At 68.1% G+C, this 55463-nt stretch carries 54 protein-coding genes (2 of these 54 running past the window's edge); 25 read left to right on the top strand and 29 right to left on the bottom strand.

All coding sequences use genetic code 11. From position 1 onward, the window contains the following. On the bottom strand, nucleotides 1-1713 hold the 5' portion of the coding sequence (locus ACFWUU_RS32295) for a glycoside hydrolase family 2 protein (protein WP_380181167.1). 96 nt of this gene lie to the left of the window's left edge; 1713 of the gene's 1809 nt are visible here — the first part of the coding sequence; its start codon is at nucleotides 1711-1713; the stop codon falls past the left edge of the window. An 88-nt stretch (nucleotides 1714-1801) separates the two neighbouring features. Beyond that, nucleotides 1802-2263 carry a GNAT family N-acetyltransferase gene (locus ACFWUU_RS32300; protein ID WP_380181169.1) on the bottom strand — a complete coding sequence of 154 codons (462 nt, stop codon included), beginning with the start codon at nucleotides 2261-2263 and terminating at the stop codon, nucleotides 1802-1804. A 175-nt stretch (nucleotides 2264-2438) separates the two neighbouring features. Between ACFWUU_RS32300 and ACFWUU_RS32305 the strand changes: the two genes are divergently transcribed. From ACFWUU_RS32305 to ACFWUU_RS32315, 3 genes are read left to right on the top strand one after another with little or no spacing between them, the layout of a single operon-like run. Beyond that, entirely contained in the window at nucleotides 2439-3194 is a 756-nt protein-coding gene (locus tag ACFWUU_RS32305; RefSeq protein ID WP_380181171.1) for a TRM11 family SAM-dependent methyltransferase, read from the top strand. 58 nt (nucleotides 3195-3252) lie between these two features. Continuing rightward, nucleotides 3253-3603, top strand: coding sequence for an ArsR/SmtB family transcription factor (locus tag ACFWUU_RS32310; protein ID WP_380181173.1), 351 nt, complete (start codon nucleotides 3253-3255; stop codon nucleotides 3601-3603). Then, complete coding sequence (locus ACFWUU_RS32315) at nucleotides 3596-4261, top strand: cation diffusion facilitator family transporter (protein ID WP_380181175.1); 666 nt, start codon at nucleotides 3596-3598, stop codon at nucleotides 4259-4261. Before ACFWUU_RS32310 ends, ACFWUU_RS32315 begins: the two co-directional genes overlap by 8 nt. On the opposite strand, the gene ACFWUU_RS32320 is transcribed toward ACFWUU_RS32315, so the two are convergent. From ACFWUU_RS32320 to ACFWUU_RS32340, 5 genes are all read right to left on the bottom strand, one after another. Then, nucleotides 4235-5113, bottom strand: coding sequence for an amidohydrolase family protein (locus tag ACFWUU_RS32320; protein ID WP_380181177.1), 879 nt, complete (start codon nucleotides 5111-5113; stop codon nucleotides 4235-4237). The two genes, ACFWUU_RS32315 and ACFWUU_RS32320, sit on opposite strands and share 27 nt — an antisense overlap. Nucleotides 5114-5130: 17 nt before the next feature. Next, on the bottom strand, nucleotides 5131-6528 hold the full coding sequence (locus ACFWUU_RS32325; protein WP_380181179.1) for a hypothetical protein: 1398 nt from the start codon (nucleotides 6526-6528) through the stop codon (nucleotides 5131-5133). 91 nt (nucleotides 6529-6619) lie between these two features. Continuing rightward, nucleotides 6620-7852, bottom strand: coding sequence for a RimK family alpha-L-glutamate ligase (locus ACFWUU_RS32330; protein WP_380181180.1), 1233 nt, complete (start codon nucleotides 7850-7852; stop codon nucleotides 6620-6622). 12 nt (nucleotides 7853-7864) lie between these two features. Beyond that, on the bottom strand, nucleotides 7865-8611 hold the full coding sequence (locus ACFWUU_RS32335) for an esterase family protein (RefSeq protein ID WP_380181182.1): 747 nt from the start codon (nucleotides 8609-8611) through the stop codon (nucleotides 7865-7867). Further along, on the bottom strand, nucleotides 8571-9647 hold the full coding sequence (locus ACFWUU_RS32340) for an alpha/beta hydrolase (RefSeq protein ID WP_380181184.1): 1077 nt from the start codon (nucleotides 9645-9647) through the stop codon (nucleotides 8571-8573). Before ACFWUU_RS32340 ends, ACFWUU_RS32335 begins: the two co-directional genes overlap by 41 nt. Nucleotides 9648-9690: 43 nt before the next feature. Here ACFWUU_RS32340 and ACFWUU_RS32345 point away from each other — a divergent pair, with 43 nt between their 5' ends. Next, complete coding sequence (locus ACFWUU_RS32345) at nucleotides 9691-10053, top strand: MmcQ/YjbR family DNA-binding protein (protein ID WP_380181186.1); 363 nt, start codon at nucleotides 9691-9693, stop codon at nucleotides 10051-10053. 184 nt (nucleotides 10054-10237) lie between these two features. Here ACFWUU_RS32345 and ACFWUU_RS32350 read toward each other — a convergent pair whose 3' ends face one another. Together ACFWUU_RS32350 and ACFWUU_RS32355 are read right to left on the bottom strand one after the other, a co-directional pair. Then, nucleotides 10238-10978, bottom strand: coding sequence for a response regulator transcription factor (locus ACFWUU_RS32350; protein WP_170989684.1), 741 nt, complete (start codon nucleotides 10976-10978; stop codon nucleotides 10238-10240). Then, a complete protein-coding gene (locus tag ACFWUU_RS32355; RefSeq protein ID WP_137252420.1) occupies nucleotides 10975-12333 on the bottom strand; it encodes a sensor histidine kinase in 1359 nt (452 codons plus the stop codon). The genes ACFWUU_RS32350 and ACFWUU_RS32355 overlap by 4 nt, the downstream gene beginning before the upstream one ends. A 176-nt stretch (nucleotides 12334-12509) precedes the next feature. On the opposite strand from ACFWUU_RS32355, the gene ACFWUU_RS32360 reads away from it, so the two are divergent. From ACFWUU_RS32360 to ACFWUU_RS32370, 3 genes are all read left to right on the top strand, one after another. Then, nucleotides 12510-13220 carry a M15 family metallopeptidase gene (locus ACFWUU_RS32360; RefSeq protein WP_380181188.1) on the top strand — a complete coding sequence of 237 codons (711 nt, stop codon included), beginning with the start codon at nucleotides 12510-12512 and terminating at the stop codon, nucleotides 13218-13220. A gap of 20 nt (nucleotides 13221-13240) precedes the next feature. After that, a complete protein-coding gene (locus tag ACFWUU_RS32365) occupies nucleotides 13241-13612 on the top strand; it encodes a hypothetical protein (protein ID WP_380181190.1) in 372 nt (123 codons plus the stop codon). Between the two features lie 64 nt (nucleotides 13613-13676). Next, nucleotides 13677-14063: a pilus assembly protein CpaE gene (locus tag ACFWUU_RS32370; RefSeq protein WP_137252423.1), complete on the top strand. Its 387-nt coding sequence runs from the start codon at nucleotides 13677-13679 to the stop codon at nucleotides 14061-14063. Here the strand turns inward: ACFWUU_RS32370 and ACFWUU_RS32375 are convergent. Then, nucleotides 14060-14770: a hypothetical protein gene (locus ACFWUU_RS32375; RefSeq protein WP_380181192.1), complete on the bottom strand. Its 711-nt coding sequence runs from the start codon at nucleotides 14768-14770 to the stop codon at nucleotides 14060-14062. The two genes, ACFWUU_RS32370 and ACFWUU_RS32375, sit on opposite strands and share 4 nt — an antisense overlap. Before the next feature lie 63 nt (nucleotides 14771-14833). On the opposite strand from ACFWUU_RS32375, the gene ACFWUU_RS32380 reads away from it, so the two are divergent. Next, nucleotides 14834-15847, top strand: coding sequence for an ornithine cyclodeaminase family protein (locus ACFWUU_RS32380; RefSeq protein WP_380181194.1), 1014 nt, complete (start codon nucleotides 14834-14836; stop codon nucleotides 15845-15847). After that, nucleotides 15847-17367, top strand: a complete 1521-nt coding sequence (locus ACFWUU_RS32385; RefSeq protein ID WP_380181196.1) for an aromatic amino acid lyase — start codon at nucleotides 15847-15849, stop codon at nucleotides 17365-17367. The genes ACFWUU_RS32380 and ACFWUU_RS32385 overlap by 1 nt, the downstream gene beginning before the upstream one ends. On the opposite strand, the gene ACFWUU_RS32390 is transcribed toward ACFWUU_RS32385, so the two are convergent. Then, complete coding sequence (locus ACFWUU_RS32390; protein WP_380181198.1) at nucleotides 17364-18413, bottom strand: iron-siderophore ABC transporter substrate-binding protein; 1050 nt, start codon at nucleotides 18411-18413, stop codon at nucleotides 17364-17366. The two genes, ACFWUU_RS32385 and ACFWUU_RS32390, sit on opposite strands and share 4 nt — an antisense overlap. Nucleotides 18414-18600: 187 nt before the next feature. Here ACFWUU_RS32390 and ACFWUU_RS32395 point away from each other — a divergent pair, with 187 nt between their 5' ends. From ACFWUU_RS32395 to ACFWUU_RS32410, 4 genes are read left to right on the top strand one after another with little or no spacing between them, the layout of a single operon-like run. Continuing rightward, nucleotides 18601-19254, top strand: coding sequence for a hypothetical protein (locus ACFWUU_RS32395; protein ID WP_380181200.1), 654 nt, complete (start codon nucleotides 18601-18603; stop codon nucleotides 19252-19254). Between the two features lie 44 nt (nucleotides 19255-19298). Continuing rightward, nucleotides 19299-19646: an ArsR/SmtB family transcription factor gene (locus ACFWUU_RS32400; RefSeq protein WP_380181202.1), complete on the top strand. Its 348-nt coding sequence runs from the start codon at nucleotides 19299-19301 to the stop codon at nucleotides 19644-19646. After that, nucleotides 19643-20119: an SRPBCC family protein gene (locus ACFWUU_RS32405; RefSeq protein ID WP_380181204.1), complete on the top strand. Its 477-nt coding sequence runs from the start codon at nucleotides 19643-19645 to the stop codon at nucleotides 20117-20119. Before ACFWUU_RS32400 ends, ACFWUU_RS32405 begins: the two co-directional genes overlap by 4 nt. Beyond that, nucleotides 20119-20862: an SDR family NAD(P)-dependent oxidoreductase gene (locus tag ACFWUU_RS32410; RefSeq protein WP_380181206.1), complete on the top strand. Its 744-nt coding sequence runs from the start codon at nucleotides 20119-20121 to the stop codon at nucleotides 20860-20862. The genes ACFWUU_RS32405 and ACFWUU_RS32410 overlap by 1 nt, the downstream gene beginning before the upstream one ends. Here the strand turns inward: ACFWUU_RS32410 and ACFWUU_RS32415 are convergent, their stop codons facing one another. The 3 genes from ACFWUU_RS32415 to ACFWUU_RS32425 are packed head-to-tail and all read right to left on the bottom strand — an operon-like array spanning nucleotide 20863 to nucleotide 24175. After that, a complete protein-coding gene (locus tag ACFWUU_RS32415) occupies nucleotides 20863-22017 on the bottom strand; it encodes an NAD(P)/FAD-dependent oxidoreductase (protein WP_380181208.1) in 1155 nt (384 codons plus the stop codon). Next, entirely contained in the window at nucleotides 22014-23558 is a 1545-nt protein-coding gene (locus ACFWUU_RS32420) for an aldehyde dehydrogenase family protein (protein ID WP_380181211.1), read from the bottom strand. The genes ACFWUU_RS32415 and ACFWUU_RS32420 overlap by 4 nt, the downstream gene beginning before the upstream one ends. A gap of 23 nt (nucleotides 23559-23581) precedes the next feature. After that, nucleotides 23582-24175: a hypothetical protein gene (locus ACFWUU_RS32425; RefSeq protein WP_380181214.1), complete on the bottom strand. Its 594-nt coding sequence runs from the start codon at nucleotides 24173-24175 to the stop codon at nucleotides 23582-23584. Between the two features lie 87 nt (nucleotides 24176-24262). Here ACFWUU_RS32425 and ACFWUU_RS32430 point away from each other — a divergent pair, with 87 nt between their 5' ends. After that, nucleotides 24263-24739 carry a DUF1992 domain-containing protein gene (locus ACFWUU_RS32430; RefSeq protein WP_380181216.1) on the top strand — a complete coding sequence of 159 codons (477 nt, stop codon included), beginning with the start codon at nucleotides 24263-24265 and terminating at the stop codon, nucleotides 24737-24739. Here ACFWUU_RS32430 and ACFWUU_RS32435 read toward each other — a convergent pair. Continuing rightward, nucleotides 24732-26822 (bottom strand): thiamine pyrophosphate-dependent enzyme, encoded by a 2091-nt coding sequence (locus ACFWUU_RS32435; protein ID WP_380181218.1) that lies wholly within the window; start codon nucleotides 26820-26822, stop codon nucleotides 24732-24734. The genes ACFWUU_RS32430 and ACFWUU_RS32435 overlap by 8 nt on opposite strands. Before the next feature lie 188 nt (nucleotides 26823-27010). Between ACFWUU_RS32435 and ACFWUU_RS32440 the strand changes: the two genes are divergently transcribed. Further along, nucleotides 27011-27628, top strand: coding sequence for a hypothetical protein (locus ACFWUU_RS32440; RefSeq protein WP_380181220.1), 618 nt, complete (start codon nucleotides 27011-27013; stop codon nucleotides 27626-27628). Here the strand turns inward: ACFWUU_RS32440 and ACFWUU_RS32445 are convergent. From ACFWUU_RS32445 to ACFWUU_RS32455, 3 genes are read right to left on the bottom strand one after another with little or no spacing between them, the layout of a single operon-like run. Next, nucleotides 27625-28473 (bottom strand): Ku protein, encoded by an 849-nt coding sequence (locus tag ACFWUU_RS32445; protein ID WP_380181222.1) that lies wholly within the window; start codon nucleotides 28471-28473, stop codon nucleotides 27625-27627. The genes ACFWUU_RS32440 and ACFWUU_RS32445 overlap by 4 nt on opposite strands. 39 nt (nucleotides 28474-28512) lie before the next feature. Beyond that, the gene (locus ACFWUU_RS32450) at nucleotides 28513-29376 is read right to left on the bottom strand and encodes a hypothetical protein (protein WP_137252437.1); all 864 of its coding nucleotides are present in this window, start codon (nucleotides 29374-29376) and stop codon (nucleotides 28513-28515) included. Nucleotides 29377-29407: 31 nt separating this feature from the next. Further along, entirely contained in the window at nucleotides 29408-30205 is a 798-nt protein-coding gene (locus ACFWUU_RS32455) for a sigma-70 family RNA polymerase sigma factor (RefSeq protein ID WP_380181224.1), read from the bottom strand. 168 nt (nucleotides 30206-30373) lie between these two features. Here ACFWUU_RS32455 and ACFWUU_RS32460 point away from each other — a divergent pair, with 168 nt between their 5' ends. Both ACFWUU_RS32460 and ACFWUU_RS32465 read left to right on the top strand, forming a co-directional pair. Continuing rightward, nucleotides 30374-31087, top strand: coding sequence for an NIPSNAP family protein (locus ACFWUU_RS32460; protein ID WP_380181226.1), 714 nt, complete (start codon nucleotides 30374-30376; stop codon nucleotides 31085-31087). 150 nt (nucleotides 31088-31237) lie between these two features. Continuing rightward, a complete protein-coding gene (locus tag ACFWUU_RS32465; RefSeq protein WP_380181228.1) occupies nucleotides 31238-32161 on the top strand; it encodes a serine protein kinase RIO in 924 nt (307 codons plus the stop codon). On the opposite strand, the gene ACFWUU_RS32470 is transcribed toward ACFWUU_RS32465, so the two are convergent. Beyond that, the gene (locus tag ACFWUU_RS32470) at nucleotides 32145-33227 is read right to left on the bottom strand and encodes a prolyl oligopeptidase family serine peptidase (RefSeq protein WP_380181230.1); all 1083 of its coding nucleotides are present in this window, start codon (nucleotides 33225-33227) and stop codon (nucleotides 32145-32147) included. The two genes, ACFWUU_RS32465 and ACFWUU_RS32470, sit on opposite strands and share 17 nt — an antisense overlap. Beyond that, entirely contained in the window at nucleotides 33224-34879 is a 1656-nt protein-coding gene (locus ACFWUU_RS32475) for an FAD-binding dehydrogenase (protein WP_380181232.1), read from the bottom strand. Before ACFWUU_RS32475 ends, ACFWUU_RS32470 begins: the two co-directional genes overlap by 4 nt. Before the next feature lie 117 nt (nucleotides 34880-34996). Between ACFWUU_RS32475 and ACFWUU_RS32480 the strand changes: the two genes are divergently transcribed. After that, entirely contained in the window at nucleotides 34997-36778 is a 1782-nt protein-coding gene (locus ACFWUU_RS32480; RefSeq protein WP_380181234.1) for a DUF5107 domain-containing protein, read from the top strand. A 195-nt stretch (nucleotides 36779-36973) separates the two neighbouring features. Then, entirely contained in the window at nucleotides 36974-37372 is a 399-nt protein-coding gene (locus tag ACFWUU_RS32485; protein ID WP_233714481.1) for a DUF3592 domain-containing protein, read from the top strand. 30 nt (nucleotides 37373-37402) lie between these two features. On the opposite strand, the gene ACFWUU_RS32490 is transcribed toward ACFWUU_RS32485, so the two are convergent. Next, complete coding sequence (locus ACFWUU_RS32490) at nucleotides 37403-38020, bottom strand: TetR/AcrR family transcriptional regulator (protein ID WP_137252444.1); 618 nt, start codon at nucleotides 38018-38020, stop codon at nucleotides 37403-37405. Nucleotides 38021-38112: 92 nt separating this feature from the next. On the opposite strand from ACFWUU_RS32490, the gene ACFWUU_RS32495 reads away from it, so the two are divergent. Both ACFWUU_RS32495 and ACFWUU_RS32500 read left to right on the top strand, forming a co-directional pair. Then, entirely contained in the window at nucleotides 38113-39258 is a 1146-nt protein-coding gene (locus tag ACFWUU_RS32495) for a phosphatidylinositol-specific phospholipase C1-like protein (protein WP_380181236.1), read from the top strand. A 7-nt stretch (nucleotides 39259-39265) separates the two neighbouring features. Then, nucleotides 39266-39709: an OsmC family protein gene (locus ACFWUU_RS32500; protein WP_380181238.1), complete on the top strand. Its 444-nt coding sequence runs from the start codon at nucleotides 39266-39268 to the stop codon at nucleotides 39707-39709. 402 nt (nucleotides 39710-40111) lie between these two features. Here the strand turns inward: ACFWUU_RS32500 and ACFWUU_RS32505 are convergent, their stop codons facing one another. Next, nucleotides 40112-41266 carry an aromatic acid exporter family protein gene (locus ACFWUU_RS32505; protein WP_380181240.1) on the bottom strand — a complete coding sequence of 385 codons (1155 nt, stop codon included), beginning with the start codon at nucleotides 41264-41266 and terminating at the stop codon, nucleotides 40112-40114. 57 nt (nucleotides 41267-41323) lie between these two features. Here ACFWUU_RS32505 and ACFWUU_RS32510 point away from each other — a divergent pair, with 57 nt between their 5' ends. Then, complete coding sequence (locus tag ACFWUU_RS32510; protein WP_137252448.1) at nucleotides 41324-41827, top strand: DUF5709 domain-containing protein; 504 nt, start codon at nucleotides 41324-41326, stop codon at nucleotides 41825-41827. Between the two features lie 12 nt (nucleotides 41828-41839). Here ACFWUU_RS32510 and ACFWUU_RS32515 read toward each other — a convergent pair whose 3' ends face one another. Further along, the gene (locus ACFWUU_RS32515; RefSeq protein ID WP_380181242.1) at nucleotides 41840-43171 is read right to left on the bottom strand and encodes a cytochrome P450; all 1332 of its coding nucleotides are present in this window, start codon (nucleotides 43169-43171) and stop codon (nucleotides 41840-41842) included. A gap of 102 nt (nucleotides 43172-43273) precedes the next feature. After that, the gene (locus tag ACFWUU_RS32520) at nucleotides 43274-46288 is read right to left on the bottom strand and encodes an alpha-mannosidase (RefSeq protein WP_380181244.1); all 3015 of its coding nucleotides are present in this window, start codon (nucleotides 46286-46288) and stop codon (nucleotides 43274-43276) included. 200 nt (nucleotides 46289-46488) lie between these two features. Between ACFWUU_RS32520 and ACFWUU_RS32525 the strand changes: the two genes are divergently transcribed. After that, nucleotides 46489-47529: a TAXI family TRAP transporter solute-binding subunit gene (locus tag ACFWUU_RS32525; RefSeq protein WP_137252451.1), complete on the top strand. Its 1041-nt coding sequence runs from the start codon at nucleotides 46489-46491 to the stop codon at nucleotides 47527-47529. Here ACFWUU_RS32525 and ACFWUU_RS32530 read toward each other — a convergent pair whose 3' ends face one another. Both ACFWUU_RS32530 and ACFWUU_RS32535 read right to left on the bottom strand, forming a co-directional pair. Next, nucleotides 47530-48906 (bottom strand): HAMP domain-containing sensor histidine kinase, encoded by a 1377-nt coding sequence (locus ACFWUU_RS32530; RefSeq protein ID WP_233714483.1) that lies wholly within the window; start codon nucleotides 48904-48906, stop codon nucleotides 47530-47532. Nucleotides 48907-48909: 3 nt separating this feature from the next. After that, the gene (locus ACFWUU_RS32535; protein ID WP_012918592.1) at nucleotides 48910-49575 is read right to left on the bottom strand and encodes a response regulator transcription factor; all 666 of its coding nucleotides are present in this window, start codon (nucleotides 49573-49575) and stop codon (nucleotides 48910-48912) included. Nucleotides 49576-49693: 118 nt separating this feature from the next. Between ACFWUU_RS32535 and ACFWUU_RS32540 the strand changes: the two genes are divergently transcribed. Together ACFWUU_RS32540 and ACFWUU_RS32545 are read left to right on the top strand one after the other, a co-directional pair. Next, nucleotides 49694-51703, top strand: a complete 2010-nt coding sequence (locus tag ACFWUU_RS32540) for a TRAP transporter permease (protein ID WP_380181246.1) — start codon at nucleotides 49694-49696, stop codon at nucleotides 51701-51703. After that, nucleotides 51700-52665, top strand: a complete 966-nt coding sequence (locus tag ACFWUU_RS32545) for a TAXI family TRAP transporter solute-binding subunit (RefSeq protein WP_380181248.1) — start codon at nucleotides 51700-51702, stop codon at nucleotides 52663-52665. Before ACFWUU_RS32540 ends, ACFWUU_RS32545 begins: the two co-directional genes overlap by 4 nt. A gap of 242 nt (nucleotides 52666-52907) precedes the next feature. On the opposite strand, the gene ACFWUU_RS32550 is transcribed toward ACFWUU_RS32545, so the two are convergent. The 3 genes from ACFWUU_RS32550 to ACFWUU_RS32560 all read right to left on the bottom strand — a co-directional run. Continuing rightward, nucleotides 52908-53561 (bottom strand): hypothetical protein, encoded by a 654-nt coding sequence (locus ACFWUU_RS32550; protein ID WP_380181250.1) that lies wholly within the window; start codon nucleotides 53559-53561, stop codon nucleotides 52908-52910. A 163-nt stretch (nucleotides 53562-53724) separates the two neighbouring features. Then, nucleotides 53725-54759 carry an L-glyceraldehyde 3-phosphate reductase gene (gene mgrA / locus ACFWUU_RS32555; RefSeq protein ID WP_380181252.1) on the bottom strand — a complete coding sequence of 345 codons (1035 nt, stop codon included), beginning with the start codon at nucleotides 54757-54759 and terminating at the stop codon, nucleotides 53725-53727. 100 nt (nucleotides 54760-54859) lie between these two features. Continuing rightward, nucleotides 54860-55463, bottom strand: partial view of a phosphotransferase family protein gene (locus ACFWUU_RS32560; protein ID WP_380181255.1) — the 3' portion only. It continues 344 nt past the right edge of the window; the window shows 604 of its 948 coding nt (coding positions 345-948); its start codon lies beyond the right edge, outside the window; it ends in the stop codon at nucleotides 54860-54862.

The following is a 55463-nucleotide window of genomic DNA, read 5'->3' on the forward strand; positions in this document are numbered from 1 at the left end:
TTCCTGGAACACGTCGGTTAGCTGCGTGTAGCAGTAGCCGAACATCAACTCGTTGTCGAGAAGCGCGTCGACCAGGCCGGCGAAGCGGGTGTAGAACTCCTCCTCGTCCGCGACGCGCTGACCGTAGCCCCACGAGTCCGCGGAGTTCCCGCTCTTCCCGGCAGCGGCCTTCTCCGCGTTCCACCAGATGCCGCCGAACTCGCTGCAGAAGTACGGCTGGCCGTCGTACGCGAGCGAGATCGGCTTGCCCTCGGGCCCGCCGGTGTTGCCGTACGGCTTGTTGTTGACCAGATCCGCCATCTGCTCGGCGAACTTGGCCGGGTCCTGCTCGTAGTTGTGCGAGTCCCAGACGTCGGTCTCCGGCACGCGGTGGCTGTAGCCGGACGCGTCGAGTACGGGGCGGCTCGTGTCCGCGGCTTTCGTCGCGAGGAACATCGCGCGGGTGACGTCGTCGAGCTGGGTGATCCGGTCGTGCAGGAGCTGGTGGGTTTCGTTCAGCGGGCACCAGCCGACGATGCTCGGGTGGCTGTAGTCGCGTTCGACGGCCTCGAGCCACTGACCGACGTACGACGCTGTCGGCTGCTGGTTGTCGGTATCGGTGTGGCCGACGCCGGAGCCCCAGTCGCCGAACTCGCCCCAGACGAGGTACCCGAGCCGGTCCGCGTGGTACAGGAACCGCTCCTCGAACACCTTCTGGTGCAGGCGTGCGCCGTTGAACCCGGCTGCCAGGCTGAGCTCGATGTCGCGGACCAGCGCCTCCTCGGACGGCGCGGTCATCAGGCTCTCCGGCCAGTAGCCCTGGTCCAGCACCAGCCGCTGGTAGACGTGCTTGCCGTTGATCAGGATCGCCTTGCCATTGATGCTCACCGAGCGCAGACCGGCGTACGAGTCGGCGGCGTCCGTGATGTTGCCGTCGGCATCGATCAGCTCGAGGCGGACGTCGTACAGGTGCGGGTCGGTGGTGTCCCAGAGGCGGACGCGGTCGGCCGGGACCTGCAGGGTGAGACGCGGTGCGAGGTCGAGGTCCGCGCGTACTTCGGCCGTGGTGACCTCGCCGTCGGCGTCCTTGAGGGTGGCGCGGATCTTGTAGCCGGGCTTGTTCGCGGACACCGGTACTTCGAGGTGGAACGCGGAGCCGGCGACGTCCGGGGTGATGCGCGCGCGCTTCAGGTGCACGGTCGGCACCGCTTCGAGCCAGACGGTCTGCCAGATGCCGGTGGTGCGGGTGTAGAGGCAGCTGTGGTTGAAGTACAGCTGGCTCTGCTTGCCGCGCGCCTGCGGACCGCGGTGGCTGTCCCGCGCGCGGACGACGATGGTCGCCTCTTCGCCGGGGTTGGCGACGTGGCGGAGGTTGGCGCTGAACGGCGTGAACCCGCCGCGGTGGCGGACGACCTCGACGCCGTTCACCCAAACGGTCGCGTCGTGGTCGACGGCCTGGAAGTGCAGCACGGCCTCCTTGCCGGACCAGTCTGCGGGGATCGTGACGGTGGTGCGGTACCAGACCGCTTCCAGGAAGTCGACGTCCTCGATCCCGGACAACTCGGACTCCGGCGCGAACGGTACGACGATCCGCTGCGTCAGGTCTCGCTCCCGCAGCCCGCGCTCCAACCCGGAGTCCGACCGGTCGATCTCGAACTGCCAGTCACCGTTCAGATTCACCCACTCCGAACGCACGAACTGCGGACGCGGATACTCCGCACGAGGCTGCGACATGAACTCTCCCGTAAAGCTGATCGGTGTCGGGACACCCGCACTTTACAACGTTGAAATCGCGCGGGCAACGGTCAGTTCCGCGGCATCGTCAGAGTCTGGTCAGGGTCTTCGCGTAGCAGCGGGTCAGTGGTTCGTTGATGTATTTGCCCCACGCAGCCGTCTGCACGAAACCGCTCGACTCGTACAGGGCGATCGCTTCGGGTTGGCGTTCGCCGGTGGTCAGGCGGAGGATTGGATGGCCGTGCGCCCGAGCCGCCTGCTCGAGTCCGGCCAGCAGGGCCCGCGCGTATCCCTTGCCGCGGGCTGTTGGCGTCACGTACATCCGCTTGACCTCGGCGTCCCCAGGGTGAGCACTGCCCGGTTCGAACACCTGTACGGCGCCGCACCCGACGGCCTGGCCCTCGTCGTCGAGTGCCACGAAGTACCGCGCTCCGTCCTTGACCTGCGTCCGTCCCTCGGCGCCGTTCCGCGCGACGAGCTCGTCGAACGCGGCCTTCAACAGCACGGTCAGCTCCGCGTCGTCGGCCGGCCGTTCCTCCACGTCTGCCATCCGTCAACAAAATCAGATGAGGACCGGTGGTGCGACCGAATACTCTGCCACCGATGTCGTGTTTCTGAAGGCGTAGGTACGGCCGCGGCCGGCTCCGGTGGGAGTCGGCCGGCTTTGTCGTGCGTACGCCGCGCTTCGACCGAACTGTCGATCGCGAGCCTTCAGGAGCATTGCTGTGCCCCATCTTGTCCTGCGCACCATCGACGGCGCCGCCGATCTCCTCCAGGAGGAGCTGCGCACGATGCCGTCCGTCCGTTCGATCCGTCAACTGTCAGCCGAGGCCGTCGAGTGCGCCGTCGACGGTCCATGGGACGAACTCGTTGCCTGTGCGCTCTATTTCACGATCGCCGTCCGCGATGCCGGGGGGCCGGCGGTCGAGATTCCTTCGTTGTCGTGGATGCGACGGTTCGGCCGGGTGGAACGGTTGCCGTGGTCAACGAATCCGGTGGTGGCCGAGGTGCTCGTGCGGTTGGCGAAGGTCCGGCCTGGGGATCGCGTCGTCGATCCGTTCTGCGGGACGGGAACGATCCTTCGAGCGGTACGCCGTCGTGCACCGGGCGCTCGGGTCGTCGGGACGGATCACGATCCGCGGGCGCTGAAGATCGCGACCGGAAACCAGGCCCACTACCTCGTTGAGGCCAAGGCCGACGCTCTGCCACTCGAAGACAGCAGTGTCGATCGCGTCGTCACGAATCTGCCGTTCGGCAAGCAGGTCGGCAGTCATCAGCTCAACCGCGCGCTGTATCCGGCCGTGGTGCGTGAGGTCGATCGAGTGCTTGCCGGCGACGGTCGCGCGGTGCTGCTGACCGAGGACAAACGCCTTCTGGAGAACGCGATCCAGCGACACCGTGCCCTCAAGGTCGTCCGCCGACGCCTCCTCAAGTACAACGGAGCTACCCCCACTGCCTACGTCCTCACCCGCGTCCGGTGACCGACCAGGCCGAGGCGGGCGGGATGCGATGTTCGCTTGATTGCGATAACATCGCCAGATGGCGATGAATGTGATGGATGAGGCGTCGGCGCTGGCGGTCGCGGGCTGCTTGTTCCATGGGTTCAGTGACGCGTCGCGGTTGGCGATCGTGCGGCATCTGGCGTTGGGGGAGCACCGCGTTGTCGAGCTGACCGAGCATCTCGGGCTGGCGCAGTCGACGGTGTCCAAGCATCTTGCGTGTCTGCGGGACTGCGGTCTGGTCGAGTCGCGTCCGCAAGGGCGGGCTTCGATGTTCAGCCTGTCGCACCCCGAGGCGACGATGGACCTGCTCGCCGCGGCCGAACGCCTCCTCGGCCTGACCGGCGACGCCGTCGCCCTCTGCCCCAACTACGGCCTGAACCATGGCTGAACCGCTGCAGCTAGGAAAAGCCTGGGCCGTCGATCCACAAGAACGCCGACGCCTCGGCCGACGCGCTCAACTGCTGGCCGGCGCCTCGGTCACCTACAACGTGATCGAGGCCGCGGTCGCGGTCTCGTCCGGGATCGTCGCCGGCTCGGTCGCCCTGGTCGGATTCGGCCTCGACTCGGTCGTCGAGGTTTCCAGCGGCCTGATCATCCTCTGGCAGTTCCGCCACCCCCTCCCGGAGTCCCGCGAACGCCGGGCCCTCCGCCTCCTCGCCTTCTCGTTCTTCGCCCTCGCCGCGTACGTCGGTTTCGAATCGATCCGCACGCTGATCACCGGTGCCGATCCGCACTCCTCGCCGGTAGGCATCGGCCTCGCGATCGCGTCCCTGATCGTGATGCCGTTCCTCTCCTGGGCACAACGCCGCACCGGAAAGGCGCTGGGCTCCAACGCGGTGGTCGCCGACTCGACCCAGACGCTCCTGTGCACCTACCTGTCGGCGGTGCTTCTGATCGGATTGCTCCTCAACACGACCCTGGGTTGGTCGTGGGCGGATCCGATCGCCGGCCTGATCATCGCGGGAGTGGCCGTGAGGGAAGGAATTGAGGCCTGGCGCGGAGAGGGCTGCTGCTCACCCCTAGGCGGAGCTTGCAAGGCCGAGTAGCCGCGCTCCGTTCTCCCAGCACACCGCCCGCAACCAGTCATCGCCCAGATCCAATGCCTCGAGTGCATCCAGTTGCACGGCGTACTCGTACGGGATGTTCGGGAAGTCGGTCCCCAACACGATCCGGTCCTGCAGCTCGCCCAACCGCGGCACCAGCTCACGAGGGAACGGCATCATCGCTTCCGTGAACGGCGTCAGCGCCATCGTCGTGTCCAGATGCACGTTCGGATAAGACGTCAGCGCCAGATGCTCGGCGTACTCCGGCATCCCCAGATGCGCGATGACGGCGGTCAGTCGGGGATGGCGGCGAAGGACCTCGCCCATCGGCCCCGGCCCGGTGTGCCGCCCCGGGATCGGACCGGAGCCGCAGTGCACGACGACCGGCGTACCCGCCTCGGCCAGCTGCCCCCACACGTCGTCGAGCTCATCGGACCGCGGGTCGTAGTCGCCGACCTGCAGATGAACCTTGAAGATCCGGGTGCCGAGCTCGAGCGCCTGCCGGACGTAGGCGGAGGCGGACGGCTCGGGAAAGAACGTCCCGCTGGCCACACACCCAGGCGTCACAGCGGCGAAGTCCCTCGCCCACTCGCTCAACGACGCAGCCATCCCCGGCTTGTGCGGATAGACGAGCGCCGGAAACGCTCGCACGCCAAGCTCCGAAAGCGTCTTCACCCGCTCCGAGACCGAGGTCCGATACGTGATCGGCCACGCGGTCCCGTAATGCTCCACCGCCTGGTCGAAGTACGCCCAGACCGCATTCATCACCCGATCCGGCAGAAAATGCACATGCACATCCACCAGCCCGCCCAACCCAAGCCGCCGCCACCAGGCCGGTACCTCCGCGTCACGCACGGCGTCAACTGTAGTTCTCAGCGGTACTCCGCGAGCCGCGCCCGTACTCCGGCCAGGACGAGCAGTACGGCGAGACCGCCCGCGATCCAGGGGATCAGGCCCCAGCCGCGGAGACCGCGCTCGCCGTCCGATACGGCGCCGTCGAAGGCGTGCTGATTGATGTTCGTGACCTGCACGAGGGCCTTGTCGTACTCGGTGAAGGCGGCGTTGGACGCGCCGGGCGCATAGCTCGTGCAGAACGCGATCGCGCCGCTGAGGTCGCCGGACCTGTTGAGCTCGCGGATATGGCGGTCGTCGTCCAGGTACACCCCGAAGCTCGTCACCGCCGCGTCGGCCGCCGCGCGCTCGCCGGCGAAGGTGATGTTGTGCAGTTCGACGTCCAGGAAACCCTTGACCTGCGAGGACTTCTCGTTGAACGTCTGCTCGTACGTCGCGGCACGGTCCGGGTCGAGCAGGTACCGGCTCTCGTCGGCGTTGGCGTCGTAGCTCGTCGCGCGAGCCTTGGTCAGCACCAGGATCGAATTGAACGCGTCGTGCTTCGCGACCTTCAGATGCTTCGCCTCACCGCTCAACAGCACCGAGCCGCCGATGACGACCGCGACCGACACGACCGTGGCGAACAGCAGCCGCGGGTTGACGACGCGATGGGTACGACGGGCGAGGAAGAGTTGCAGCCAGACGAGTACCGCGATCAGCACAATCCCGACCAGCAGCAGGATCCACCGTGCATCGGCGATCGAGGCCTGGCGATCGGTGTACGTCCGGTTCAACGCGGCCGAGTTGGTCTCGGTCAGGGTTGCCACCGCCGGCAGCAGGTCCTTGTGCATCAGGTCGGTGGCCTGCCGGAACAAGCTGAGCGCCCCGACCGGCGGACGCCCGGGCACCGCCGGACTGGCCTGCCGTTCGAGCAGCATCACCTGCGCGGCGTACGCCTCGTACTGGCCGAGCTGGTCGAGGATCGTCCGGATCCGCTGGACCGCGGCCGGATCGGTGCCGGCGAGGACGGCCGCCTGCTGGAGGTTGGTACTCACGGTCCGCCGGTCGCTCTCGTACAGCTCGAGCGACTGCTGCCGGGTGACGCCGAGATCGGTCCGGTTCGCAACCAGCAGGAGGTTGGCGAGCTGGGCATCCATGTCGTTCAGCGCGAACGTCACACCGGTCGTGCTCACCACCTGCGGCGCCATCTGATGCCCGATCCGGTCCCAGCCGGACCGCACGCTCGAGACCGCGACCTGACAGACGATCATCACCGCGATGATCGCAACCAGCGATCCGGCCGTCAGGACCTGGATCCACTGCGGTGTGTTCAGCCTGCGCCTGACCGGTGCGGGCGCCGGTGCCGGCTGACGGAACGACGGTACGACGACCTGTCCCGGTCCGACGGCGCGCGATCGTACCTCTTCGTCGATCGACACTGTCCCCTCCTCGAGCCAGCGCGATCGTAAGGAGGGGACGAGGCCGTCAGGACCGGCTCTCGCCGGGTTCTATCGGGGTTCTCGCACAGGTCTATCGCTGGTCGGAAACCCACAGGTCGGTCAGGCCCTTGAAGTGGGCGTAGAACTTCTCCTGTTCGTGCTCCGGGTACGTCGCGACGACGGTCTCGCGCAGCAGCTTGGCGAAGTCCGGTCCGCTGACCCAATCGCGGACCCGCTGGTCGAAATCCCCCAGATGGGCGGCACACCATTCGTGGTACTTCGGGGTTTCGAAGTACTCGTCCGCGAGTGCCAGGTAGCCCTCGAGCTTCGCGTCGTAGTCCAGCGACGGGTCGTCGGCGATGTCGAAGTACCGCTCGGTGTGGAGGTCGACCTTGCTGCGTCGGCCGGTGGCGAGCGAGAAGACCGACCACTTGACCAGCGCGCTGATCGCCCACGGGAAGTAGTAGTGCAGCGAGGTGACCGCGACGTCCGGGCAGGCGTTGGCGTAGTCGATCGGGTGGACCGAGTTGCCGTTGACCAGCATCTCGCAGGAGTTGAACTCCCAGCCGAAGAAGGCGTTCACGATCCGGCTGATCGCGACCGCCTGGTGCCCGGCCGACGGCGAGAGGAAGTCGTGCGAGACGGCGTACCGGTTGTGCATCGGCTCGTCCGGGCGGAAGTCCATCACCATCGTCTCGGCGCCGATCGACAGCGCGCGGGCGAACTTGTCGTACTCGACCGTCGCCTGCAGGTGCATCAGCATCTCGTCGGACTCGTCGTACGCGCGGTGCAGGTCGTCGCGGTTGTTGATCCGTGAGACCCCACGCCACCCGCCGCCGTCGAACGGCTTCATGTACAGCGGGTAGCCGAGGTCGTCGGCGATCGCGTCCAGGTCGAACGGCCGGTTGTACTTCGCCGACGTGTACGCCCAGCGCACGTTGTCGACCGGGTTCTTGTACGGCACCAGCACGGTCCGCGGGATCTTCAGCCCGAGCCGCAGCATCGCGCAGTACGCCGAGTGTTTCTCCATCGACTGGAACGTGAACGGGGAGTTCAACAGGTACGTGCCGTTCATCAGCGCGGCCTTCTTCAGCCACTCGCGCGGGTGGTAGTACCAATACGCGAGCCGATCGATCACCAGGCCGACGCGGACCGGATCGTTCAGGTCGAACGGCTCGATGGTCAGCCGCCGCGACCCGAACTCGTGCTCGTGCCCGTCGAGCGTCACCGGCCCGACCCGCTGCAGCAACGCCTCGAACGCCTGCGGCCAATCCTCCTCGGCCCCCAGCAACAACCCGATCAAATGACGTGAACGATCACTCACGTGTGGATCTCCTCAGCAGAATCGGGGCAGTTGATGGGCGAGCTGCTGACGCCACCACGGCCAGTCGTGTGCTACGTCGTACCCCCACATGTCCAGCTCATGCGGGATGCCCTTCTCGGTCAGCACCTTGTCCGTCGCACGAGCCGACGGCAATGAGCCGGTCGGGTTGGTCTCCCAGTCACCCTGTCCCACTGTGAGCACGATGAACAGCCGCCCACGCAAATAGTCCAGATGCTCACCGGACAGGTTGGGCAGGTAGTCGGCCGGATTGTTGAAGTACGTCGCGTCGCCGCGCTCGCCCCACGCGTGCCAACTGCTCGCGTCGTAGTTCCCGGACTGACAGATCGCGACCGGGAACAGATCGGCCCGCTTGAACGCGAAGTTCAGCGCATGGAACGCGCCCAGGCTGCACCCGGTCGTGATGATGTCGCTGACCCCGGGCGAGTCGGCGCCGATCGCCGGGACGACCTGGTTCACGATCCACGACTCGTACAGCTCGTGCCGGCGGGCGCGGTCCTCGAGCTGGATGCTCCGGTCCGACCAGCTGACATGGTCGTACGAGTCGACGCAGTACAACTTCACCCGCCCGGCCTCGATCAGGTCCGAGACGGCGTCGACCATGCCGTTGTTCTCGTAGTCCCAGGCCCGGCCCTGCTCACTCGGAAAGACCAGCACCGGGCGGCCGAAATGCCCGTAGCGGATCACTGTTCCGGGGCGATCAAGCCCCGGCGCCTCCAACTCGGCCTGCTCCCGTTCCATCAGCCCCACCCCAGGTCTGCCGCAGTAGATCCGTCAGATCAGGATGGAGCACATCCCGCCAGGCTGTGAAGTTGTGCATGTCGGGTGTTTCGTCGAGCGTGACCTCGAGGCCGAGCTCGGCCAGCCGCGCGGCCATCACCCGGTTGTTGTGCACGTTCTCCTCGGTCGTCCCGGCGGTCATGCCGATCAGCGGCGTACTCGGCGCCGTGGTTGCCGTGAGCACCTGCTCGACGAACGCGGTCACCTCGGCGTAGAACTCGAACCGCGACTCCTGCGGGTCAGTCTCCGGCGTGAAGAACGACCCCGACTGCAGGAACAGCCCGTCGAACGTCCCCGGGTGGTTCCACTCCGCATGCAGCGCCGCCAGCGCACCCAGGCTCGCCCCCATCATCACGGGCCGCCGGCTCTTGTACTGCGCCTGCACGGCCGGCAGCACGTGCTGTGTCAGGGCCGTCGCGTACTGCGGGTTCGCGGCGTACCAGAGGTTGCGTGACGTCGGCCGGACCAGCGCGAGCCGGAACGGCGGCAGGCTGCCGTCGGCGACCAGAGCACCGGCGTAGTGCGTCAGACTGGCGTACTTCGCGAACTCGGGACCGTCGTGGGACAGCAGCAACGGCAGCTCGAACACCGGCGCGATGCCCTCCGGCGCCCAGACGTGCACGTCGACCGGCCCGACCGGGGAGTCGACCACGAGCGGGGTCAAGGTCGACGCGATCGGTTCGGCAGCGATCCACGCGGGCTCGACGTACCCGGGGAGCGGCAGCCAGGAATGATCGCCGAATGCGCCGCCGACCACCCGCGGGTTGGTCGGATCGGTCCGCATCCCGAGGTCGGCGATGTCGAACAGGTACTCCATCCGGTGCACCGACGGCCGCGGCAGCCGCAGCTCCCAGCCGTAGTCGACCGGCTTGAACTCGAGCAGCTCGGCCGGCAGACCGAGCTCCTGCCACAACCGGACGCCCGTGAACGCATGCGCGGCGTCACCGAGGCGGAACACCACCTCGGCCCCCTCGACCGCGCTCACGACACCAGGCATCCGACCACCGTACTGCTGGAAATACTGACAAGGGATGTCAGTGATGGCGTTCTATCGTGGCAACGTGGTCGATCTCACCGACATCCGCGAAATCACCGCGGACCTCCCGCGCAGCTACGAGGTTCTGGTCCGGGACCGGATCAAGTTCCGCGTCGGCCAGATCGTGTACCTCGCGGTCGCGGCCGACGAGCAGACCATCGGCCTCGGCTTCCCGCGCGAGGAACGCGCCGTCGCGCTGGCCGCCGAACCGGACAAGTTCCTCCCGCCGCGCCCGTCCGACGAGCGCTTCCAGTGGATCGAGCTGAACCTGGCGGCCGTCGACTACGACGAACTCCGCGAGCTGATCCTCGACGCCTGGTCGATGTGCGTCCCGAAGAAGGTCCGCGCCGCCTACTTCGGTGACTGAGGGTCATCCTCAGGTAGTAGACCAGAACCATCCTGACGACCGATGGGTGACGCGATTTCCCGAGCAACTCTGGAGGCATGACTGGGGACTTCCTACCCCGGCGCCAGAAGGCGTCGGTGCTGAGCCAAGCTGTGACCGTGGTAATCCTGCTCGCCGTGGGGGCGGTCGCGCTCGTGCTGTTTACCTAGGAGTCCCAGCGCACGTCGGCCTCACCGGGCCGGACCACGCCGGCTTCGTAGGCGACGACCACAGCCTGGACCCGGCTGGACAGGCCGAGCTTCGACAGGACCGAGCTCACGTGGGTCTTGATCGTGGTCTCGCTGACGAACAGCTTGGTCGCCAGGTCGCGGTTCGACAGGCCGCGGGCCATCCAGACCAGGATCTCGCGTTCCCGTTCGCTGAGCTGGGACAGCAGTCCGACCCAGCGCGGATCCGGCTGCGCCGGCGCGGCATTCGGCGTACCGCCGTCGACCTGGCGCTCGAGCTCCATGCACCGCTCGAGCAACACTCGCGTCGAGGCCGGATCGACCAGCGAGTCGCCGCGATACACCGCGCGGACAGCTGACACCAGCAGATCCGGATCGGTGTCCTTCAACAGGAACCCGGACGCCCCGGCGCGTACGGCGGCCAGCACATACGCCTCGTCGTCGAACGTCGTCAGCACGAGTACGGCGGGACGCGCGCGGCCGGCCTCCCGGTTGGCCGTCGTGATCCGCTCGGTCGCGACCAGACCGTCCATCACCGGCATCCGGATGTCCATCAGGACGACGTCCGGGTCGTACTGCTCGATCAGCCGGAGCGCCTCCTCGCCGTTCTCGGCCTGGGCGACCGTGGTCAGGTCCGGCTCGTGATCGAGGATCATCGCCAGCCCCATCCGGATCACGCCCTGGTCGTCGGCGACCAGGATCCGGATCGACTCGTTCAGTTCTGCGGCGGCAGCCATGCCTGCACTCTCCATCCACCCAGGGGGCCGGCCGCGACGGCGAGGGTGCCGCCGACCGCTGTGGCCCGTTCCCGCATCCCGATCAGCCCGTTGCCGCGGCCGCTCTCGCTGCGCCGCGCGGTCTCCAGCACGTTCACCGGCGGCGGTCCGCCATTCCCGTTGTCGTCGATGGTGAGCAGGTCACCCTGCGGCCCACTCTGCCAGGTCACCCGCGCCGCGCTCGCCTTCGCGTGCACCATCACGTTGGTCAGCGCCTCCTGGATGATCCGTACCGCGGTCAGGTCGGTCGCCGACGTGAGCTGGCGCTGCCGGGGCGGAAGCTCCATCGTCACGTCGATCCCGACCGCCTTGAGCCGCTCGCCCATCCGCGCCACATCCGCCAGATCCGGCACCGGCGCGGTTCCACCGCCCGAGCCGGTGTCACCGGCGATCTGGGGCGAGGCGGTGTTCAGTACCCGGACCGTCTCCCGCATCGCGGTCAGTGCTTCCTTGCCGCTGGCAATGATCCAGCGGATCGCTTCCCGCAGTACTTCGGGGCGCTGGTCGGCCACCCGGTCGGCGGCCTGCGCGCGGATCACGACCGCGCTGACGTGGTGCGAGATCACGTCGTGGAGGTCCCGGGCGATCCGGGTCCGCTCCGCAACCGCCGCCCGCTCGGCCTCGACCGCGCGGAGCCGGACCAGCTCGGCGTTCCGCTGCTCGAGCAGGGCCACGCTCTTGCGGCGTCGACGGGCGTCGGCACCGAGCAGCACCATCCCGCAGATCAGAGCCTCCGCGAACACGAACAGCGAGACGTCGATGTAGGAGTACAGGCTCGGCACGTTGCGCGGCAGGCTCCGGTACCGGTCGCCGAGCAGGATGTCGCGGTTCACATGGCTGAGCACGATCGCGACCACGGTCGGCAGTCCGATCATCAGCCCGGCCAGACTGCCCATCGTGAAGAACAGACAGGTGAAGCGCCGTACGCCGGCCGACGCTGCCAGATACCCGACGACGAGCAGCGGGACGAGGTGGATCTCGGACTGGAGCGCGGCGTCGCTGATCTCGGGCTGGCCGAACATCGTCAGCCCGATCTGCGCGGCCAGGCCGGTGCCGGCGGCGGCGTAGAGGAACGGGTAGAGCACCGAGACGATCACGAGCATCGTGCGCGGGATCCGCCGTACGAACGCGACCGTGGCGACCAGGAAGACGCCGGTGACCACGGAGACGGCGGGGTTGTGGGGGCGTAGACCGGTGCCGTTGATCAGGTTCAGCGCGGCGAACCAGACCAGGCCGATGACCGCAGCGAGCAGCAGATCCTGCTGCCCCTGCGACAACCGACGCCAGACGCCCACCATGTCGCCCAGCGTAGTCAGTTCGTGTTTGCCGAAGCTTCATCTGCCCGGAGGGGCAGTCTCTCCAACTTTTGGAGGAGGCTCGGCGTCCGAACTGATACTCAGGGGCTTCAGGTGGGGCGCGAGGACGGTCCCTGGGACCGATGTGTCGACCGCGCCGATCCGAAAGGCTGTACCCCATGAGGAACGACCTGCCGCCACGCCGTCCGGGCGGGGTGCGGACGCGGTTGCTGTCCGTGATCGGTGTGGTCGGGGTCGGCGCTGTCGTCGGCTCGCTGCTGTTGTGGCACGCGCAGGTCGGGGACTTCCTCGGGCTGGCCGCGGACAAGGAGCCAGTGGTGTCGACCGTGAGCGCGCCTGCCGTCGGTGCGCCGCCCGCGACGCCGTCGACCGCGGCGACCGAGACCCCGACCCGCCGGCCAACGTACCCGCCGTCCACTCCGACCAAGACTCCGTCGACGACTCCGACCAAGAAGTCGACGACGAAGCCCGTGGTGCGGGAGGAGAGCATCAGCGGACTGTCGCCGAAGCTGAAGGCCCGGCTGAAGAAGGCGATGGCGGCCGCGAAGGCCGACGGCATCACGATCAGCATCACCTCCGCCCGGCGCAGCGCGACCAAGCAGCAGCGGCTGCTGAACGCGGCGATCAAGAAGTACGGCTCGTACAAGCTGGCGACGCGCTGGGTGCTGCCGCCGAAGTACTCCGCTCACGTGCAGGGCAAGGCCGTGGACATCGGTCCGGCGGCCGCGATGACCTGGCTGAACAAGAACGGCTGGCGGTACGGCGTGTGCCGCCGGTACGACAACGAACCGTGGCACTTCGAGGCGCTGACCGCGCCCGGTACCAAGTGTCCGCCGCGCGAACCGCACGCGGTCGCCAAGGCTGACTGAAACCCAAGGGGGAACACACCATGACCATGACCTACGCGCAGCCCCTGACCCGGCGCTACACCCGCGCCCGCCTGGCCGTGCCCGCACTGTGGCGGCAGGTGATCCGCTCCAGCGAGAAGGGAGACGTGACCGCCGTGCCGGAGCCGGACCGGTCCGCGTACACGCAACTGGAGATCTACGACGGCGTACTGGCCGCGTTCGAGCGCCGCGACGAGGTGGCCGAGGTACTGCGGGCGTCCGCGGACCGCGACACCGCAATACGACGTCTTCGCGCGCAGTTCGGACTCAGCCACCTGCAGGCGACCGCGCTGCTCGATCTGCCGCTCACGACCGAGTGCCGGGACCGGATCGCGCACCGCGCCGAGGAACTACGCAGCGCACTCGGCCGCTGACCCTCGTCCCCCCACGGCTCGCCGCGAACCTGCGCCGTTTGCGTGCCGTGGGGAGGATGGAAGGGTGATCACGATCGAGCAGGCCGGACGACTGCGCAAGGCCGGGGTGCTGTGGGCGCCCGCGGCAGGGGATCGTTTCGTCGTACCGGACCGAGATATGGACGACGACGTGTTCGTGGTGAGCGACATGACCGTCGAGGTGCACGACTACCAGGGCAGCAAGGTGATCGGCTTCAACGGCACCACCGAGTGGGCCCTGGACAGCATCGAGCAACGCGAGGTGATCTGGCTCCCTCGCGAGGAGCAGCTCCGCGCGATCCTCGGCGACCGGTTCACCTCCCTCGAGGCCGTCCCCGGCGGCTACCGCGTCAATCTCACGGACTCCACCCACTCGGCCGAAGACGCCGAACAGGCCTACGCCACGGCCGTCATCCACCTACTCGGCGCCTAGCCCGCCGAGCGCCAGTACTGCTTCTTGTCCCTGTCCTTCACCGTGTAGCCGAGGTTGGCGATCTCGCCGCGGAGCTCGCGGAGGTCGGCCTTGCCCTTGTCGCCCTGGTCGAAGGCCTTGGAGCGGACCTTGAGGATCGCGTTGACGGCCGGCGGGAGGTCCGGGTCGTCCTCGATCCAGCGCCGGAACTCGGACTCGTGCGGATCGCCGGCGTCCGACCACGGATAGCCGTGGGCGCGGAACGCGATCGGGATCTGCTTCGCCTCCGACTTCAGCTGGTCGTGCTTCTCGCGCGCCAGCTCCCGCGACGACGCGTCCTGCAGCACGATCTCCTTGCCGTCCAGGAACGCGACCGCGACCTTCTCCCGCGGCACCGTCACCGTCTTCTGGTTCTTCAGGAACTCGACCGACTGGTGGGTGATCGTCACCTTCAGGATGTCGTCCAGCGCCACCGCGGCCAGCAGCACGCCGGCGATCAGGCCGACGAGCACGCAGATCGCGACGACCCACCAACCGTCCCAGGCGGCGATGATCTTCAGCACGCCCTGGAACGGCACCCAGCCCCGTCCGGCCGCCCAGTCCGCGATCCGCGGCAGGAAGAACCCGAGCACCAGCCCGAGCAGCGGCAGCCCACCGAACAGCATGACCTTGTCACCGGTCGAATGCCCGATCACGGTGCGCTGTGGTGTCCCAGTCGTCGACCCCATGAGCTGAACGTAGCGTGACGACGAGAAACTTAAGTATCAACCGACGACAACCGAAGGAGCCAAGTGGCGGACGGCATCTGGTTGAGGTTCATCAGCGGCCCGGACATCGACGCGCTCGGGCTGACCCGGCTTGAGATCGTGGACGCGGTCGAAGAGGCGGTCCGCGAGCACGGCGAGGGCCGTACGGCGTTCGAACCGCGGGTGCACCTGACACCGGACAACGGCGGTATCGGCCACTTCAACATCCTCCGCGGTCATCTCGACGGTCTCGGTGAGCACGGGATCAGCGGCGTGAAGGTGGTAGGCGACTTCGTCCCGAACTACCAGAAGGGTCTGCCCAGCGAGCTCGCGATGGCGACGCTGTTCGACCCGACGACCGGTATGCCGCTGGCGGTCCTCGACGCGACGATGATCACTGCGTCTCGGACCGGCGCCATGACGACAGTTGGTGCACGCCATCTGGCGCGGCGGGACAGCAAGGTTCTCGCGCATGTCGGCGCCCGGGGTACGGCGTGGTGGAACGTGACGATGCTGGACGATCTTTTCGACCTCGACGAGATCCGGGTGACGTCGCGGCGGCCGGAGTCGCGGGAGAAGTTCGCTGCCGAGTTGTCGACCGAGTTGTCGACGCCGGTGCGGGTGTGTGCGAGTGCGGAGGAGGCGTTCGATGGGGCGGACGTTCTCGTCGAGGCGACGCGGTTGATGGAGCCGGAGCCGTTGCTGCGTACGGCGGTGGTGAAGGCGGGTGCGTTCGTCGTACCGTATGGGACGGTGTCTGCGGTTGAGCTGGATCTGCTTGATGTGATGGACAAGGTGGTTGTCGACGACTGGCGCGAGGCGCAGTCGGGGCGGTTCGGGTCGTTGCGGCGGCACGTGGACACCGGGCGGTTGTCGCCGGAGACGTTGTACGCCGAGATCGGCGAGATCGTTGCCGGGCGGAAGGCTGGTCGCGAGAATGATGCCGAGCGCAACCTTTTCTGGCATCGGGGGTTGTCGTTGCTGGATGTCGCGATCGCTCATCTGATCCTGCGGCGGGCCGAGTCCGCCGAGGTCGGCACGATGCTGCGGTTCCACTGATGATCAACGATCCTGCAGAGCTGGACCCCGCGAGCGCAGACTTCATCGAGCTGGCGCCGGCGCTGCTCGAGCGGATGGCGGCGATTCGTGCTGCTGCGCTTCAGACTCTCGAGTCGGGGGAGCCTGTGTACGGCGTGAACACCGGCATGGGCAACCTCAGCAAGGTCCGCCTGACCGAGGCCGAACAACGCGTCCACCAACGCAACCTCCTCCTGGGCCGAGCCGTCGGCAGCCCACCCTGGCTCCCACCCGACGAGGCACGCGCCGTCCTCATAGGCCGCCTCAAAACCTTCCTCACCGGCGACTCAGCCGTTTCCATCGGCTTGATCCAACAATTAGTTGCCCTCATCAACAGCGGCCACACCCCCACCATCCCATCCGAAGGCGCCGGTTCCGCCGGCGAGATCATCCCCTTAGCCCACGCGGCTGGACCGTTGGTCGGCCTCGGATGGCTCCAACCGCCGACCGCCTCTGAGAACCGCGCGCCGACCGGGGCGGAAGTCCGCATGCCAACCAGCGCCACCACCCCGCCTGGCGCCACCTCTGGCGGCTCCGCCTCTCCCGCGCGAGCGGTGGACGGCGGGGCCGAGCTCCGGCGCGCGGACGGCTTCCTGCCTGCGTTCGTCCTTGCGCCCAAGGAGGGCATCGCCCTCCTCGCCGGCACGCCCGGCGCCGCCGGGCGTGCGGCCTTACATGCGAGCCGGGTGCGACGGTTGGCTGATCAGCTGACCGCGGTGGCTGCGGGGGCTATTGCTGTGGTGGGGGCTAACCGGGATCCGTATCAGGCGCTCGCGGCTCGTGGGGACGACGTGTTGGCGGCTGAGTTTGGTCGGCTGCGGGAGTTGGCTGGTCCTGAGCCGGAGCCGCGTAGCCTGCAAGCACCGGTTTCGTTCCGGGTGGCGGGGCATGTGAATGCTCATGTGCGGAGGACCTTGCAACAGCTGGAAGAGGCCGTAGAGCGCGCCTTCACGGGTGTGACCGACTCACCCGCGTACCTCGACGGCGACTTCGTCGGCACCGCCGGATTTCACGGGATAGATCTCGCCGCGTACTGCGACCACCTGACAACCGCACTCGTCCACGCCGCCGAGGTATCAACAGCCCGGCTCCACCGCCTCCTCGACCCGAGCGTCACCGGCCTCACCGCCCAGCTCGCCCGCGAGCCGGGCCCGCAGGCCGGTCTCGTCGCGATCCATAAACGCGCCGTCGCCACCACCCACCAGCTCCGCCGCCTGACGTTGCCCACGGCAATCAGTACGGCGGAGACCTCCAACGGCCAAGAGGACGTCCAAACCTTCTCCTGGGAAGCCGTCGGCAACCTCGCCGAAGCCATCCGCCTCACCCGCCAGACAACCGCCTGCGAACTTCTCGCCGTACGCCAAGCCTTCGCTCTCTCAGCCCGACCCATCCCACCGCGACTGCAAGACCTCATCCAGGCGGTCGACGACGTAGTACCTCCGATCGACGCCGACCGCCCGTTCGGGGAGGACCTCACCCGCCTGCTGACGAACGTGCTCTAGCCCTTCCCGGCCAGCGCGTCCTTCAGCATCGGGACGAGCTTCGGCAGTGCGTACTTGATCCCCAGCGGTCCGCCGATCGACATCGCGCTGGAGAACTCGCCGCTAGGCGTCGCGGTGTTGATCACCGGCGCCCCACCCCAGTACGCGACATGCCCGGCCTTCACCGCCGGCAGTGCGTTCCACACCTTGTCGTTGACGACCGCGGGATCGAGCTTGCCCGAACCGTCCAGCGCAGCCATGAAGATCACATCCGCGTCCAGCTTGGGCGTCAGTTCCGGCGAGATCTTCACGTAGAAGTCGCCGTTGTCCATCGTGTCGATCTGCGGGTTGGACTTGAACCCGAGCGACGTCAGCAGCCGCATCCGCGGGTCGGACGGCAGCCACGCGTTCAGGCTGTCGGCCGAGTACACGCCGGCCGTGATGACCTTGCCGGCGAAGTCCGGGTTCGCCTTCGCGGTGTCGGACACCAGCGTCTCGGTCTCCTTCACGACCTGCTCGCCCGCGGTCGCCGTACCGGTCGCCTTCGCGATCTCGCGGACCTGGTCCTGCCACGGCACGCCGTACACGTTCTTGGTCCCGGCCGGTGCCGCGATCGTCGGCGCGATCGCGTTCAGGGTGTCGAACTGCTTCTTGTCGTTGACCGTGTTGATGTAGACGATCAGGTCTGGCTTCAGCGCCGGGATCTCTTCGTACTTCGGTTCCGACGCCTGGATCAGCTTCGGCGCCGGGCGATCGCCGAGCGCGGACTTCACCCAGCCGCGCACCTGCGGATTCCCGAACCAGTCGGCGCCCGCGACCGGGACGACCCCGAGCGCGATCGACGCCTCCATGTCACCGCCGCCCAGCGTCACCACCCGCTCCGGCTTGGCCTTGATCGTGGTCGAGCCGAACAGATGGTCGATCGTCACCGGGAACCCGGCGTTCGCTCCGGTGTCCGCGGCGGAGTTCTGGGTGTCGTCGTTCTGGCTGCAGGCGGTGAGGCCGGCGCCGAGCGTCAGTACGGCGACCGCGACGGCCGCGACGGACCGGATACGGGACAAGGCCATGGCGGATGGTTCCTTCGAACGGCGGCTGATGTAGGTAAGCCTAACCTGACTTGCAGCCGTTTCATCCATTGGGTTGATCGAAAAAGCGAGCCCGACACGCTGGTGAAGCCGAGTCGCAAGTAGCCTGCATCGGGTCTGAGTCGTTGGCCTGGGTGCGCGCCTGCACGAGAGCTTGGAGGAGTTACTGGTGAAGCGGTTCGTGGTACCGCCGAACTGGCCGTCCCCACCCCGTCGCAGCTGGGCCCCACCGAAGACGTGGCGCCCTGATCCGTCCTGGCCGCCGGCCCCGGAGGGCTGGCGCTTCTGGGTCGACGGCAAAGGCAATCCGGTCCGCGGCCCGATCGGCCGGTACGGCGGTCCGTCGCGACGCGTCATGTACGCCGGTGGCGCCGCGCTCGTCCTGTTCCTCGGGGTCAACCTCTGGGCCGTGTCGACGCTCGGCGTGTTCGGCGGCGGCTCGGACGACGCGGCCGTCAAGGTCTTCGGCAGTGAGTCCCCGTCGCCCACCGCCTCATCCAGTACGACGCCGCCCGCCGTACCGCGATCGACGGTGACGCCGCCGCGGGTGCCGACGACGACTCCGGTTCCGACCCGTACGCCGACGCGGCGTCCCACCCAGGAGCCGACCCGGCGGCCGAGCAGCACCAAGACCACCGAGCGCACGCAGACACCCGACCCGAAGCCCACGCGTACGACGACCAGCACCAAGACGCCGACTCCGACGCGCCCGACCAGCCGGCCGTCGACCCGCGAGGAGATCCTCCGGCAGTACTGCATCGATCACGGCTGGGATCCGTCCCTGTGCGATCCGAACCGCTGGGAAACACCGCGGCATCCCTGACCCGGCCTTGACGACCGGGGTGCGTCCGACGCATCCTTAACCATATGGTTCTGAAACCATCTGGTTCTGAAGTCGCGTTGACCGGCATCTTCGCGGCCCTCGCCGACCCGACCCGCCGGGCGATCCTGACCCGGCTCAAGGATGGCGACGCGACCGTCGCGGAGCTCGCGGCGCCGTTCAGCATGTCGCAGCCCGCCGTCTCCAAGCATCTGAAGGTGCTCGAGCAGGCCGGACTGATCAGCCGCTCCCAGCGCGCGACCGCGCGGCTGAGTCACCTCGAGGCGGACCCGCTCCGCGCGGCGGTCGGGTGGTTGATGGACTATCGCGCGTACTGGGCGGAGAGCTTCGACCGCCTGGACGAGCTGCTCGACGACCTGAAGGAGCAGTCATGAAGGTCGTCGCCGAGCCCGGTCAACCGCAGGTCGTCATCACGCGGGACTTCAACGCGCCGCGCGAGCTGCTGTTCCGCGCCTACACCGAACCCGAGCTGGTGAAGCGCTGGCTCGGTCCGGCCGGCCTCGAGCTGGTCGTGAACCAGCTCGACCCGCGCCACGGTGGTCGCTGGCGCTGGACGCACTACGACGGGGACGGCAAGGGCTATGTGTTCCACGGGCTGTACCACGGGGAGCCGACGCCGGAGCGGATCGTGCAGACGTACGAGTTCGACCAGGCGCCCGGCACCGTCTACCTGAACCTGATCACCTTCGACGAGGCCGACGGGGTCACCACGCTGACCCAGAACACGGTGTTCTTCGCGGTCGAGGACCGCGAACTGTACGTCGCCGGCGGCATGGAGCGCGGTATCCGCGCGTCGATGCAGCAGCTCGAAGACCTCGTCACCGAACTGGCCGAGGAGGCCCACTGATGATGCTCACCGACAAACACGCGATCGTGTACGGCGCGGCCGGCCCGATCGGCAGCGCAGTCGCCAAGGCGTTCGCCGCCGAGGGCGCGACGGTGCACCTGGCCGGACGTACGGCGGAAACCCTGGAACGCGTCGCCGACGAGATCCGATCCGCCGGCGGCACCGCTGACGTCGCGGTTGTCGATGCTCTCGACGAGAAGTCGGTCGACGAACACGCGGAGGCGGTCGGCCGGATCGACATCTCGTTCAACCTGATCGGCCACCAGCAGTTCTTCGGTACGCCGCTGGTCGACATGCCGCTCGCAGACTTCGAGCAGCCGGTCACGACCATGGTCCGGACGTTCTACCTGACCTCGCGGGCGGCCGCGCGGCGGATGATCCCGCAAGGTTCGGGCGTGATCCTGACCTTCGGCGGGTACGGCGAGCCGGCCGCGAACCTCGGTGGTTTCCAAGTGGGCTTCGGTGCCGTCGAGGCGCTACGCCGCGGTCTCGCGCTGGAGCTCGGGCAGCATGGAATTCGCGTGTTGACGTTGCAGACCAACGGAATCCCGGAGGCGGTACCGGCCGACTTCCCCGAGAAGGCAGCCCAGGCGATCGCGAAACACACCGCCGACAGCACGATGCTCAAGCGCGCTGCGACGCTGTCCGATGTCGGTGCTCTTGCGGTGTTCGCTGCCTCGGATCTGGCTCGTTCCATGACCGGGACCGCCCTCAACCTCACGGCGGGCGCAGTCGTCAACTAGTCAGACGACGTTCCGTTCGGCCCGGGTTGCGGAGTACGCGAAGCGGCGGGCGCTCAAGGGGCTGATGTCGACGAAGGGCTCGCGGCCGAGGTAGAGGTCGCGGATCACCTCGCCGACGGCAGGGCCTTGGAGGAAGCCGTGGCCGGAGAAGCCTGTCGCGTAGAGGAAGCGGGAGACATCGTCCGCCTCGCCGATCAGGGCGTTGTGGTCGGGCGTGATCTCGTACAGGCCGGCCCAGCCGCCGGTGAGGCCGACGTCGAGGAGCGACGGTGCGCGGCGGGCCATGATGTCGGTCAGGCGGGGGATCCAGGTGTCGGTGCGGTTCAGGTGGAAGCCGGGTTGCTCGTCGGGATCGGACATGCCGACCAGCAGGCCAGGACCCTCGCGGTGGAAGTAGAACGTGGTGCCGAAGTCGATCGTCATCGGCAGCCCGGCCGGGAGATCGGGGATCGCTTCGGTCACCACGATCTGCCGGCGCAGCGGGGTGACCGGCAACTCGACCCCGACCGACGCGGCAAGACTCTCGGACCAGGCGCCGGCGGCGCAGATCACAGTGCTCGTCCGGACTGTGCCGCGGTTGGTCCGCACCGCGGTCAGATGGTTGCCTACAGCATCAACCCCGACAACTTCACATCCAGTCACGAGTGTCGCGCCGAGTCGGCGGGCGGCCGTCGCATAGCCGAGTACGACGGATTCCGGCGTACAGTGCCCGCCTGTCGGTGAGAAGCACGCGCCGACCAACCCGTCAGGCGCGACGATCGGCGCGAGTGCGACGGCTTCGTCGACCGAGATCATCCGGGTCGATTGGCCGAGGGTGTTCTGCAGTTCCGTGCTCTCGCGGAATTGCTCCAGCTGCTCGTCGGTCTCCAGCAGGAACAGATACCCGACCCGATGCAGGTCGATCTCCTGGCCAGGACGTTCCGCGAACTGCGCGAACGCCTCCAGGCTGCGCGCCCCGAGGGCGATGTTCACCGCGTCGGAGAAGTTCGCCCGAACCCCACCCGCAGCCTTACACGTCGACCCCGAGCCGAGCTGATCCCGCTCGAGCAGCACCACATCCTCGACACCGGCCTCTGCGAGGTGGAAGGCGATGCTCGTGCCCATCACCCCGCCTCCCACGATCACGACGGCGGCGGACTCGGGCACTGTGGTCACGGGAGTTGGAAGGTGAAGTCGGCTTCGACGGTTTCGATGTCCATCTGGGCCTTCTGCAATTTGCCGGAGTAGTCCCAGTTCATCGACTGCCAGCGGGTGAACTGGTCGAGCACCCAGATCCCGCTCTGGCGCGACCCGTTGCCCGACTTCCCGTTGCCGCCGAACGGCAGGTGCGCCTCCGCGCCGGACGTCGAGTTGTTCACACTCACCATCCCCGCCGAGATTCCCTGCGCGAACCGGAACGCCTTGTTCGGATCCGTTGTGTAGATCGAGCTCGACAATCCGTACCCAGACTTGTTGCCCAGAGCAATCGCCTCGTCCAGCTCGGAGTACGGCGTGACGCCCACGATCGGGCCGAACGTCTCGTTCATGAACAGCTCGTCGTCCGGCTGTACTCCGGCCACGATCACCGGGTGGTAGAACAGCCCGTCCGCCGGATCGCCGACGAACCCGCTCCGCGGATTGTCCGCGGTGACCCGCCCGGTCCGCCCGAGCACCCGATGGTGCGGCTCGATCCACCCCAGCGACTTCTCGAACCCGGCCGCGAACTTCTCGTCCAGCAACGGCCCGAACAGCACGTCCTGCGCCGGATCGCCCATCGCCGCCTCGGCAACCGCGTGTGCGAACCGGTCGAGGAACTCCTCGTGCACCGACCGATGGACGATCGCCGTACCGAGTGAGGTGCACCGCTGTCCTGCCGTACCGAAGCCGGAGAACAGCGCGCCCTCCACGGCCAGCTCGAGGTCCGCGTCCTCGGTGATGATCATCGGGTTCTTGCCGCCGAGCTCGAGGCAGGGCGTCTGCAGGTGCCGACCGCACAGCTCACCGATCCGCTCGCCGACCGCGCTCGACCCGGTGAAGCCGACCTTGTTGATCAGCCCGGCTTGCAACGCCTGCTCGAGACCGGTGAACGTGTCCGACCCGTCGGCATACACCACGTTGAAGACACCGGCCGGTACGCCGGAATGCGCGAAGATCTCGTAGAACGCGTCCGAGACCACCGCGGAGTACTCCGCCGGCTTCCAGACGACTGTGTTGCCGCAGAGCAACGCCGGCACGATGTACCAGGACGGGACCGCGACCGGGAAGTTGCCGGCCGTGATCACCGCGACCGTCCCGACCGGTCGGCGGAACGTGAACAGCTGCTTGTCCGGCATCTCCGACGGCACGGTCTGCCCGTACAGCCGTCGGCCCTCGCCGAGGAAGAAGTCGCAGGTGTCGATGATCTCCTGCACCTCGCCCAGCGCCTCGGCGAGCGGCTTGCCGATCTCCTGGGTGACGAGCGCCGCGAGCCGCTCCTTGTTCAGAGTCATCAGCCGGCCGACGTTCGAGATCACCTGACCGCGCTGCGGCGCCGGTGTCGCAGCCCACGCCGCCTGCGCGGAGTGTGCCGCCGACGCGGCCCGGACGAACACCTCCGGCCCGGCGCTACCGACCGTCCCGACGACCTCGCTCAACCGGGCAGGGTTGGTCGACGGAGTACGCCGTACCGCCTCCGCCACACACTCGCCACCGACAACGGACAGCACCTCTACGGCCATGCGGGATCCTTCCCAGCTGCAACTCAGTCGTGAGGCTCCACCCTAAGTGGGAGCTTGTTGCCGGGGTAGAGATCCGGGATCGGGATCGGCATCCGCCACAGGTGCGAGTCCGGGTGGATCATGCCGTGCCGGATGGCGACGTACCGGAGCAGGCGGAGCGGGCCGGCGATCAGGACGAACGCCAGCGGGAGCTCGACCAGCAGCGCGCTGAGCAGGGCCTGCGTGAGGTCACCGCCGCGGTGGCTGGTCATCACGTCGAACCAGGCATCGCAGATCAGCAGCACGCCGGTCGCGAACGCGGTCGGGAACACGAACTGCTTGCGCTTCCAGCCGGCGAGCGCGGTCAGGATCAGCATCGTGAGCAGCAGGATGTCGAAGCCCACCCAGGTCGCGACCCAGTTCCGCGCGACGTAGTGGCTTGGGAGGGTGAGCGCCAGGTACACGGTCCACGGGATCAGGGCGGCCGCGCAGACCAGCATCAGCACGGTCCGCCACTTGCGCAGCCGGTCCATCGTTCGCCGGGACGGCAGTCCGCCCGGGTTCGGCGCCAGCCGCAGGATCAGGTCCCGCCGCTCGGCCGGCGTCATCAACGCGATCTCTTCGTCGGTCAGCTGCACATTTCGAGTATGCCTTGTGATTGCATTCACAAGCTAGTAATCTGGTTCCCGGTAAGCAACTGTCGATGATGACAGCGAGGTGTGGGCATGACCAAGCGCAGACCACCGGGTATGAGTAACCAGGAGTGGGTCGAGTCGCAGATCCAGCTGGCGCAGAACCAGGGCGAGTTCGAGAACCTGCCCGGTGCCGGCAAACCACTGAAGCTGGCGGACGAGCACGATCCCGATTGGTGGGTCAAGGACTTCATCCGCCGCGAGGACGTCGAGACCGAGGCCCTGCTGCCGCCTGCGATGCTGCTCCGCAAGGAGAAGCAGCAGGTGTACGAGAAGGTCCGCGGGATGCGGCGCGAGTCCGAGGTCCGCGAGTACCTGGCCGATCTGAACAAGCGGATCCGGATCAGCATCCGCGACACCACCGGACCGGTCGTGCCGACAGGCCCGGTGAACGAGGACGCGATCATCGCCCAGTGGCGGATGGACCGGCCCGGGACCGAGCCGCGTCAACAGCCCGCCGAGGAGCACCGGCCGAGGAAGAAGTCGGTCTGGCAGCGGCTGTTCAGCTGAGCATGTCGCGGGCGGCGGTCTCGATGGTCTGCTCACTCAGCAGTACGTCGTGCGCCGCCGCGCCGAGCGGGACGTACGAGTCGTAGCTCGTCACCCGGCCCAGCCGCCCGGTGTAGCCGTGGTCGATCAGCGTGGCCAGGATGCCCTCGGACACGCCGCCGGACCGCCGGGTCTCGTCCGCGACCAGCACGCGTCCGGTGATGTTTGCCTGCAGCAACAGATCTTCGACCGGCAGCGGCGCCAGCCACCGCAGGTCGAGGACGCGGACGCCCGGCACCCGCGCGGCCACCCGCAGGCTCATCGGCACGCCGTTCCCGAACGTGACGATGGTCAGGTCGGTCCCGTCGCCGTACGTCCGGCCGCGGCCGATCGGCACCGGCTCGTCCGGGTACGCCGCCAGCCACTGGTCGTCGCCGTCGTCGTACAGGTCCCGCCGGTGGTAGAGCGCGATCGGCTCGAGGAACACGCTCACGGTGCCGGACGATCGCGCCGCCGCCGTACACGCGTGCAGCATCGCGGCCGCATCGTCGGGCCGCGACGGTGACGCGATCACGATGCCGGGGATGTCCCGCAGTACGCCGATCGCGTCGTCGTTGTGGAAGTGACCGCCGAAGCCCTTCTGGTATCCGTAGCCGGCGATCCGCAGCACCATCGGGTTCGCGTACTGCTCCTGCGAGAAGAACTTCAGCGACGCCGCCTCACCGCGGAGCTGGTCCTCGGCGTTGTGCAGGTAGGCGAGGTACTGGATCTCGGGAATCGGCAGCAGCCCGGATACGCCCGCGCCGAGCGCGAGCCCGAGGATCGACTGCTCGTCGAGCAGCGTGTCGAAGACGCGGGGCGGCCCGAAGGCCTTCTGCAGTCCGCGGGTGACGCCGTACACGCCGCCCTTGCGGCCGACGTCCTCGCCGAAGACCATCGCCTCGGGGTACGACGCGAGGACGTCGCTCAGAGCGCGGTTGATCGATTGGCTGAGCGTGAGACGTTCTGTGGACGGGGTGCGCTCAGGCAGGGCCTCTGCGACGGCCGCAGGTGATGGGAAGCGGAGCGGGGCGGCGACGGTCTCGGCGGAGGAGAGCTGCGGGAGGCCGGCGACCTCGGCCGCGATCCGGAGCGCTTCGGCGTGCTTGTCCTCGTACAGCTCGATGATCTCGTCGGCCGTGTAGCCGGCGCCGAGCAGGTAGCGCGCCGTACCGAGGAGTGGGTCGCGTTCCTCGTCCGCGGCCAGCTCGGCGGGAGAGCGGTACGCCGTCTCGACGTCGGAGCCGGCGTGGCCGAGCAGGCGGACGGTACGGAGTCGCAGGAAGGCGGGGCGGCGGTTGCGCCGTACGAAGGTCGCCGCCTCGGTCGCCATCGACAGGGCCGCGTCCAGGTCGGTGCCGTCGGCGTCGAAGTACCGCAGGCCTGGGCGGGAGCCGTACGCCTGCCGGATCCAGCCGTCCGGCGTACGCACGCTGATCCCGATCCCGTTGTCCTCGCAGACCAGCAGCAACGGCATCGGCAGACCCTGATACGACGCGTGCAGCGCCGCGTTGATCGCTCCGGTCGCGGTTGAGTGGTTCGCGGACGCGTCGCCGAAGCTGGTCACCACGATCGCGTCGGCCGGCCACGGAGACGGTACGCCGAGCTTCGCCGACCGGTTCAGCGAGAACGCGACGCCCATCGCGCGCGGCAGGTGGGACGCGATCGTCGACGTCTGCGGGATGATCGACAGCTCGTGCCGGCCGAACACCTTGTGTCGGCCGCCCGCGATCGGTTCGCTGGTCGCCGCAGCGACGCCGAGCAGGATGTCGCGCATGCCTTCTTTCGAACCGCACTGCGCGGCGCGGGTCAGGTAGAAGGCGCCGGAGCGGTAGTGCAGCAGTGCCGGGTCGGTCGGCTCCAGGGCGGCGGCGACGGCCGCATTGCCCTCGTGACCGGCCGAGCCGATCGTGTAGAAGCCGGTGCCCTGGGACTGCATCCAGCGGGCGGCGAGGTCCGCGTGCCGGCTGCCGAGCTGAGCGTCGTACAGGCCGCGGAGCAGCTCTGCATCGTGCTCCCACGGGGCCGGGGCGAGGCCGCGGACGCGTTCGGCGAAGGTCCTCATCTGATACATGATCCGTGATGACGGTCCGTGCCACAGCTCGGCCCACGGGTTGAACACCTCACCTGGTTGGGGCCACGCTGGACGGGGAACGGTGCCGATGGCTCGTTCGTTCGTCGGGGGAGGGGGATCTGGGTTGTGGTGACGATGAGTGAGCTGCGGTGATGCATCGGTCTGCACTGGTACAGCGAATGGGGGTCGCGGCGGGTCTCGGAATCGGGACGGCCGGGGCGCTCTGCGGCGTGCTGCTCCTGGGTCCGCTGGCCGCGTCGATCCTGCTGACCGTGGTCTTCCTGCTGGTCTGGCCGCTGGCCGCGGTGGTCCGGCATGTGGCCGACGAAGAGCCGTACGGCTCCTCGGCTGTGATCGCGGCCGCGTGCGCGGCGGCAGTGCTGTGCCTGCCCGGGCTGGTGCGGCTGCTCGCCTGGGGCGCGCTCGGGATCGCGGCAGCGCTGCTGCTGGCCGGCCTGTTCATCGTCATCGACCTCGTGGTGCCCGATCGGCCACCACGCCGGCGTCGGTCGCGTAAGCAACGCAGGCTCGAGCGCCTCACCGAGGCTCAGTTCGACGAGGACGAGCGGCTGATCGAGTCGCTGCAGTGCCCGCTGAGCATCGAAGAACTCTGCGGCGTCTGGTCCGACACCGCGATGCAGCTGTCCAAGGGAGCCGGTCTCCGCGATCGCCAGGCCGTCGCCGAAGTACGTCGCATCTGCCTCGACGAATTCGAACGCCGCAACCCCGAAGGCTTCCACCGCTGGCTCGACGCCGGCGCTCCGGCCAACCCGAGCCGCTACCTCCTCGGCAACTAGGCGGCTTTCTTCTTCCTCGCCGCAGTCTTCTTCTTCGCGGTGGTCTTCTTCGTTCTCGAGCCGCGGCTCTTCCGGGCCTCCTCGACGCTGGCGCGCAGGGCGGCGACCAGGTCCGTCGGGTTGGTGGCCTGCGGCTCCTCCTCGGAGTACACGACCTCCTTGCCCTGGTGCTTGGTCTTCACCAGTTCCTTCACGCGCTCGGTGTAGGTGTCCTTGTACGCGGCCGGCTTCCACTCGCCGCTCATCGCCTCGATCAGGTCGACCGCCATCGACAGCTGCTTGCCGGCGCCGGACTTGCGCGGCAGGTCGCCGAGCTCCTCGTCCGGGTCACGGATCTCGTCGGCGAAGAACATCGTCTCGAGCACGAGCACCCGCCCGTCGGACCGGATCGTCGCCAGGTACTCCTTGCCGCGCATCACGAACTTCGCGATCCCGGCCCGGTTCGTCTTCGCCAGCGCGTCCCGCAGCAAGGCGTACGACGAGGCGTTGTCGGAGTCCGACGGCGCCAGGTAGTAGCTCTTCTGGAAATGCATCGGGTCGATGTCGTCGAGGTCGACGAACGTGTCGATCTCCAGCGAGCGCGACTTGCCCGGCGCGATGTCGTCCAGCTCGTCGGGCTCGACGATCACGTACTCGCCGCCGCCGACGTCGTGCCCCTTGACGATCTTCTCGTACGGGACCTCGCGGCCGGTGCGCTCGTTCACCCGCTTGTAGCGGATCCTGTCCGACGTCCCCTTCTGGAACTGGTGGAAGTCGATCTCGTGCTCCTGGGTCGCGCTGTACAGCCCGACCGGTACCGAGACCAGTCCGAAGTTGATGTAACCGGTCCAGATCGCCCGTGCCATCGCCCGCTCCTCTCCGAGTCGGCCCAGCCGGTACCCACTTCAGAGCCGGTTGTACCGCTTCCGCGCCTCGCGGCTCTCCTTCTGGGCCTCGCGGGCGGTACGGCGGGCCTCGTCGAGGTCGGCGCCCAGCCGGTGCACCAGGGCCTGCGCCTCGGAGAGTGCCTCGCGGGCGTTGTCGAGCTGGGTGTCGAGGTCCTCGACCTTCGCCTCGGCCTCCTGCGCCGCCGCGACGGCCTCTTCGAACGCCTGCCGGGCCTTGGCGCGCTCGGCGGCCTCGCGTTCCTCTTGTTCCCGCGCGGCCGCAGCCTTCTCCTGGGCCGCCCCCTTGGCAGCATCCGTCTCGGCCTGCTGGGTCTTGCGGCGGTCGCGGGCGGCCTTGCGGCGTTCGTCGGTCAGCGGGGTGACGTTGGACGGTTCGCCGTTCTCGTCGACGACGCCGAAGCCGACGTGCCGGAGCGCGCTGCTCAGCCGCCCCTCGCGGACGGCATCGCCCGCGGCCGGGTCGACCAGGGCAGCGTCGAGCGTCTCGCGCAACTTCTGCCCGACGTCCGCGCTGATCTTCTGGCCGTCCTCGGCCGCCAGCCTGGCGGCCTCCTTGGCCAGCTTGTCCAGCAGTTGGTGGCGCTTCGGTGTCAGCTCCCGCAACCGCTCGCCGTCGAGATCGGCGGTCGCCTCACGGAACTCGTCACCGAGCGCCAGCAGGTCATCCAGCTCGTCCGGCGCCTTGCGAGCGACCAGATTCGTCACCCAGGCCGCGACGGTCGGCTTGCGCATAGCCTTCAGCCGCGTCGACCCGACCGGGTCGCCGTCAGCCTTCAGCTGCTTGGCCAGCTCGTTGCGAGTAGCAATGAAGTCGGCCGCCGGCGCCGCGTACAGCGCATCGGCCGCCTCTTCGAAGTCCACAGGAGCGACGCTACCGCACCGCCAACCGCCGCTACGCGTTCTTCGGTACGCCGCCGGCCAGCTCGCCGCGGAGCTTGTCGAGGATCCCGCGGAGCAGGCGGGACACCTGCATCTGGCTGACCCCGAGCTCCTGGCCGATCTCCTCCTGCGTGAACCCGTTGCAGAAGCGCAGCTGGAGGATGCGTTTGTCCCGGTCACCCAGATTCGCGACCGCAGGCGTCAGGGTGTGCACATCCTCGACCAGGTCGTAGCCGTCCTCGGCGTTGGCGACCGTCTCGATCAGGCTCGTCCCACCCTCCGGCGCACCCGGCGCGTCCAGGGACAGCGTGCTGAAACAACCGCGGACCGACGCCGCCTCGGCGACCTCGGCCGGATCCGTGCCGAGCGCCGCCGCGGTCTCTTCATCGGTCGGCACGTGACCGAGGCGCTGGATCAGCTCCGGCTCGGCCGCGGCGATGTTTCCCTGCATCTCCTGCACCCGGCGCGGCGGCCGGATCGTCCAGGCGCAGTCGCGGAAGTACCGCTTGAGCTCGCCGCGGATCGTGGGAACGGCGTACGACAGGAACGCCGTCGACGCATCCACGCGGTAGCCGTTGGCGGCCTTCACCAGGCCCAGGTAGGCGACCTGCTCCAGGTCGTCGGCGTCGACACCTTTGCTGCGGTACCGCGAGGCGATCGACCTCGCGACCGGGGCATTCAGCAGCACGACCTCGTCGATGCAGGCCTGGTGCCGGGGATCGGGGACGGCGTCCGCCTCGAGCAGGAGCTCATGGGTGGCGTCGGCGATGGTCTGCTTGCAGTCTTCGGCTCTGACAGCTGCGATCGTCACGGGAGAAACCTCGTCGTGTCGTCGTACATGTCCGGGTGGCAAGGGGCTGAACCACTACCTCCACCAGATCAAACTCGGCCGGAGCATGCAAGTACTCCCCTGTTACGAGTGCTTCAAACGACTGTCTCCTGACAATAACTGTCAGGTTTCGATGCTTGGCTTGCAGCTATGAACGAATGCTGCGCCGTCGTGGACCTGCGCCAGTACACGCTGCACCCCGGGCAGCGTGACACCTTGATCGAGACCTTCGACACGTACTTCGTAGAGGGTCAGGAACAGACCGGGATGCACATCGCCGGTCAGTTCCGCGATCTGGACGATCCTGACCGGTTCGTCTGGATCCGCGGATTCCGGGATCTGCCGGCCCGGGCGGACGCGCTGAAGGCGTTCTACTACGGCCCGGTCTGGCGCGAGCACGCCGCGGTCGCGAACGCGACGATGATCGACTCGGACAACGCGTTGCTGCTGCGGCCGCTCCGGCTCGGCGCCGGCTACCCGGCGCTGGACGCGCCCAGGCCCACCGCACCCGCCGGTTCGGTCATCGCCGGTGCTGTTTACCACCGGGGCTCCGAGGACGACGGGTTCACCGAATTCTTCACCGACCAGGTCGCTCCCGTGCTCACCGCCACCGGAGCCGAGCCGGTCGCGGTGTTCGAGAGTTTGGTTGCCGAGAACAACTTTCCGGCGCTGCCGTTGCGGGACGAGGTGGTGCTCGCCTGGTTCGCCCGGTTCGCGGACGATGCGGCGTACGACGAGCATCGGCGGGCGTTGGCGGGATCGCGGATGTGGCAGGAGCGGGTGCTGCCGGAGTTGGTCTGCCGGACGGCGAAGCCGGCCCAGGAACTGCGGCTGCGGCCGACCGCACGTTCTCACCTGCGTTAAATACGTTGCGGCGCCCGGAGCGGGCATGCATCCTGGTTTGACCCGAGCGGCGACGCGCGCTGCCTGGACCTAAGGAGGGCTGACGGATGGCCATCACTGTGCTGCGGCATGTCCGCATCAGTTCCATCTCTAGGTTCAGGAGAACCCCAGTTGTCTGCAGAGTACGACCTCACCGATAGCTACATCCCCGACTTCGACTCCCGCTGGTCCGAACTCACCGGCGACGAGTCCCAACCGGATCCGTCCGACGCCTTCGTCTTCAAGTTCCATTCGGTCGACGAGCAGCTCGGTCCGGATCAGCGGTGGTCCACCTGGCTGGACGTCGAGCGCGGTTCTCGCGGCCCGGAACCACGCCCCTCGTGGGTTGTGACGGAACAGGCTGCGATCGACACCGAGCTCGGCGTCCTCAAAACCGGTAAGGAAGCCGACGTCTTCCTGGTCGAGCGTGCCGTCGATGCCATCGGCGACAATCCCGGTCGCTCGGTGCTGATGGCCGCGAAGCGGTACCGGACCGAGGAGCATCGCTCCTTCCACCGCAGTACGGCGTACGTCGAAGGGCGCCGGATCCGCAACAGCCGCGACAGCCGGGCCATGCAGAAGAAGACCGCGCACGGCCGCAGCGTCGCCGCGGGGCAATGGGCGGGCGCGGAGTGGGGTGCGCTGTGCCAGCTGTGGAAGGCCGGCGTTCCCGTGCCGTACCCCGTCCAGGTGGACGGCACCGAGCTGCTGATGGAGTTCATCGACGACGGTGAGGGCGGGGCCGCGCCACGGCTCGCCCAGGTCCGGCCGTCGAAGGAGCTGCTCGGTCAGTACTTCGAGCAGGTCCGGCACGGGATGCGTGAGCTGGCCCGGGCCGGGCTGGCGCACGGTGACCTCTCGCCGTACAACATCCTCGCCCAGGGCGACCGGATCGTGATGATCGACCTGCCACAGGTGATCGACATCGTCGGTAACCCCAAGGGGATGGACTTCCTGCTCCGCGACTGCCACAACATGGCCACCTGGTTCACCAGCCGCGGCCTGGAGGTCGACGATCAGGAGCTGTTCGCCGACCTGCTCACGATGGTGTTCTGATCGCGGCCTGTAGCAGCGGGACGAGTGGTACCAGCCGGTCGGGGTGGGCGTCGACGAGACCGTCGAGATGGTTGCCCGCCTCGACCCGCTGGTACGTGTGCAGGCCGGTCGGTCGGGCCAGCTCCGCGTACCGGTCGGACTGTGTGATCGGGAGCAGGCAGTCGTAGGTCCCATGGATGCTGTGCAGCGGTTTGCCGATGTTCCCGGTCAGGCCGAACCGCCGGATCGCCTCGTGCGCCTCGGGTCGCTGCGAGTAGTCGTAGCTCGCCTCGCTGCCTTGGTACGACGGGTCGAGTTCGCGGGTGTAGATCCGTTGGGTCAACGTCCAGTAGACGGTGAAGTGGTACTCCCAGAGGAAGTCGGACCCGGGATCGAATCCCGCCGCGGTGATCAGCTCGGGAGATTGTTGCTCATAGCCCCTGATTGCCGACGGCAGCGCGGAGAACGGGTTCAGGTCCGCGTTCCAGAGGGTGCCTTCCAGTTCGACGCCGCGGGTATAGAGCTCCGGATGGTTCTCGAGTTGCCAGCGGACCAGGTACCCGCCGTTCGAGACACCGGCCGCGACCACCTCGTCGGCCGGCTGGCCGTAGTGCTGCGCGACGGTTTCGCGGGCGGCCACGGCGAGCTCAGTCATCCGCGTGTTCCACTCGACGATGGCGTCGCCGGGCTCGCGGCTACCGGCGTAGAACTCGAGGCCCGTGTTGCCCTTGTCGGTGGCGGCGTACGCATAACCCAGCGACAGCACGTAGTCCGAGATCGCCGGGTCGTTCGAGTACTGCGCTCGCACGCCGGGCGCGCCGGTCACGACCAGGCCGCCGTTCCACCGCTCCGGGAGCCGGATCACGAACTGGGCGTCGTGATCCCAGCCGTTGTTGGCGTTCGTGTGCGAGTCGGACGGGAAGTAGCCGTCGATCTGGACACCCGGCACACCCGACCGCACCGGCAACCCCGCGTGCGTCGTGCCCACGTAGTCGGCGGGGTTGGTGTGTCCGGAGGCCACCGTGCCGGTCGTGGTCAGGTCGTCCAGCCGCGCGGACTCCTCGCGCTCGGCCCCGGGGACGATCACCCGACGGCCCTGGCTGCAGCGCGTCCCGCCGTACGGCCGGTGAAGAGGCAGCCGCCGACGAAGGTGCCTTCGAGCGATCGGTAGCCGTGGATCCCACCGCCGCCGAAGCCCGCGACCTCGCCGGCAGCATAGACGCCGGGTAGTGGCGTGCCGTCATCCCGCAGTACCCGCGAATCAAGGTCGGTCTGCAGACCGCCGAGGGATTTGCGGGTCAGGATGTTCAGCCGTACGGCGATCAGCGGTCCGGCCTTCGGATCGAGGATCCGGTGCGGCGACGCGACCCGGATCAGCTTGTCGCCGCGGTAGTTGCGGGCGCCGCGGAGCGCGGTCACCTGCAGGTCCTTGGTGAACGTGTTGGTCAGCTCCCGGTCCCGCGCCACGATCTGCCGCTCGAGGTCGTCGAGGTTGATCAGGTTCTCGCCGGTCAGGTCGTTCATGCCGCGGACCAGATCGGGAAGGTTGCTGCGGACAATGAAATCGGCGCCCTTGTCCATGAACGCCTGCACCGGCGCGGTCGCGCCGCCGCGAGCCCGGCCGAGCACACCCTTGATGTCCTTGCCGGTCAGGTCCGGGTTCTGCTCCTGGCCCGACAGCGCGAACTCCTTCTCGATGATCTTCTGGGTCAGCACGAACCAGGTGTAGTCGTACCCGGTCGTCATGATGTGCTCGAGCGTGCCGAGGGTGTCGAAACCGGGGAACAGCGGCACCGGCAGTCGCTTGCCGGTGGCATCGAACCAGAGCGACGACGGACCGGGCAGGATCCGGATGCCGTGCATCGGCCAGATCGGGTCCCAGTTCTGGATGCCTTCGGTGTAGTGCCACATCCGGTCGCGGTTCACGTACCGGCCGCCGGCCTTCTCGGTGATACCGAGCATCCGCCCGTCGACGTGCGCCGGTACTCCGCTGATCATCCGCTTCGGCGGCTCACCCATCCGCTTCGGCCACTGCGAACGGACCAGGTCGTGGTTGCCGCCGATGCCGCCGGACGTGACGATCACCGCCTGCGCGGTCAGCTGGAAATCGCCGGCCTCGACCCGCGAGCTCGACACCCCACGCGGTACGTCGCTGGGCTCGAGCACCTTGCCCGCGACACCGTCGACGACCCCGCCGGTGACGGTCAGCTCGTCGACCCGATGCCGGAACCGGAACTCCACCAGCCCCTTCGCGACCGCCTCCCGCACGCGCCGCTCGAACGGCGCGACCAGCCCCGGCCCGGTGCCCCAGGTGATGTGGAAGCGCGGTACGGAGTTGCCGTGGCCGTCGGCGTTGTACCCGCCACGCTCGGCCCAGCCGACGACCGGGAAGAACCGCACACCCTGGCCGTGCAGCCACGGACGCTTCTCGCCGGCGGCCCAGTCGACGTACGCCTCGGCCCACTGCCGGGCCCACTTGTCCTCGTCGTCCAGCCGGTCGAACCCGGCCGAGCCGAGCCAGTCCTGCATCGCGAGATCGCGGGAGTCCTTGATCCCCATCCGTCGCTGCTCCGGGGAGTCGACGAACATCAGCCCACCGAACGACCAGAATGCCTGCCCACCCAGCGACGCCTCCGGCTCCTGGTCGAGCAGCAGCACTTTCCGCCCCGCATCGGCCAGCTCCGCAGTCGCAGCCAGCCCAGCCAAACCCGCCCCGACCACGATCACATCAGCGTCCATGTCGACCATGTATAGCGCACTTGCGAAGATGTGGCTGTGACGATCCTTTCTGCGCAAAACCTCGTACTTCCCGCAGCTTCGCTCGGTTCGGAGAACCCGCTGGCCCCACTTCGGACCGTGCGTGAACTTCACGAGGTCGAGAACATCGCCGACCTCCCGGACGAGCTGCGGGAGAACATCGAGTACGGGCGTCTGCACAGCCCGCTGCCGTGCCTGGACCAGGACGGGTACGACCGCACCCTGGTCGAGACATCGTTCCCGGCGCTCGAGCTGGAGAACGATCATCTGCGCGCGACCGTCCTGCCGAGCCTCGGGGGACGGTTGTACTCGATCGTCCACAAGGCCACCGAGCAGGAGCTGCTCTACCGCAACCCGGTGTTCCAGCCCGCGAACCTTGCCCTGCGCAACGCCTGGTTCGCCGGCGGCGTCGAGTGGAACGTCGGCAGCACCGGCCACTGGACCGGCACCTGCGCGCCGATGCACGCCGCTCGCGTCGAGGGCCCGGACGGTACGCCGATCCTCCGGCTGTGGGAGCTCGAACGGACCCGCAATCTCGTCACCCAGCTCGACTTCTGGCTGCCGGCCGACTCCGAGTTCCTGTACGTCGGCGTGCGGCTGCAGAACCCGTCCGACGTCGAGGTCCCGGCGTACTGGTGGTCGAACATCGCGGTCGCGCAGTCCCCGGACAGTCGGGTGCTGGTGCCGGCGGACCAGGCCTGGCGGTACGGGTACGGGAGTCGGCTCGATCTGATCGACGTCGAGACCGACCTGACCTATCCGATGCGGCACCCGCAGGCCGTGGACTACTTCTTCGAGCCGCTCGCGGAGGAGCACTCGTGGATCGCGTCGGTCGACGGCTCTGGAGTTGGGTTGGCGCAGGCGTCGACCGAGCGGCTGCAGGGGCGGAAGCTGTTCGTCTGGGGGCAGGGCGATGGTGGGCGGCGGTGGCAGGAGTGGTTGTCGCCCGGGCTTTCAACGGATGGGTACGCCGAGATCCAGGCCGGGCTCGCGCGGACGCAGATGGAGCACCTGAAGCTGCCCGCGCACACTGATTGGCACTGGCTGGAGGCGTACGGGCGCGTCTCGGTGGACGCCGGTGCTGCGCATTCCGAGGACTGGCAGATAGCTCGTCATGCCGGGGCTGCAGCGTTGGAGTCGGTGCTGGACGGTTTGGCTGGCCGGGAGGCTTCCTGGCGGGAGGTTGTGGATGCGGCTCCGGTAGAACGGCTCGCGGTCGGGTCGGGGTGGGCAGCGTTGGAGCTGGCCCGGACCGGATGGGCAGTGTCCGCAGGTACACCGTTCGATGACGACACCATGACCGCCCGGGAACGGGCCTGGTTACCCCTGCTCGAAGGGCGGTTGCCGGCGGTTGACGGCGTACCGGACGGGACTTTGGTGGCGTGGCGGGAGTTGCTGGAGTCGGCCGAGGACAACTGGCTGGTTTGGTATCACAGGGGAGTCGCGCGGCATTACTACGGTGATGTCGAGGGCGCGATCGAGGCCTGGACGCAGTCCGGCGAGAACGCCTGGGCGTTGCGCAACCTCGGCCTGGTGACCGGTGAATTGTCGTACTACGAACGGGCCGTCGAATTGCTGCCTGCCCTGGTGCCGTTGGTGGTTGAGGCGGTCGCGACCGCCCTCACCTCCGACGTACAACTGGCGGAGCGTCTGCTCGAACATGCGCCGGACGACCCCCGGATCCAGCTGCTCCGGGTCCGGCATGCCCTGGAGACCGGCGATCCGGCCGCGGCACACGATCTGCTGGCCGCGGGTATCCAGCTGGCGACGGTCCGTGAAGGCGCGAATCCACTCACCGACTACTGGGTCGCCGCCGAGCAGGCACTTGGCACAGAGCGGCCCGTACCGCCGCAGTACCAGTTCGGAATGGGCGGAATCTGACAACTTCAGGTCAACTCTACCTCTAGCAACACCGCTCCACCGGGCTCTACCATGATGCTGTAGAAAAGAATTTGTCTTTACCTGGAACCGAGTGGAATCCGGTGGCGTCTCACCGGTGTGCGGCAAGGGCCGCACGAGGCAGGAACGACAACAACGACCGCGTCGCTCGCGGGCGGCGCGTCGGGGGTGAGTGCCATGTTGACGATCGTTGTACTAGGTGGGTTCGGCCTGGTGCTGGTGGTTGCAGCCTTCATCGTGACCGAGGTTCTGGCCGGAATCCGGCGGAACGAGCCCAGCAGTGCCGAAGAGAAGACCGCGGGACGAGTGATCCGGGTGCGTGGCCCGGTCCGCGGCCAACTGGAGAGCGGTGCCCCGGCGGTCTACACCGAGGTCATCGTCGAGTACTACACCCGTCGGGGCGAGGGACCGTACGAGGTCGGCCGCAAATTCCCGGTCGGGAGCAGGATTACTTACGCCAAGGGTGACCGGGTGATCGTCTCGTACGACGTCCGGACCCCCCGCCGGGCCCGTCTGGCCGGCCGGGTCAGCCACTGGCCGGCCCTGGGTCTGCCGTCCGCAGCCCGGGCGGCCTGACCGTTCGTCCTGCTTGAGCCACCCCCCGGCTCAAGCAGGGAGATGAGGGGCGAGCAGGTTGTACAGCACCGGCCGACCCTGATCCAGCACGTACTCCGCCTCGTCCGCGGACAACCGGTCCGCCAGATGAGCCAGTGACTCGCCCATCGCGATGCTCAGTGTCACGGCCAACCGGAAGTCACGCGAATCCCGCGCGCCGAACCGCGCCGCGAGCAGCTCCGCGAACTCACCGGCGTGCTGATCGTCGAACTCGCCCGGCTTCGATTCCAGCTCCGGATCGCCGAGCCCGCTCAGAACGACCGCCCTGAAGCCCGGATCGGTCCGGTGCATCTCCCGGAACGTGTCCAGCGTGACGTCGACCGCGGCCCGCCAGCTCGACACGTCCGCCAGCCGCTCGCTGACCGCCTCGGTGTAGCGCGCCTGGTTCCGGCGTTCGATCGCCTGGATCAGGCTGCGCTTGTCCGGGAAGTACCGGTACACGCTGCCGACCGCGATCTCGGCCCGTTTCGCGATCCCGCTGGTCGAGGCCGCGTCGTACCCGCGCTCGACCACCTCCGCACAGGCCGCGTCCAGGATCCGCTCGACCTGCCGGCTGGCCCGGTCCTGGGTCGGCGTCCGGCGGAGCGGATACGCCCCCGAAGTCACCATGTCGCTCATTGTCCATCGTCAAGGGGGACAACGTTGCCACCTTCCTGTGACAGATTGCCCTCAATCGCCACGACGGAGGGGACGTTTTTCGCATGCGCATCAGCAGAACAGCGGTCGCCGGGGCCGCTTCCATCGCCCTGGCCGCATCCGGAGTCGCCGGTACGGCGGTCACCAGGCACGACTCGCACAGCGGGGACGGCCTGCGGCTGAACCAGATGCAGGTCGTCGGGTCGCACAACTCGTACCACCGGGAGCTCAGCCCGAACGAACAGAAGGTCCAGCAGGCGCAGAACGCCGGCTCGGTCGACCTCTGGTACTCGCACGCTCCGATCTCCCAGCAGTTGGAGGACCAGAACGTCCGCTCGCTGGAGCTGGACCTGTTCCCGGACCCGCAGGGCGGGCTGTACACGTACCCGCTGATCCGGAAGCTGACCGGCCAGGGACCGCTGACCGACCCGGCGATGGCACAGCCGGGGATCAAGGTCATGCACATCCCTGACTTCGACTACAACACCAACTGCGACACGTTCGTGGTGTGCCTGCAGCAGGTCAAGACCTGGTCCGACGCACACCCGAGCCACGTGCCGATCGCGATCAACCTCGAACTGAAGCAGTCCGACCCGAACGTGGTCGCCGCCGGTGGCGTCGTCGCGCCGCCGTGGGACGCCGCGAACCTGGACAGCGTCGACACCGAGATCCGCTCGGTGTTCAAGGAGAACGAGCTCCTCACGCCGGACGACGTACGCAAGCCCGGCCTGACGCTCGAGAAGTCCGTGCTGACCAAGGGCTGGCCGAAGCTGAAGGATGTTCGCGGCCAGGTGATGTTCTACTTCGACAACGGCGGACCGGGCGCGATCCGCGACACCTACACCGCCGGCAAGCCGAACCTGGAGGGCCGGGCGGTCTTCACCCGCGGGCCGGAGGGCGCGCCGGACGCGGCGGTCACCGAGGTGAACGACCCGCGCGGTACGGGGCAGGCCGAGATTCAGCGGCTGGTTCGCAAGGGTTACCTCGTCCGGACCCGGTCCGACGAGCCGATGGCCACGATCCGCGACAAGGACTACACGCGGCTCGGGATCGCGCTGGACAGTGGCGCGCAGTGGGTGACCACGGACTTCCCGGTCGCGGGGATGGCCGCCCGCTATGACAGCGACTTCGTCGCGAAGCTGCCTGGGCGCACTCCCGTACGATTCAATCCCGTCACCGCAACCGCGAAGACGGCCGTCTCGGAAGGGTGAGCTGAACATGTCGGAGCACGTGGTCGATGTGAGTTGGAGCCGTGGTGAGTACGACTTCGCCTACGACAGCTACAACCGCGACCACGAGTGGCGCTTCGACGGCGGCATCACCGTGCCGGGCTCGGCCAACCCGAAGTACCTGGGCAACCCGGGCCCGGTCGATCCGGAAGAGGCGTTCGTGGCAGCCCTGTCGTCCTGCCACATGCTCACCTTCCTGTCGATCGCGGCCCGCAAACGCCTGGTGGTCGACGCCTACGACGACCACGCAGTAGGCGTAATGGCCCCGAACGCCGCCGGCCGCTTAGCGATCACCCAGGTAACCCTCCACCCGAAGATCGTCTGGTCCGGCACCGAACCAGACGCGGCAACCATCGAAAAGATCCACCACCTGTCCCACCAGGAATGCTTCATAGCAAACTCAGTAACGACCGAGATCGCGGTCGCTAGCTGACTGTGGGCAGACAAAAACCACCCGCCGGACCGGCCTGAGCCTCGCGCAAACGGTGTCAGGATGGTCGGCGGGTGGTTGGGTGCACCTCTGTGGCGGTGCACCGGTAACGGATCCGGCGGCGCCTCGCACTGGGCGCCTCTGCGTTGGTGCGACTTCCGCGCGGTCTAGCTCGGTGGGCAAGACCGTTCGGCGCGCCGCCGGGGATCCGTTCGTCCGGTTCGCGCCTTACTGCTCGGCGGCGGCGTCGCTCCGGTCGTCAAGGGTGGGGGAGTCGGCCAGGAGGTCTTCGAGCTCGCGAACCTGCTCGGTGGCCATCGTGGTCATCAGTCGGTGGATCGTCATGCCAGTGAGACGCACCCGGCGCTCAGGTATGACGGGAATCCGCGATGTGACCTGGGCCACTTACTTCTCGTCGAGCCCGTCCAGCCGCAGCGGAACGAGTTTCCGGGCGTCGTCGTACGACGTGCCGGTCAGCTCGAGCAGGTCGATGATCGTGGACCGGAGCTGCCCCAGTACGACGACCGCGGACAGCCCGGTCGGCAGCGGCATCACCGCAGTACGGCGGCCGAGCTCGCCCAGCACGCGATGGGCGGCGACATCCGCGGCCGGTTCGAACAGGGATTCGCCGATCAGACGGGTTCCGTCGGCGAGGCGCTCGAGCAGCATCGGGTACTCCGCCGGCATCGCCTCGTCCCGCCAGACCGACACTGCGCACCGCCGTACCAGGACCCGGATGTTCCGGATCGCGCGATCCAGCGGTACGACGAGATCGGCGATCTCCTGGACCCGCCCGCGGTGCCGGCGTACGAACGGCGACAACCGGACGACCGCGACGCCCTCGTCGGCAGCGCTGCGCAGATCGTCGAGACGGGATTCGCTCGACCGTGCCCGGCGGAGCGCGTCGGTGACCGCTTCCTCGTCGCGGTTGCGGAGGCCCTCCGCGGTCTCGATCAGGATCTCGGCCAGCTCACTCAGTACGCCGGAAGCCTGCTGCCGCGGACGCCTGATCGCGGCGGCCGGGGCGATCGTGGCGGCCGCCAGCGCGACGGCACCGCCGAGGACCGCATCCAGCCAGCGACTGAAGCCGGCGCCCGGGTTCGGCAGCAAGGTGGTGACGATCGCGGCCTGGACACCGGCCTGCGTGGTCATCAGGTTTCCGGCACCGAGCAGTACGGCGACGCTCATCGCGAGCGCGATCACGACGATGATCTGCACCACGCCGGTGCCGAACACGTGGACGAACAGGTCGCCGACGGCCACGCCGACCGCAACGCCGACCATCACCTCGGCAACTCTCCGCAGCCGTTGACCGAAGCTGAAGCCGAGGCAGACCATCGCCGCGACCGGCGCGAAGAACGGCGTCTTGTGACCGAGGACGTATCGGCCGAGCACCCAGGCGACCCCGGCGGCCAGCGCGCACTGGGCGATGAAGAAGGACCGGCTGCGCCAGCGTTCGATCCGGCGGCGGACCGAGGCACGCGACCTCTGGGCGGCCCGCGGCGCGATATCGTCGCGCAGCTCCCGCAACTGGTCCAACGTCAGCCTGACCGGATCCACGGGCCCCATTCTGCGTCGAGCTTGATTCCAGTGCCTGCGACGCGCCAAGGTTGCCCCATGAGCGACGACAGCCGTGAGGACTACGGGAGCTATTCCGTAGACGACGAGGATCAGCTGCAGGCCGAGGACACCCTGAACGACCGGGGTGTTGACGATCTGCTCGACGAGGGGTACTCGCCGCCGGAGAAGTGGTCCGCGGGCGAAGGGTTCGGCACCACGGCCGACGAGGCGGTGCAGGGCGAGACCCTGGACCAGCGGATCGCCCAGGAGGTCCCGGACACCGACCCGTACGCCGAGGACGGCGAGGACGTCGGCGGCCCAGAGGTCGGCGTGGTCCGCTCCGGGCGCCTGGTCGCTCCGGACGAGGGCGCACACGGCGACGACGACAACGAGCTGTTCGCCGAGGATGTCGGCATCGACGGCGCCGCGGCCGGCGCCGAGGAGGCCGCTGTCCACCTCGTCGACGACGAGGACAACTTCGAGCTCGAGGACGACGACGAGGAAGACCTCGAGAGCTACGACGACGTCGACCTGGGAGACGTCGGCGACCCGGAGGACTGAGCGTCCGGACGTTCAGTTGCGGCGGCGGGTGACGGTGACTACTGAGCCGTGGCGGGGGACGAGTGTGACGTTCTTCGCCTGGGGTGGTTCGGGTTTCGGGTTCGGGGCCTGGAAGTCGTAGCCGCTGAGGGCGGCCCGGAGGATCTCGGTGCCTTCCATCAGCGAGAAGCCCGCGCCGATGCAGCGCCGGGCGCCGCCGCCGAAGGGCATCCAGGTGCCGGGGGCGGGCGGGTCGTCGGAAAGGAACCGCTGCGGGCGGAAGTCCATCGGCATCGGGAAGTGCTCCGCATCCCGGTGGACCAGCCCGATCGCGGCCATGATCGTCGTACCACGGGGCAGGCGATAGCCCGCGATGTCGGTCGTTTCGGTGAGCCGGCGGCCGACCTGGTAGACGACCGGGTGCAACCGCAGCGCCTCCTTGACGGTCGCCTCCAGTTCGTCGTCCGCGCCGGCATCGGCGGCCCGCTGCCCGAACGCGAGGTCCTCCGGTCGCCGGGCCAGCTCGTGGAACGCCCAGGCCAGCGCGGTCGCCGTCGTCTCGTGCCCGGCCAGCAGCAGCGTCACCAGTTGATCGCGCAGCTCGACGTCCGTCCAGTTGCCGGCAGCAAGCAGCCGGGACAGTACGTCGTTGCGTCCGGCAAACGTCTCGCGGCGCTTGGCGATCTCGTCGTACAGGATCTCGTCGACCTTGCGCTGGGTGTCGAGGTACGTCTTCCACGGCCGGACCCGGAGCAGCGGCGGGTAGAAGCCGCCCAGCATGATCACCGGCGACACCGAGACGATCTTGTCCATCAGCGGGCGCAACGTGTTCAGCCGGTCGATGTCGGTCACGCCGAAGATCACCTGCAGGATGATCTCGAGGGTCAGGTTCCGCATCCGCTGGTGCACCTTGAACGGCTCGCCGACCGGCCACTTCGCGACCTCGGCCTGAGCGAGCTCGAACACCATCCCGGCGTACCCGCGCAGCGCCGCGCCGGAGAACGCCGGCATCAGCTGCTTGCGCATCCGGACATGGTCCTCGTCGTCGAGCAGCAGCAACGAGTGCGATCCCATGATCGGCTCGAGCACCGTGTTGCCCTCGCCGGCGTGCATCACCGCGGGCGGGCTGCCGAACACCTCGCGGATGTGGTCCGGTCGGCTCAGTACGACGCACACCCGGCTCGACGGCACCAGGCGGATCGTGAACACGTCGCCGTAGTTGTCCCGCATCCGCGGGAAGAACGTCCTGCGGTGACTCGCGAACAGCACGGTCTGGATCAGAGTGGGGAGCTTTGGGCCCGGCGGCAGCGTGCGGGCCGTCTGCCGGTCGAGAGTCCGGGAACCGAGCAAGGGTGTCGGAGCCATACCTTCACGCTACGTCAGGCGGGTGAACACCGGGCATCGAACGTGACAAGCGCTGCGAAGGCCCGCCTGTCCGATGGACAGGCGGGCCTTCGGGGTGGGGGGTCAGGAACGCTTGAAGCGGAGCGTCAGGATCTGGAAGGGACGCAGATCCAGTGCGACTCCGTTGTTCTCCAGGTCCCGGTCCGCGAGGTGGCGCTCGAGCAGATCGACCTCGGTGGCCGAGGACGCCACGAAGGACGGCGTGATCGTGGCCCGGGACCGGCCGCCGGTGGACTCGTACAGCCGGACGATCACGTCACCCGACTTGTCGTCGGCCAGCTTGATCGCCTCGACGATGACGTTGTCGTTGTTCAGGGCAACGATCGGCTCGACGCCGTCGGTACCGCTGACGACGCGCTCGGGGAGGTTGATCGCGTAGCCCTCCTCGATCGCCTCCGGGATGCCGGCGCCGACCACCAGCGCGTGGTTCACGACGTGCACGCCCTGGTCGGTCTTCGGGTCGGGGAAGCGCGGCGCGCGGATCAGCGACGTCCGGATCGTGGTCGTCGTACCGCCGTCCTCGCGGGCGGTCCGGTTGATGTCGTGGCCGTACGTCGAGTCGTTGACCACGGCAACGCCGTACCCGGGCTCGCCGACGTGCACCCAGCGGTGTGCCGCGATCTCGAACTTCGCCGCGTCCCACGAGGTGTTCTGGTGGGTCGGCCGGAAGATGTGCCCGAACTGCGTCTCCGACGCGGACCGGTCCGCGTGCACGTCGACCGGGTACGCCGCCTTGAGGAACTTCTCGGTCTCGTGCCAGTCCATCTCGGTCTCGATGTCGACCCGCTTGGTGCCCGGGCGGACCCGCAGCGTCTGGGTGACGGTGGACCGGCCGAACGAGCGGTTCACCACGACGACGACCTCGTCGTCGTCGGTGCTGAAGTCGACGCTGTCGACCTCGGTGACGTCGCGGACGTTGTTCTTGTAGAACGAGTCGACGTCCCACGCGTCCCAGTGGTTCGGGGTGTCCACGTGCAGCTGGAGAAGGTTGCCTACGGCGCCTGGTGCGATGACCTCGCGCTCGGCCTCGACGTCGTACAGCGAGGTGATCAGACCGCGCTCGTCGATCGTGACCCGGATCAGGCCGTTGTCGATCACGCCGTTCTCGACGGTGACCGCCTGGCCCGCGGTGGTAGCGACACCGGCGCCGAGGCCGGCGACGCCGTTGCGGCCGTGCGGCGCGGCGTTGAACACGATCTGCTCGTCACCCTCGCCGGCCAGCGCCTGCTGCGCGCGGGAGATGATCGCGTCGAGCTCGTCGGCGATCTTCGCGTAGGTCCGCTCGGCCTCGCGGTGCACCCACGAGATCGAGGAGCCCGGCAGGATGTCGTGGAACTGGTGCAGCAGCGCGACCTTCCACAGCCGGTCCAGGTCCTCGTACGGGTACGTGTCGAGCTTGCCCGCGACGACGGCCGCGGTGGTCCAGAGCTCGGCCTCGCGGAGCAGGTGCTCGGTACGCCGGTTGCCCTGCTTGGTCTTGGCCTGCGAGGTGTACGTCGCCCGGTGGATCTCCAGGTAGAGCTCGCCGGACCAGACCGGAGCGTGCTCGCGGTACTCGTCCTCGGCCGCGGTGAAGAACTCGGTCGGGGACTCGATCGTCACCTTCGGCGAGGACTCCAGGTCCTTGACCCGGCGCGCGGTCGCGACGAACTCACGGGTGGGGCCGCCACCGCCGTCGCCGTACCCGAACGGGACCAGCGAGCGTGTCGCGGCGCCGTTCTCCTGGAAGTTCCGCTGCGCGTGCGCGAGCTCGCGACCGGACAGGTCGGAGTTGTAGGTGTCGATCGGCGGGAAGTGGGTGAACACCCGCGTCCCGTCCAGGCCCTCCCACCAGAACGTGTGGTGCGGGAACTTGTTCTCCTTGTTCCAGGAGATCTTCTGGGTCAGGAACCACTTCGAGCCCGACAGCTTCACCAGCTGCGGCAGGGCCGCCGTGTAGCCGAACGAGTCCGGCAGCCAGACCTCCTGGGTGTCGATCCCGTACTCGTCCAGGAAGAACCGCTTGCCGTGCACGAACTGCCGGGCCAGCGCCTCGCTGCCGGGCAGGTTGGTGTCGGACTCGACCCACATTCCGCCGACCGGAACGATGGTGCCCTCGGCAACGGCCTTCTTCAGCCGCTCCCAGACCTCCGGGTAGTTGTCCTTCACCCAGGCGTGCTGCTGCGCCTGCGAGAACGCGAAGACGAGCTCCGGGTACTCCTCGGCGAGGGTGGCGACGTTGGAGACCGTACGGGCGACCTTGCGCCGCGTCTCCCGCAGCGGCCACAGCCAGGCGGAGTCGATGTGCGCGTGTCCGACCGCGGACAGCTGGTGGGCGCTGGCGTGCGCCGGCCGGCTCAGTACGTCGGTCAGCTGCGCGCGGGCGTCCGCGGCGGTACCGGCGACGTTCTCGTAGTCCAGCGCGTCCAGCGAACGGCTGATCGCGCGCAGGATCTCGCGACGGCGGGGCTCCTGGGCGGACAGCTCGTTCTGCAGGCTGTTCAGCGCCTCGAGGTCGAGGATCAGGTCCCACACCTCGGCGTTGAACACGGCCAGGTCGGCGCGGGTCAGCGTGTAGATCGGGGTCTCGCCGAGCTTCTCGCCGATGTCGACCTTGGCGTAGGCGTTGTCGAGCGGGATCTCCGGGTTGGCAGCGCCCTCGACGTAGAACTCGATCGAGTCGCCGGCGGATGCCGCCGTACCGTCCGGGCCGAGGATCGAGAGCGGGGCGTAGGTCTGTCGCGGGTGCAGGCCCTTCAGCGGCTTGCCGGAGGTGGTGTGCACCAGACCCTCGGCGGAGAAGCCGGGGCCGCCGCTGAAGCCGAGGTCGATGACCGCCTCGATCTCCTGGCCGGCCCATTCGGACGGGACCTGGCCGCTGAACCTGAACCACGCGGTACCCCAGGCCGGACCCCACGGCAGGCCGATCTCGGCCTTCTCGTAGGTCTGCGCGAGCGCTTCGGCGGGGGACACGGGCTCACCGGGTGCGTGCCACACCTCGATGTCCAGCGGGACCGCCGCGCCGTAGATCGCGGGGCGGAGCCGCTCCCGCAGGGCGCGCCTGAGCCGCTCCTCGATGAGTTGACGGTCGTCGTGCACGAAATCAGCCTCCGGGGAAGATCCTCACGCGGCCGCTACGGCCGCACGGATGACAACGCTGTCACACCTACCCCTGGCCCGTCCAGACGCAGTTCGGCCACAGTATCCAGACAGTCTCCAGGCTTACCTGTCGGTAGCGGTTCGGTTGCGGCCGCGGGCGCGGCTACCCCGGAGGCCCGGTTGTTGTCTAGGTTGTCTGCATGGATCGCCCCCGCCTGCTGACCCCTGCCCGGCCGACTGGGATGACTAGGCGCAGTGTTCTCGGCTTCGGAGCCGCGGCCGCGTCGGCCCTGCTGGTGCCCGGCTGCTCCCGCGGCCGCGCCGATGAGCCCGCGCCCGCCGCCGCCGGGACCTTCGTGACCGGAAACCCGGGCGGCGTCTACAACGTCTTCGGTGCGGCGCTCAGCGCGCTGGTGAGCGAAGTCACCGGCATGGAGCTGAAGCCGCTGCCGAGCAACGGCTCGGTCGACAACCTGGTCAAGGTCGCGAGCCGTGCCGCCGACCTCGGTTTCTGTACGTCGGACTCGGCACTCGCGGCGTACGAGGGCACCGGCGAGTTCAGCAAGGGCCCGCTGCGGTTCACCGCGCTCGCCCGGGTGTACGACAACTACGTGCACATCGTCGTGCCGATGGCCTCGAAGGCCAAGGAGCTGACGGACCTGAACCCGCCCAAGGACAAACCGAACGCGCCGAAGATGGTCGTCAGCGTCGGCCCGAAGAACTCCGGGACCCAGATCATCGCCGACATGATCCTCGACGAGGCGAAGGTCGACGTGAAGCGGGTCAACATGACCCTGGAGCAGTCGGTCGCGGCGCTGACCCCGAAAGAGAACGCCACCCGGGGCTCGATCGACGCGTTCATCTGGAGCGGCGGCGTACCGACGGTGCCGATCGCGAAGCTGCAGAGCACGCTCGGGTTCCGGCTGCTCGACATCGCGAAGGTCGCCCAGACGATCGCGCTGAAGGAGTTCGGCGGGTTCGTGGTGTCGTCGATCCCGCCGTCGCAGTACGGGCTGGCCAGTGCGGTGCAGACGCTGGCGGTGCCGAACTACCTGATCGCGAAGCCGGGCCTGTCCGACTCGTGGGCCTGGTGGACGGTCAACACGCTGTTCCGCCGCCAGAACGACCTGATCAAGGATCACCCCGAAGCCGGCGCCCTCGACCCCCGCTCGGCGATCTCCACCATGCCGGTACCACTACATCCCGCTGCGGAACGCTGGTACCGGCAGAACCACATCTAGCTAGACGTCGTAATCGTCGATCAGCGGGACGCGGACCTCGATCACGAGGCCGCCGCCGATCGGCGGGCGGGCGACCACGCGGCCGCCGACCCGGGCCGCCTCGGAGCGGACGATCGCCAGCCCGAGGCCGGTGCCCGGCATCTCCCGGTGGTGCGCGCTGCGCCAGAACCGCTCGCCGACCTTCTTCAGGTCGCGTGAGCCGAGCCCCAGGCCGTGGTCGCGGACCGACATCACGACCTCGGTGCCGTCCCGGGTGACCGAGACCTCCACCGGCGGAGCGCCGTACTTCGACGCGTTGTCGAGCAGTACGTCGAGGATGTCGTCGACCTCGAGCTCCGGGGCGACGCCGCCCGGGACCATCTCGCCGACGATCAGCTCCAGGTCGTCCGCGGCGTACACGGCCTTCCAGCCGACCAGTCGTTCCTTCACCGCCTGGGCCAGGTCCAGCGGCTCTTCGTTGCCTTCGGCATCGGCTGCCGAGGGACGGTCCGAGCCGGCCAGCCGGGACAGCCGCTGGACGATCCGGCCGAGCCGGTCGATGTCGCTGAGCGCGAACCGCGCGGTCGGCGACAGCCGGGACAGGCCCTCGATGTGGATCCGGGCCGACGTCAACGGCGTACGCAGCTGGTGCGATGCGTCCGCGACGAACTCGCGCTCACGCTGACGGGCCTGGTGCAGGCTCAGCGCCATCGAGTTGAAGCTGTCGCCGAGACGGCGTAGCTCCGGTGCGCGACCGTCGGTCGACACCCTGGTGTCGAGCGCGCCGCGGGTGATCTGGTGGGTCGCGTTGTCGAGGTCCTGCAGCGGCCGCAGCACCCAGCGGGTGATCGGCCGGACGATACCGACGATGATCGCGCCGATGCTGATCAGCAGGCCGCCGAGGAGCAGCAGCAGCCCACGCTGCACCTGGTCCCGGGCGGTCTCGGTCGGCACCCGCAGTACGGCGGCACCGAGGACGCTGCCGTTGTTGACGACCGGACGGGACACGATCATCTCGCCGGAGCGCCACGGCCACAGTGCCGGCGGCTCAGGCGGCAGCCGGCCGGCCAGCGTGCTGTGCAGTGCGGACGCGATGTCCGGCTCCTTCACGTCCACACCGGACACGGAGGTAGCGATGACACGGGAGTCGACGTCGACCACGAAGACCGGGGTGTTGTAGAGCTCCTGGTACCGGACTGTCAGTTCACGCAGGTTGGCGATGTCACCGGTCTGCAGCGGGGACTCCGCCATCGTGGCGAACCAGTCCGCGTCGTTGCTGCGGGACAGGAACAGCGTGCGCGAAGTACTCGTGGCGATGAAGTTCGCCAGCGGGATGACGGCGACGATCGCCAGCGCGACGACCATCGGGACGAGGGACTGCAGTAATCGACGGCGCAACGGTCAGTCCGAACCCAGGCGGTAGCCGACGCCGCGGATGGTCTGCACCAGTTCGGGCCGGCCGAGCTTCGCACGCAGGCTGGCGACGTGGACGTCCATGGTTCGCGAGGACGCCTCGAAGACCGACTGCCAGGCGTACAGCGCGACCTGTTCGCGGGGGACCACCCGGCCGTGGTGAGCGGCCAGCACTGCTAGCACGTCGAACTCCTTGCGGGTCAGGCTGATGGGCTTGTCCGCCACCTGCACCGTGCGGGCTTCGATATCCACGGTCAGGTCGCCGACGGTCACCCGGGGGCGGGGCTGCAAGAGACCGGTACGACGTAGTACAGCATCGATGCGGGCCAGCAGTTCGGAAATCGCGAACGGTTTGACCACATAGTCGTCCGCACCGCTGCGCAACCCGCGCACCCGGTCCGCGGCCTCGCCGCGGGCCGTCACCGCGATCACCGGCACATCGGACACCGTACGGATCTGCCGGCAGACGTTGATGCCGTCCCCGTCCGGCAGTCCGAGGTCCAGCAGGACCAGGTCGCCGGGATCCGCCGCCAGGGCGTCGGCGGCGGTGCGAACGTGCGTCACCATCAGGCCGTAGCGCCGCAAAGCAGGTATCAGGGCATTGGCGATATCGAGATCGTCCTCGACCAGCAGAATCCGGACCGCGCCACTCATGCGGTGATCGTAGGCCAGGTCACGCCCTCATGTGTCAGATCTTGGTAAAGACGTAATCACGCGACTCCACCCAGTGTTCGGCAACATTAGCCTTCCGGACACAGGAGGGAACCAGTCGATGACTGTCGGTGTTGACACGGGGGGCAGCGTCACCACGCCCTCCGAGGAGGAACTGGCCGAGTACGAGCAGGAACGCCCCGCTCGGCGGCTCAGGCCTGCCCTGGACCTGGTTGTTTCGGTCTGGTGCGCAATCGTCAGCGTCGGCGTCCTTGCACAGGTTTTCTTTCCACTACCACAAGGCACGCAGTTCTACTTGGTGATCTTTCTCGCAGCCGTTCTGCCGATCACGCTGCTTTGTTACCGGGGCTTTCGTCTTCCGGGCAGGGTTCGCACGCATGACGATCCCGGTGTCGTCGACTGGATCCTCGCCGTCATCGCGTTGGTCGTGTGCCTGTATCCGCTCTTCGATTTCGACGGATACCTGGAGCGGCGTCAGGCGCCGACCGCGTTGGACGTGGTGGCCGGAGCAGTGCTGCTGGTGCTGTTGCTCGAGGCATGTCGTCGTACGACGGGCTGGGTCCTGCCGGTCTTCAGCCTGGTGTTCATCGCGTACGCGTACTACGGCGGCTACCTGCCCTACACGTGGTCGCTCGCCCATCAGGGCTTCAACTTCGACGCGATCATCGCGCAGTTCACGATGGGTACGGCGGGGTTCTACGGGACACCGTTGAGCGTCGCGGCGTCGTACATCGTGCTGTTCACGATCTATGGCGCGGTGCTCGACTACTCCGGTGCCGGCAAGTTCTTCATCGACCTGTCCTTCGCCGCCTTCAAACGCAGCCGTACGGCGCCTGGCCGAACGGTCACGCTCGCGGGCTTCCTGCTCGGCAGCGTGTCAGGTTCGGGTACGGCGACTGCCGTGTCGCTCGGCACCGTGTCGTGGCCGATCCTGCGCCGGGCCGGTTATCCGCCGGAACCGGCGGGCGGAATGCTTGCCGCATCCGGTATCGGCGCGATCCTGTCGCCGCCGACGCTCGGCGCGGCCGCGTTCATCATCGCGGAGTTCCTGCAGGTGTCGTACCTGAAGGTGCTCGGGTTCGCGGTGATTCCGACGATCCTCTACTACCTGGGGATCCTGCTCGCGATCGAGATCGATGCCCGCAAGCACGGGACGACGTCGGCGGAGACCTCGACGGATTCGGCGTGGCGGTTGCTGCTGCGGTTCGGGTACCACTTCCTGTCGTTGTTCGTGATCATCGCGTTCATGGCGGTCGATGTACCGCCGTTCAAGGCTGTGGTCTACGCGGTGATCATCCAGTTCGGGTTGTCGTTCCTGGATCGTGAGCACCGGCTGACCGGCCGGCCGCTGTTCAAAGCGCTTGCCCAGGGCACCCGTTCGGTACTGCCGGTGGCGGCGACCTGCGCGACCGCGGGCGTGATCGTCGCGGTCACCACCCAGACCGGGCTCGGGCTGAACCTGGCCGAGATCATCGTCAACGCCGCGCACGGTCTGACCTCGAACCCGACCGCGGTGCTGATCCTGACCGTGGTGCTGTCCGGGTTCGCCGTACTGATCCTCGGGCTCGCGGTGCCGGTGACCGCGTCGTTCATCATCGCGGCGGTGATCATCTCGCCGGCGCTGGTCAACCTCGGCGTGACACAGCCCGAGGCATACATGTTCATCTTCTACTACGCCGTACTCTCCGAGGTCTCGCCGCCGACCGCACTGGCCGCGGTGGCGACGGCCGCGATCACCGGCGGCAAGGTGATGCCGACGATGTGGCAGGCGTGGAAGTACACGCTGCCGGCGTTCCTGGTGCCGTTCGCGTTCGTGCTGACCGACAACGGCGCGCATCTGCTCGGTCAGGGCTCGTTCGTCGGGATGGTCTGGACCACGTTGGTGTCGATGCTCGCCGTTGCTGCGCTCGCTGTTGTCACGGGCGGCTGGGTGTTCGTCCGGGCGACCTGGCTCGAGCGGGCGGTCTGCGTACCTGCGGCGGCGCTGCTGCTCTACCTCGCGCCCGTAACCATCACGGCCGGAATCTGTTTGCTACTTGTTGCCGTCGTCATCAATCTGGTCCGGCGGCAGCGCCAGGCCTCTTCCGTGGAAGGAACCGTTGCCTCATGAGACTCCGCACCACTGTCGTGGCGCTTGCTGCCGTCGTCTCGCTGGCTGCCTGTGGCGGTCAGCGTGAACCTGCCGGGTCCTCGGACGGCGGCGGGCGACTGACGATTGCCACCGGCAACACGACGGGGGTGTACTACCAGCTCGGCGGCGCGCTGGCGTCGGTGATCTCGTCCAAGGTGTCGGGGTATCGCGCGACCGCGAGCGAGACCGGGGCCTCGGTGCAGAACATCCAGGGGCTGGTCGCGGGCAACTACGACATCGCGTTCTCGCTCGGCGACTCGGCCTCGGACGCGGTCAAGGGCGAGAACAGCTTCAAGGACAAGCAGGACGTGGTCGCGCTGACCCGGCTGTACAACAACTACACGCAGGTCGCCGTCCGGACCTCGGCCGGGATCAACTCGATCGCGGACCTGAAGGGCAAACGGGTCTCGACCGGTTCGCCGAACTCCGGGACCGAGGTGATCGCGCGCCGCCTGCTGGAGGCGGCCGGACTCGACCCCGCCAAGGACGTGACCGCGCAGCGGCTCGGGTTGCCGGAGTCGGTGGATGCGATGAAGTCGGGCTCGATCGACGCTCTGGTCTGGTCCGGCGGTCTGCCCACCGGCGGGATCACCGACCTGATCACGAGTATGGGCAAGGGTGTGAAGCTCTTGCCGATCACGGATCTGCTGCCGAAAATGCAAGAGAAGTACGGCTCGATCTACACGCAGGCGCCGATCCCGGCCGCGACGTACAAGCAGGCGGCCGACGTACCGACGATCGTCGTGCCGAACGTGCTGCTGGTCCGCAAGGACATGAAGGACGAGCTCGCGGAGCAGTTGACGAAGGTCATCTACGACAACATGGGTGCACTGGTCGCGGTGAACGCGGCCGCGAAGGGCATCACGCTCGAGAACGCCGAGAAGACCGACCCGGTGCCGTTGCACCCCGGCGCGAAGAAGGCGATCGACGGGCTGAAATAGCAGGTTTGCTGGTTTACGGGTGGGCACCGGGCCTTAAGGGGTCCGGACCGGCTCGGTGACCAGCTCACAGACCGTCCTCCCCCGCACACCAGGCGCAGCGGGGGAGGACGCAGGGCCCGCCTCCGCAGACCAGGCGCAGCGGCGGCGGGACCTACGCCGGCCCCACAACCAGGCGCAGTGAGTGCCGGCGGACCGGGTCCATGCGGCGGAGGCATCCGTCGGGTGGGCCCGGTCACCCTTTTCTAGTGCGGTTCGTCCTCCTGCGGGATCGCCGTCCCGTACAGGTAATGCGACAACGCGGAGTCGCGCTTGGGATGCGCGTGGTACTTGATCGGCACCACCCGTCCCTCGGCGCTGTCCCACGCGTTGTCGGCCATCCGCCACATCCGGTGAGCGATCCGGCCGGCCATGCCGGTGTGCGGCGAGGACGGGTGTGCGCGGGTCGGCGCGACCTCCTCGGCCTCCAGCAGATCCTCGGTCAGCGTGTTCACGTCCGCGCCGTCGAGCTGCTCACAGATCTGCCGGCTGTACGTCGCCTCCATCTGCTCGTGCTCCCCGAGCAGCCGGTCGATGTGCTGCCATAGGTCACCGTGCTGGAGATCGACGAAGCGACTGTCGCCGTACTGCCGTCCTTTGAGGAAGCGCAGTGAGCGCTCAAGTTCCTTGGCGTTGCCGACGTACCTGGTGACCATGGCTGCGCCGTCGGGGAGACGCCGGACGTGCGGGAGGAGCACGTCTTCTGCGGCGGCCAGGTGTTGTGCGGCGATGGCGTAGAACCAGTCCGTCTGGTGCCTTTGCTCAGGGTGGGCCGCATCCCGGTGATGCGCCGGCTCGGCCAGCTCCCGGATCTTCGCGTGTTCGTAGGTCAGGGCCAGTTCGAGCGTCGAAGCGGTCATCTCAACCACCTCCAGAGGGTCTCTTCCAGCGTGTGCCCAATCCTGCCGGACCGCAACCACCCCACCCCGCTCCGTAACCTTCCGGCAAGAGACCCACTCCTTACAACGAAGCGCCCGCCGTAAGGGGTGCGGCGGGCGCTTCGGGCTGGTGACCTGCGGCTGGTCAGCCGTCCGAGCTCTTCTTCCAGAGGTTGATGCCGGCTTCGACGGCGTCGGCGTCGATGGCCTCGAGCTCCTCGGGAGAGAACTTCAGGTTGCGGACCGTCGCGAGGTTGTCCTCGAGCTGCGTGACGCTGGAGGCGCCGATCAGCGCGCTGGTGACGCGGTCGTCGCGGAGCGTCCAGGCGAGGGCGAGCTGGGCGACCGACTGGCCGCGCTCCTTGGCGATCTCGCTCAGGGCGCGGACGTGCTTGAGGGTGTCCTCGGTCAGCGAGTCCGGGTTGAGCGACTTGCCCTGCGCCGCGCGGGAGTCGGCCGGGATGCCGTCGAGGTAGCGGTCCGTGAGCACACCCTGCGCCAGCGGCGAGAACGCGATCACGCCGACGCCGAGCTCACCGACCGCGTCGAGGAGGTCTTCCTCGATCCAGCGGTTCAGCATCGAGTACGACGGCTGGTGGATCAGCAGCGGCGTACCGAGCTCGCCCAGGATCCGGGCCGCCTCGCGGGTCCGGTCCGCGGAGTACGACGAGATGCCGGCGTACAGCGCCTTGCCCGAGCGGACCGCCGCGTCGAGCGCACCCATCGTCTCCTCGAGCGGGGTGTCGGGGTCGAACCGGTGCGAGTAGAAGATGTCGACGTAGTCCAGGCCCATCCGGCTCAACGACTGGTCGAGCGAGGCGAGCAGGTACTTCCGCGAGCCGCCACCCTGACCGTACGGCCCCGGCCACATGTCGTACCCGGCCTTGGTCGAGATGATCAGCTCGTCGCGGTACCTGGTGAAGTCGCGCGCGAAGTGCGTCCCGAAGTTCGTCTCGGCCGAGCCGTACGGCGGGCCGTAGTTGTTCGCCAGGTCGAAGTGCGTGACGCCGAGATCGAACGCCCGCCGCAGGATGTCGCGCTGCGTCACGAACGGCTTGTCGTCGCCGAAGTTGTGCCACAACCCCAGCGAGATCGCCGGCAACTGCAGCCCGCTCCGCCCGGTCCGCCGGTAACTCATCTGGTCGTCATACCGGCCCTCAGCCGCCACATAATCAGTCACGAAACCACAGTCTGCCCCATCGCCAACCATTCGCAAACCCCTTGTTTTCAAGCAGAAACCGCGCAACTGACACCAAGAACCCCACCTTCTTGATCGGTGGTCAGGTGAGCTCGGCCCAGGGGGTGGGCGGGGTGGTGGTGAAGAAGTGAAGGATGTTGAGAAGGCGGCTCGCGGTCGGGGCGGTCCAGTGGCGTTGGTCCGGCCAGGGTGCGGCCGGGAGTTTGGCGAGGGCCCACGAGAGGTGGAACCAGAGGATCGCGGCGGCCAGGTCTTCCTCGGAGTCGGGGGACTGGCGGGCGTAGACGGGCAGGAGCCTGGCTACCTGGGTGAGCGGCAGCTTGGCGAACTCCATCGCGCGCGGAGCCCAGGCGGCGTCACCCCAGTCGATGAGCGCGCGGAGCTCGTTGCCCGGGCCGACGAGAAGGTTGTGCGCGGCAACATCCCCGTGGATGAGCACCTTGGGTCCGCTGTCGTCGAAGCGCTCCGCGAGCCGCGTGAACCAACCGATCAACCAGCTCGCCGTCACCAGATCCACATACCCGCGGGTGGCGAGGTCGTCGACCGTCCGCCACGGATCACCCCAGTCATCCTCCGGCACCCCAGGAATCGTCAGACTGCGCGCAGGCGCCGCGGGACTCGTCAGACTGCGCGCGGGTGCCTCGGGGGTCGCCGGGCCGGGCTTGGGCATCCCACCGATCGCCAGG

Source organism: Kribbella sp. NPDC058693 (genome assembly GCF_042715335.1).
GTDB classification, from domain to species: Bacteria; Actinomycetota; Actinomycetes; order Propionibacteriales; family Kribbellaceae; genus Kribbella; species Kribbella jiaozuonensis.

Excerpts from the sequence above, each read along its gene's own strand:
- ACFWUU_RS32525 (WP_137252451.1), top strand. The coding sequence starts at position 46,489 with ATGGATCGCCCCCGCCTGCTGACCCCTGCCCGGCCGACTGGGATGACT.
- ACFWUU_RS32375 (WP_380181192.1), bottom strand. The coding sequence starts at position 14,770 with ATGGGGTCGACGACTGGGACACCACAGCGCACCGTGATCGGGCATTCG.
- ACFWUU_RS32340 (WP_380181184.1), bottom strand. The coding sequence starts at position 9,647 with ATGCCTGGTGTCGTGAGCGCGGTCGAGGGGGCCGAGGTGGTGTTCCGC.
- ACFWUU_RS32390 (WP_380181198.1), bottom strand. The coding sequence starts at position 18,413 with ATGGCCTTGTCCCGTATCCGGTCCGTCGCGGCCGTCGCGGTCGCCGTA.
- ACFWUU_RS32335 (WP_380181182.1), bottom strand. The coding sequence starts at position 8,611 with ATGGAACGGGAGCAGGCCGAGTTGGAGGCGCCGGGGCTTGATCGCCCC.
- ACFWUU_RS32310 (WP_380181173.1), top strand. The coding sequence starts at position 3,253 with ATGGCGATGAATGTGATGGATGAGGCGTCGGCGCTGGCGGTCGCGGGC.
- ACFWUU_RS32545 (WP_380181248.1), top strand. The coding sequence starts at position 51,700 with ATGAGACTCCGCACCACTGTCGTGGCGCTTGCTGCCGTCGTCTCGCTG.
- ACFWUU_RS32420 (WP_380181211.1), bottom strand. The coding sequence starts at position 23,558 with ATGGCCGTAGAGGTGCTGTCCGTTGTCGGTGGCGAGTGTGTGGCGGAG.
- ACFWUU_RS32500 (WP_380181238.1), top strand. The coding sequence starts at position 39,266 with ATGTCGGAGCACGTGGTCGATGTGAGTTGGAGCCGTGGTGAGTACGAC.
- ACFWUU_RS32485 (WP_233714481.1), top strand. The coding sequence starts at position 36,974 with ATGTTGACGATCGTTGTACTAGGTGGGTTCGGCCTGGTGCTGGTGGTT.
- ACFWUU_RS32460 (WP_380181226.1), top strand. The coding sequence starts at position 30,374 with ATGAACGAATGCTGCGCCGTCGTGGACCTGCGCCAGTACACGCTGCAC.
- ACFWUU_RS32515 (WP_380181242.1), bottom strand. The coding sequence starts at position 43,171 with ATGGCTCCGACACCCTTGCTCGGTTCCCGGACTCTCGACCGGCAGACG.
- ACFWUU_RS32435 (WP_380181218.1), bottom strand. The coding sequence starts at position 26,822 with ATGAGGACCTTCGCCGAACGCGTCCGCGGCCTCGCCCCGGCCCCGTGG.
- ACFWUU_RS32410 (WP_380181206.1), top strand. The coding sequence starts at position 20,119 with ATGATGCTCACCGACAAACACGCGATCGTGTACGGCGCGGCCGGCCCG.
- ACFWUU_RS32360 (WP_380181188.1), top strand. The coding sequence starts at position 12,510 with ATGAGGAACGACCTGCCGCCACGCCGTCCGGGCGGGGTGCGGACGCGG.
- ACFWUU_RS32495 (WP_380181236.1), top strand. The coding sequence starts at position 38,113 with ATGCGCATCAGCAGAACAGCGGTCGCCGGGGCCGCTTCCATCGCCCTG.
- ACFWUU_RS32440 (WP_380181220.1), top strand. The coding sequence starts at position 27,011 with ATGGGGGTCGCGGCGGGTCTCGGAATCGGGACGGCCGGGGCGCTCTGC.
- ACFWUU_RS32405 (WP_380181204.1), top strand. The coding sequence starts at position 19,643 with ATGAAGGTCGTCGCCGAGCCCGGTCAACCGCAGGTCGTCATCACGCGG.
- ACFWUU_RS32430 (WP_380181216.1), top strand. The coding sequence starts at position 24,263 with ATGACCAAGCGCAGACCACCGGGTATGAGTAACCAGGAGTGGGTCGAG.
- ACFWUU_RS32550 (WP_380181250.1), bottom strand. The coding sequence starts at position 53,561 with ATGACCGCTTCGACGCTCGAACTGGCCCTGACCTACGAACACGCGAAG.
- ACFWUU_RS32365 (WP_380181190.1), top strand. The coding sequence starts at position 13,241 with ATGACCATGACCTACGCGCAGCCCCTGACCCGGCGCTACACCCGCGCC.
- ACFWUU_RS32315 (WP_380181175.1), top strand. The coding sequence starts at position 3,596 with ATGGCTGAACCGCTGCAGCTAGGAAAAGCCTGGGCCGTCGATCCACAA.
- ACFWUU_RS32400 (WP_380181202.1), top strand. The coding sequence starts at position 19,299 with ATGGTTCTGAAACCATCTGGTTCTGAAGTCGCGTTGACCGGCATCTTC.
- ACFWUU_RS32445 (WP_380181222.1), bottom strand. The coding sequence starts at position 28,473 with ATGGCACGGGCGATCTGGACCGGTTACATCAACTTCGGACTGGTCTCG.
- ACFWUU_RS32355 (WP_137252420.1), bottom strand. The coding sequence starts at position 12,333 with ATGGTGGGCGTCTGGCGTCGGTTGTCGCAGGGGCAGCAGGATCTGCTG.
- ACFWUU_RS32535 (WP_012918592.1), bottom strand. The coding sequence starts at position 49,575 with ATGAGTGGCGCGGTCCGGATTCTGCTGGTCGAGGACGATCTCGATATC.
- ACFWUU_RS32475 (WP_380181232.1), bottom strand. The coding sequence starts at position 34,879 with ATGGACGCTGATGTGATCGTGGTCGGGGCGGGTTTGGCTGGGCTGGCT.
- ACFWUU_RS32345 (WP_380181186.1), top strand. The coding sequence starts at position 9,691 with ATGGCGTTCTATCGTGGCAACGTGGTCGATCTCACCGACATCCGCGAA.
- ACFWUU_RS32510 (WP_137252448.1), top strand. The coding sequence starts at position 41,324 with ATGAGCGACGACAGCCGTGAGGACTACGGGAGCTATTCCGTAGACGAC.
- ACFWUU_RS32540 (WP_380181246.1), top strand. The coding sequence starts at position 49,694 with ATGACTGTCGGTGTTGACACGGGGGGCAGCGTCACCACGCCCTCCGAG.
- ACFWUU_RS32490 (WP_137252444.1), bottom strand. The coding sequence starts at position 38,020 with ATGGTGACTTCGGGGGCGTATCCGCTCCGCCGGACGCCGACCCAGGAC.
- ACFWUU_RS32385 (WP_380181196.1), top strand. The coding sequence starts at position 15,847 with ATGATCAACGATCCTGCAGAGCTGGACCCCGCGAGCGCAGACTTCATC.
- ACFWUU_RS32300 (WP_380181169.1), bottom strand. The coding sequence starts at position 2,263 with ATGGCAGACGTGGAGGAACGGCCGGCCGACGACGCGGAGCTGACCGTG.